Annotated in this window: 58 protein-coding genes (2 of these 58 running past the window's edge); 42 read left to right on the top strand and 16 right to left on the bottom strand. The window is 60.5% G+C overall.

Annotated elements, in window-relative coordinates; genetic code table 11:
- The 5 genes from pgl to AA0535_RS13915 form a co-directional block, all read left to right on the top strand.
- Positions 1-430 carry the 3' portion of a 6-phosphogluconolactonase gene (gene pgl / locus AA0535_RS13935; protein ID WP_264817241.1) on the top strand. The gene continues 320 nt to the left of window position 1, outside the view, so only the last 430 of its 750 coding nucleotides appear in the window; the start codon falls outside the window, past its left edge; the stop codon is at positions 428-430.
- A complete protein-coding gene (gene rpiA / locus AA0535_RS13930; protein ID WP_264817240.1) occupies positions 423-1,142 on the top strand; it encodes a ribose-5-phosphate isomerase RpiA in 720 nt (239 codons plus the stop codon). The genes pgl and rpiA overlap by 8 nt, the downstream gene beginning before the upstream one ends.
- Complete coding sequence (locus tag AA0535_RS13925; RefSeq protein ID WP_264817239.1) at positions 1,139-1,663, top strand: gluconokinase; 525 nt, start codon at positions 1,139-1,141, stop codon at positions 1,661-1,663. Before rpiA ends, AA0535_RS13925 begins: the two co-directional genes overlap by 4 nt.
- A 277-nt stretch (positions 1,664-1,940) precedes the next feature.
- The gene (locus tag AA0535_RS13920; protein WP_264817238.1) at positions 1,941-2,852 is read left to right on the top strand and encodes a DUF4349 domain-containing protein; all 912 of its coding nucleotides are present in this window, start codon (positions 1,941-1,943) and stop codon (positions 2,850-2,852) included.
- 140 nt (positions 2,853-2,992) lie between these two features.
- Positions 2,993-4,471 carry an MFS transporter gene (locus tag AA0535_RS13915; protein WP_264817237.1) on the top strand — a complete coding sequence of 493 codons (1,479 nt, stop codon included), beginning with the start codon at positions 2,993-2,995 and terminating at the stop codon, positions 4,469-4,471.
- A 141-nt stretch (positions 4,472-4,612) separates the two neighbouring features.
- Here the strand turns inward: AA0535_RS13915 and gloA2 are convergent, their stop codons facing one another.
- From gloA2 to cysS, 3 genes are read right to left on the bottom strand one after another with little or no spacing between them, the layout of a single operon-like run.
- The gene (gene gloA2, locus AA0535_RS13910) at positions 4,613-4,993 is read right to left on the bottom strand and encodes an SMU1112c/YaeR family gloxylase I-like metalloprotein (RefSeq protein WP_264817236.1); all 381 of its coding nucleotides are present in this window, start codon (positions 4,991-4,993) and stop codon (positions 4,613-4,615) included.
- Between the two features lie 11 nt (positions 4,994-5,004).
- Entirely contained in the window at positions 5,005-5,784 is a 780-nt protein-coding gene (locus AA0535_RS13905) for an RNA methyltransferase (protein ID WP_199751646.1), read from the bottom strand.
- Positions 5,781-7,136, bottom strand: coding sequence for a cysteine--tRNA ligase (gene cysS, locus AA0535_RS13900; protein ID WP_264817233.1), 1,356 nt, complete (start codon positions 7,134-7,136; stop codon positions 5,781-5,783). Before cysS ends, AA0535_RS13905 begins: the two co-directional genes overlap by 4 nt.
- A 96-nt stretch (positions 7,137-7,232) precedes the next feature.
- On the opposite strand from cysS, the gene AA0535_RS13895 reads away from it, so the two are divergent.
- Entirely contained in the window at positions 7,233-8,660 is a 1,428-nt protein-coding gene (locus tag AA0535_RS13895) for an MATE family efflux transporter (RefSeq protein ID WP_264817232.1), read from the top strand.
- Positions 8,661-8,699: 39 nt separating this feature from the next.
- On the opposite strand, the gene AA0535_RS13890 is transcribed toward AA0535_RS13895, so the two are convergent.
- Positions 8,700-9,170: a LysM peptidoglycan-binding domain-containing protein gene (locus tag AA0535_RS13890; RefSeq protein ID WP_264817230.1), complete on the bottom strand. Its 471-nt coding sequence runs from the start codon at positions 9,168-9,170 to the stop codon at positions 8,700-8,702.
- Positions 9,171-9,509: 339 nt separating this feature from the next.
- Here AA0535_RS13890 and rpsD point away from each other — a divergent pair, with 339 nt between their 5' ends.
- Together rpsD and AA0535_RS13880 are read left to right on the top strand one after the other, a co-directional pair.
- Entirely contained in the window at positions 9,510-10,127 is a 618-nt protein-coding gene (gene rpsD / locus AA0535_RS13885; protein ID WP_023978552.1) for a 30S ribosomal protein S4, read from the top strand.
- A gap of 104 nt (positions 10,128-10,231) precedes the next feature.
- Positions 10,232-11,794, top strand: a complete 1,563-nt coding sequence (locus tag AA0535_RS13880; RefSeq protein WP_264817228.1) for a peptide chain release factor 3 — start codon at positions 10,232-10,234, stop codon at positions 11,792-11,794.
- A 123-nt stretch (positions 11,795-11,917) separates the two neighbouring features.
- Here the strand turns inward: AA0535_RS13880 and AA0535_RS13875 are convergent, their stop codons facing one another.
- The 3 genes from AA0535_RS13875 to aroB form a co-directional block, all read right to left on the bottom strand.
- Entirely contained in the window at positions 11,918-12,061 is a 144-nt protein-coding gene (locus AA0535_RS13875; protein WP_264817227.1) for a hypothetical protein, read from the bottom strand.
- A gap of 185 nt (positions 12,062-12,246) precedes the next feature.
- Positions 12,247-13,392, bottom strand: coding sequence for an OmpA family protein (locus AA0535_RS13870; protein WP_264817225.1), 1,146 nt, complete (start codon positions 13,390-13,392; stop codon positions 12,247-12,249).
- Between the two features lie 310 nt (positions 13,393-13,702).
- Positions 13,703-15,385 carry a 3-dehydroquinate synthase gene (gene aroB, locus AA0535_RS13865; RefSeq protein ID WP_264817223.1) on the bottom strand — a complete coding sequence of 561 codons (1,683 nt, stop codon included), beginning with the start codon at positions 15,383-15,385 and terminating at the stop codon, positions 13,703-13,705.
- A gap of 146 nt (positions 15,386-15,531) precedes the next feature.
- Here aroB and AA0535_RS13860 point away from each other — a divergent pair, with 146 nt between their 5' ends.
- The 3 genes from AA0535_RS13860 to AA0535_RS13850 are packed head-to-tail and all read left to right on the top strand — an operon-like array spanning position 15,532 to position 17,746.
- Positions 15,532-15,813 (top strand): hypothetical protein, encoded by a 282-nt coding sequence (locus AA0535_RS13860; protein ID WP_264817222.1) that lies wholly within the window; start codon positions 15,532-15,534, stop codon positions 15,811-15,813.
- Position 15,814: 1 nt separating this feature from the next.
- Entirely contained in the window at positions 15,815-16,744 is a 930-nt protein-coding gene (locus AA0535_RS13855; protein ID WP_264817221.1) for a tyrosine recombinase, read from the top strand.
- A gap of 45 nt (positions 16,745-16,789) precedes the next feature.
- Complete coding sequence (locus tag AA0535_RS13850; protein ID WP_264817220.1) at positions 16,790-17,746, top strand: acetyl-CoA carboxylase carboxyltransferase subunit alpha; 957 nt, start codon at positions 16,790-16,792, stop codon at positions 17,744-17,746.
- Between the two features lie 133 nt (positions 17,747-17,879).
- Here AA0535_RS13850 and AA0535_RS13845 read toward each other — a convergent pair whose 3' ends face one another.
- Positions 17,880-18,632, bottom strand: coding sequence for a competence/damage-inducible protein A (locus tag AA0535_RS13845; RefSeq protein WP_264817219.1), 753 nt, complete (start codon positions 18,630-18,632; stop codon positions 17,880-17,882).
- A 105-nt stretch (positions 18,633-18,737) separates the two neighbouring features.
- Here AA0535_RS13845 and AA0535_RS13840 point away from each other — a divergent pair, with 105 nt between their 5' ends.
- Positions 18,738-19,652 carry an SMP-30/gluconolactonase/LRE family protein gene (locus AA0535_RS13840; RefSeq protein ID WP_264817217.1) on the top strand — a complete coding sequence of 305 codons (915 nt, stop codon included), beginning with the start codon at positions 18,738-18,740 and terminating at the stop codon, positions 19,650-19,652.
- A gap of 33 nt (positions 19,653-19,685) precedes the next feature.
- Here AA0535_RS13840 and AA0535_RS13835 read toward each other — a convergent pair whose 3' ends face one another.
- Positions 19,686-20,648 (bottom strand): bifunctional GNAT family N-acetyltransferase/(deoxy)nucleoside triphosphate pyrophosphohydrolase, encoded by a 963-nt coding sequence (locus tag AA0535_RS13835; protein ID WP_264817216.1) that lies wholly within the window; start codon positions 20,646-20,648, stop codon positions 19,686-19,688.
- Entirely contained in the window at positions 20,645-21,727 is a 1,083-nt protein-coding gene (locus AA0535_RS13830) for an aromatic ring-hydroxylating oxygenase subunit alpha (RefSeq protein WP_264817325.1), read from the bottom strand. Before AA0535_RS13830 ends, AA0535_RS13835 begins: the two co-directional genes overlap by 4 nt.
- A 392-nt stretch (positions 21,728-22,119) precedes the next feature.
- Between AA0535_RS13830 and AA0535_RS13825 the strand changes: the two genes are divergently transcribed.
- Positions 22,120-24,636, top strand: coding sequence for a TonB-dependent receptor plug domain-containing protein (locus tag AA0535_RS13825; protein ID WP_264817214.1), 2,517 nt, complete (start codon positions 22,120-22,122; stop codon positions 24,634-24,636).
- Between the two features lie 119 nt (positions 24,637-24,755).
- Here AA0535_RS13825 and AA0535_RS13820 read toward each other — a convergent pair whose 3' ends face one another.
- Positions 24,756-25,598 carry an ATP-binding protein gene (locus AA0535_RS13820; RefSeq protein ID WP_264817212.1) on the bottom strand — a complete coding sequence of 281 codons (843 nt, stop codon included), beginning with the start codon at positions 25,596-25,598 and terminating at the stop codon, positions 24,756-24,758.
- A gap of 123 nt (positions 25,599-25,721) precedes the next feature.
- Between AA0535_RS13820 and yajC the strand changes: the two genes are divergently transcribed.
- On the top strand, positions 25,722-26,036 hold the full coding sequence (gene yajC / locus AA0535_RS13815; protein WP_264817210.1) for a preprotein translocase subunit YajC: 315 nt from the start codon (positions 25,722-25,724) through the stop codon (positions 26,034-26,036).
- Between the two features lie 105 nt (positions 26,037-26,141).
- Here yajC and AA0535_RS13810 read toward each other — a convergent pair whose 3' ends face one another.
- The 3 genes from AA0535_RS13810 to AA0535_RS13800 form a co-directional block, all read right to left on the bottom strand.
- On the bottom strand, positions 26,142-26,750 hold the full coding sequence (locus AA0535_RS13810; protein WP_264817208.1) for a superoxide dismutase: 609 nt from the start codon (positions 26,748-26,750) through the stop codon (positions 26,142-26,144).
- Between the two features lie 111 nt (positions 26,751-26,861).
- Positions 26,862-27,761 (bottom strand): NAD(P)-dependent oxidoreductase, encoded by a 900-nt coding sequence (locus tag AA0535_RS13805; RefSeq protein WP_264817207.1) that lies wholly within the window; start codon positions 27,759-27,761, stop codon positions 26,862-26,864.
- Positions 27,762-28,226: 465 nt separating this feature from the next.
- Positions 28,227-28,832, bottom strand: a complete 606-nt coding sequence (locus AA0535_RS13800; protein ID WP_264817206.1) for a LabA-like NYN domain-containing protein — start codon at positions 28,830-28,832, stop codon at positions 28,227-28,229.
- A 278-nt stretch (positions 28,833-29,110) separates the two neighbouring features.
- Here AA0535_RS13800 and rpoZ point away from each other — a divergent pair, with 278 nt between their 5' ends.
- The 19 genes from rpoZ to gloA all read left to right on the top strand — a co-directional run bounded on the left by rpoZ (position 29,111) and on the right by gloA (position 47,594).
- Entirely contained in the window at positions 29,111-29,509 is a 399-nt protein-coding gene (rpoZ, locus tag AA0535_RS13795; RefSeq protein WP_264817205.1) for a DNA-directed RNA polymerase subunit omega, read from the top strand.
- Between the two features lie 73 nt (positions 29,510-29,582).
- Positions 29,583-31,838 (top strand): RelA/SpoT family protein, encoded by a 2,256-nt coding sequence (locus AA0535_RS13790; protein WP_264817203.1) that lies wholly within the window; start codon positions 29,583-29,585, stop codon positions 31,836-31,838.
- 20 nt (positions 31,839-31,858) lie between these two features.
- Entirely contained in the window at positions 31,859-32,269 is a 411-nt protein-coding gene (gene acpS, locus AA0535_RS13785) for a holo-ACP synthase (RefSeq protein WP_264817201.1), read from the top strand.
- A 43-nt stretch (positions 32,270-32,312) separates the two neighbouring features.
- The gene (lepB, locus tag AA0535_RS13780) at positions 32,313-33,107 is read left to right on the top strand and encodes a signal peptidase I (protein WP_264817200.1); all 795 of its coding nucleotides are present in this window, start codon (positions 32,313-32,315) and stop codon (positions 33,105-33,107) included.
- Between the two features lie 9 nt (positions 33,108-33,116).
- Complete coding sequence (rnc, locus tag AA0535_RS13775) at positions 33,117-33,863, top strand: ribonuclease III (RefSeq protein ID WP_264817198.1); 747 nt, start codon at positions 33,117-33,119, stop codon at positions 33,861-33,863.
- Positions 33,860-34,750 carry a GTPase Era gene (gene era / locus AA0535_RS13770; protein ID WP_264817197.1) on the top strand — a complete coding sequence of 297 codons (891 nt, stop codon included), beginning with the start codon at positions 33,860-33,862 and terminating at the stop codon, positions 34,748-34,750. The genes rnc and era overlap by 4 nt, the downstream gene beginning before the upstream one ends.
- Before the next feature lie 88 nt (positions 34,751-34,838).
- Complete coding sequence (pyrH, locus tag AA0535_RS13765) at positions 34,839-35,567, top strand: UMP kinase (RefSeq protein WP_264817196.1); 729 nt, start codon at positions 34,839-34,841, stop codon at positions 35,565-35,567.
- A 50-nt stretch (positions 35,568-35,617) separates the two neighbouring features.
- Positions 35,618-36,184, top strand: a complete 567-nt coding sequence (frr, locus tag AA0535_RS13760) for a ribosome recycling factor (protein ID WP_264817195.1) — start codon at positions 35,618-35,620, stop codon at positions 36,182-36,184.
- 63 nt (positions 36,185-36,247) lie between these two features.
- Positions 36,248-36,961 carry a polyprenyl diphosphate synthase gene (gene uppS, locus AA0535_RS13755; RefSeq protein WP_264817324.1) on the top strand — a complete coding sequence of 238 codons (714 nt, stop codon included), beginning with the start codon at positions 36,248-36,250 and terminating at the stop codon, positions 36,959-36,961.
- Entirely contained in the window at positions 36,958-37,809 is an 852-nt protein-coding gene (locus AA0535_RS13750; protein WP_264817190.1) for a phosphatidate cytidylyltransferase, read from the top strand. Before uppS ends, AA0535_RS13750 begins: the two co-directional genes overlap by 4 nt.
- A 37-nt stretch (positions 37,810-37,846) precedes the next feature.
- Positions 37,847-39,049 (top strand): 1-deoxy-D-xylulose-5-phosphate reductoisomerase, encoded by a 1,203-nt coding sequence (dxr, locus tag AA0535_RS13745; RefSeq protein WP_264817188.1) that lies wholly within the window; start codon positions 37,847-37,849, stop codon positions 39,047-39,049.
- The gene (gene rseP / locus AA0535_RS13740; RefSeq protein WP_264817187.1) at positions 39,042-40,127 is read left to right on the top strand and encodes an RIP metalloprotease RseP; all 1,086 of its coding nucleotides are present in this window, start codon (positions 39,042-39,044) and stop codon (positions 40,125-40,127) included. The genes dxr and rseP overlap by 8 nt, the downstream gene beginning before the upstream one ends.
- 233 nt (positions 40,128-40,360) lie before the next feature.
- Positions 40,361-42,760: an outer membrane protein assembly factor BamA gene (bamA, locus tag AA0535_RS13735; RefSeq protein WP_264817323.1), complete on the top strand. Its 2,400-nt coding sequence runs from the start codon at positions 40,361-40,363 to the stop codon at positions 42,758-42,760.
- Between the two features lie 74 nt (positions 42,761-42,834).
- Entirely contained in the window at positions 42,835-43,746 is a 912-nt protein-coding gene (locus AA0535_RS13730) for an OmpH family outer membrane protein (protein WP_264817186.1), read from the top strand.
- A gap of 6 nt (positions 43,747-43,752) precedes the next feature.
- A complete protein-coding gene (gene lpxD, locus AA0535_RS13725) occupies positions 43,753-44,814 on the top strand; it encodes a UDP-3-O-(3-hydroxymyristoyl)glucosamine N-acyltransferase (protein ID WP_264817185.1) in 1,062 nt (353 codons plus the stop codon).
- A gap of 218 nt (positions 44,815-45,032) precedes the next feature.
- Positions 45,033-45,452 (top strand): 3-hydroxyacyl-ACP dehydratase FabZ, encoded by a 420-nt coding sequence (gene fabZ, locus AA0535_RS13720; RefSeq protein WP_264817322.1) that lies wholly within the window; start codon positions 45,033-45,035, stop codon positions 45,450-45,452.
- Positions 45,453-45,474: 22 nt separating this feature from the next.
- A complete protein-coding gene (lpxA, locus tag AA0535_RS13715) occupies positions 45,475-46,326 on the top strand; it encodes an acyl-ACP--UDP-N-acetylglucosamine O-acyltransferase (RefSeq protein WP_264817183.1) in 852 nt (283 codons plus the stop codon).
- Between the two features lie 2 nt (positions 46,327-46,328).
- Positions 46,329-47,165, top strand: a complete 837-nt coding sequence (locus AA0535_RS13710; protein WP_264817182.1) for an LpxI family protein — start codon at positions 46,329-46,331, stop codon at positions 47,163-47,165.
- A gap of 33 nt (positions 47,166-47,198) precedes the next feature.
- Positions 47,199-47,594: a lactoylglutathione lyase gene (gene gloA, locus AA0535_RS13705; protein ID WP_264817181.1), complete on the top strand. Its 396-nt coding sequence runs from the start codon at positions 47,199-47,201 to the stop codon at positions 47,592-47,594.
- Positions 47,595-47,642: 48 nt separating this feature from the next.
- On the opposite strand, the gene AA0535_RS13700 is transcribed toward gloA, so the two are convergent.
- The gene (locus AA0535_RS13700; RefSeq protein WP_264817180.1) at positions 47,643-47,876 is read right to left on the bottom strand and encodes a DUF1194 domain-containing protein; all 234 of its coding nucleotides are present in this window, start codon (positions 47,874-47,876) and stop codon (positions 47,643-47,645) included.
- A 146-nt stretch (positions 47,877-48,022) separates the two neighbouring features.
- Between AA0535_RS13700 and rpmH the strand changes: the two genes are divergently transcribed.
- The 6 genes from rpmH (at position 48,023) to argB (ending at position 52,236) form a co-directional block, all read left to right on the top strand.
- Complete coding sequence (gene rpmH, locus AA0535_RS13695; protein WP_023978518.1) at positions 48,023-48,157, top strand: 50S ribosomal protein L34; 135 nt, start codon at positions 48,023-48,025, stop codon at positions 48,155-48,157.
- A 7-nt stretch (positions 48,158-48,164) separates the two neighbouring features.
- Positions 48,165-48,506 (top strand): ribonuclease P protein component, encoded by a 342-nt coding sequence (gene rnpA / locus AA0535_RS13690; RefSeq protein ID WP_264817179.1) that lies wholly within the window; start codon positions 48,165-48,167, stop codon positions 48,504-48,506.
- Positions 48,503-48,736, top strand: a complete 234-nt coding sequence (yidD, locus tag AA0535_RS13685; protein WP_304500919.1) for a membrane protein insertion efficiency factor YidD — start codon at positions 48,503-48,505, stop codon at positions 48,734-48,736. Before rnpA ends, yidD begins: the two co-directional genes overlap by 4 nt.
- A gap of 139 nt (positions 48,737-48,875) precedes the next feature.
- Positions 48,876-50,642 (top strand): membrane protein insertase YidC, encoded by a 1,767-nt coding sequence (gene yidC, locus AA0535_RS13680; protein WP_264817177.1) that lies wholly within the window; start codon positions 48,876-48,878, stop codon positions 50,640-50,642.
- Entirely contained in the window at positions 50,639-51,316 is a 678-nt protein-coding gene (gene yihA, locus AA0535_RS13675; protein ID WP_264817176.1) for a ribosome biogenesis GTP-binding protein YihA/YsxC, read from the top strand. Before yidC ends, yihA begins: the two co-directional genes overlap by 4 nt.
- Positions 51,313-52,236, top strand: coding sequence for an acetylglutamate kinase (gene argB / locus AA0535_RS13670; protein ID WP_264817175.1), 924 nt, complete (start codon positions 51,313-51,315; stop codon positions 52,234-52,236). Before yihA ends, argB begins: the two co-directional genes overlap by 4 nt.
- Here argB and AA0535_RS13665 read toward each other — a convergent pair whose 3' ends face one another.
- Positions 52,237-53,250 (bottom strand): GGDEF domain-containing protein, encoded by a 1,014-nt coding sequence (locus AA0535_RS13665; protein WP_264817173.1) that lies wholly within the window; start codon positions 53,248-53,250, stop codon positions 52,237-52,239. It abuts the gene before it with no gap.
- A 212-nt stretch (positions 53,251-53,462) separates the two neighbouring features.
- On the opposite strand from AA0535_RS13665, the gene dapD reads away from it, so the two are divergent.
- The 3 genes in view from dapD to AA0535_RS13650 are tightly spaced (at most 2 nt apart) and all read left to right on the top strand, a layout consistent with a single transcriptional unit that may run on beyond the window.
- Positions 53,463-54,293: a 2,3,4,5-tetrahydropyridine-2,6-dicarboxylate N-succinyltransferase gene (gene dapD / locus AA0535_RS13660; protein WP_264817172.1), complete on the top strand. Its 831-nt coding sequence runs from the start codon at positions 53,463-53,465 to the stop codon at positions 54,291-54,293.
- A gap of 2 nt (positions 54,294-54,295) precedes the next feature.
- Complete coding sequence (dapE, locus tag AA0535_RS13655) at positions 54,296-55,426, top strand: succinyl-diaminopimelate desuccinylase (protein WP_264817171.1); 1,131 nt, start codon at positions 54,296-54,298, stop codon at positions 55,424-55,426.
- A protein-coding gene (locus AA0535_RS13650; RefSeq protein WP_264817170.1) for a hypothetical protein crosses the window boundary here: on the top strand, positions 55,423-55,605 show its beginning. 447 nt of this gene lie beyond the right edge of the window; the window shows 183 of its 630 coding nt (coding positions 1-183); it begins with the start codon at positions 55,423-55,425; its stop codon lies beyond the right edge, outside the window. The genes dapE and AA0535_RS13650 overlap by 4 nt, the downstream gene beginning before the upstream one ends.

Raw genomic sequence — 55,605 nt, 5'->3', positions numbered from 1 at the left:
TGTGCATCCCATCCCAGCCGATGGAACGGCCGCACAGGACGCCGTCTGGTATCAGAATGCGTTGCAGGACCTCTATGGCAGCCATCACCTGATCCCGGGTAAGCCGCTTTTCGATGTGGTGATGCTGGGCATGGGGCCTGACGGTCATACGGCCTCGCTGTTTCCGCGTCAGCCGATCCTGCAGGAGCGCGACAAATGGGTTGCTGCCTGCACACCCGACAATGCACCGCATGACCGCGTATCGCTGACCTACCCCGCCATTCATTCCAGCCACGCGGTCGTGTTCCTGATCGAAGGGGCTGGCAAGGCCGAGATGCTGGCGCGTGTTCGTGCGGGTGAGGAAGCCCTTCCGGCCGCGCATATCACCTCGGAAGGCGAGGTGGTCTTCCTTGTCGACAAGGCAGCCGCGGGAGGGCTGTCCAATGACTGATGCCGCGACAGACACCGCCGCTGCACGGGTTGCCGAGCTGAAGCGCGAGGCAGCTACTCATGCAATTGCCTATATCGAAGACGGTATGGCCGTTGGCCTGGGGACAGGCAGCACGGCAAAGTTCATGATCGACGCACTGGGTGAGCGCGTCCGTCGCGAGGGGCTCAAGATCCGGGCTATTCCGACCTCGGAAGCAAGCGCAGCTCAGGCACAGAGCCTTAACATCCCCATCACGAATTTCGCGGATGATCCCTATCTGGACGTCGCGATCGACGGTGCGGATGAGGTCCAGACCGGCTCCCTGTTTCTGATCAAGGGACGGGGCGGCGCGTTGTTACGTGAGAAGATCGTTGCGGTTTCTGCACGCAAATTCATCGTCATCGTCGATGAGAGCAAGATCGTTAAGGATCTGGGAACCCATATGCCGGTCCCGGTCGAGATCATCCCTTGGGGGTGGGAGCGCGTCGAGAACCTGCTGCGTAAAACAGGGGCCAAGTCCTGTGTACCGCGTCGCAAGGAAGACGGCTCGCTCTATATGACCGATAACCACAACATCATCATCGATTGCGATTATGAGCGCATCGAGGAGCCGCGTGCTCTGGCTGATCGTATTATCTCCATTACGGGCGTGGTCGATCACGGGCTCTTCCTTGACATCACCTCCGAGGTTCTGGTTGCCGGCGCTTCGGGGCTGCAGAGGCTGACAGCATGAGTGGGGTATCCAGCGGGGTAAAGCCCGGCCTGTTCGTCGTCATGGGGGTTTCGGGCTGTGGCAAGACAACCGTCGCCCAGGGACTGGCTGCCTATCTGAGTGCGCCGTTTCAGGAGGGGGACAGCCTTCATCCCCCAGCCAATGTCGACAAGATGCATAGCGGCATTCCGCTCGATGACGCCGATCGTGCGCCGTGGCTGCGCATCTGTCATGAATGGCTGCGCGCGCATGAGGCGACTGGCGGGGTCCTGACCTGCTCTGCGCTCAAGCGCAAGTATCGCGACACGCTGCGCAACGGACTGGACGTGACCTTTGTCTATCTCGAGACAAGCGAGCGCACGATTGCGGAGCGCCTCAAGCAGCGCATCGGCCATTTCATGCCGCCGAGCCTGCTGCCAAGCCAGCTCGCAACGCTCGAGCCGCCGGGAGCGGACGAGAATGTCATCACTGTGGATAGTGCGGGGACCCCCGAAATCGTCATGGCCAAGCTGACCGAGGCGCTCAAAGCCCGCAAAGCCTGAGCTGGATAGCCTTGTAAGGTCGATCCGGTCGCAAAAACTGGATCGATCCAATATCCGACCGAGTTGTTTTATCCCGGCTTGCCAACAGCTTATACACACCCTGATCCGCAGAGTTGTTCCTCGAATCTGGGGATAACTCGTGCTGGACACGCCCCTCACATAGTCATCGGCGATGGCAGGTAGCCGCTCCGGCCGGTGTGACCCCATGCCTCATTTCGGCCTTCAGTCATGCGTTATCCTGGCTTCTCTGGTACGAATTGTATGAGGGGTGGAGGCGATGGTGCTTTCGACAACGTCGCGACTGGCTGCAGGCTTGATCAGGTTCGGCGCGGTATCGGCCTGTGTGCTTGTCCTGAGCGGATGCAAGCACCGCCATACGGCCAGCACGGCAGACAGCGTTGATCCGCCGGTCATGGCCATGGCAGCTCCACGAGCAGCCTCTGTCGGCGTCGCCCGCTTCGTGGGGCTTTCAGCGGCGCGCAAGGCCGGGCGAAGCGATATCGCTTATGACCACACTCTGATGATGACCGTCCCCGCTGCGAGGGTCTCGACGCATTTCACGCAGCTGCGCGATCTTTGTCTCGGTATGGAGGGATGTGCCCTCGTCTCGGCCAATATGGAGACCGAGGAGCGCGGACCCGGCGAGTTTACGCATGAGGCCCGCATTTCGGCCCGTCTCCCTCATGATCGCATCGAGGCTTTCCTGAAAGCCGCCAGCGCCATCCTCCCGGGAGAGCGGCTGGATGATGTCGTCACAAGCAATGCCAACACGAATGAGCGCGATCTTCATGGCAGTGTGACGGATGTCGAACGCGGACTGGCGCAACTCACGACCTATCGTGACCGGCTGGAAGCCCTCGAGAGCCAGAGTGCGGGGCGGACGGATGATCTGATCAAGATCGCCAGGGAGCTCTCCGAAGCCCAGACTGCGCTTGAGTTCGCACAGCAGGAAAAGGCTGATCTCTCTCGCCAGATCGATACGGAGGAAGTCACGGTCACCTACCAGAGCGCGCGTGAGGTGGTAAGTCCGCTCCGTCAGAGCCTGCGACAGACGCGGCAACTTTTCATCGAGACTCTGGCTGATCTCTGGGTGTTCCTCGTGCAGGCCATTGTCTGGGCCCCGCTCGTACTGGTTTCGCTCGTGCTGCTCCGTGGGGCGTGGCGTCGGGGATGGTTCAGCCGGAGCTGAGAGCAGGCGGGGTGTGATCCGGTTGCCCAAAGATCGGATCAAAGGCTCAGTGAATCGTGAGGAAGCGAACCCTTGCCTCTGTCAAACGTCAGGACCCATACCGAAGGATAAACATTCTGTAATTCAAAAAGGTTGGCTCATTGCTCTCATCCAACGCCCGATCCAAGGATCACGGCCGACCCATCGAGACGGATATTCCCGCACGTCTGGATCGTCTCCCATGGTCGCGTTTTCATATGCTGATTGTGGTCGCGCTGGGGATCACATGGATTCTGGATGGGCTTGAGGTCACCATCATCGGATCGCTCGCCCCGTCGCTTGAACGACGGGACACGCTCGGCCTGACGGAGACAGGGATCGGCTTTGCCTCATCGGCCTACGTCGCCGGAGCCGTGCTGGGCGCGCTGATCTTTGGCTGGATGACGGACCAGCTCGGGCGCAAGCAGATCTTCTTTCTCACCCTCGCCCTTTATGTGGTGGGAGTTGGGGCGTCGGCGCTCTCCTGGGGGCTGGGAAGCTTCGCCTGTGCACGTTTCATCACGGGGATGGGTATCGGCGGCGAGTATTCTGCCATCAACTCGGCGATCGACGAACTCGTCCCGGCCCGTCTGCGTGGCCGTGTCGATGTCATGGTCAATGGCACGTTCTGGGCAGGAGCCGCCTTCGGAGCGCTCGGCTCGGTCTGGCTTCTCGACTCTGCCATCATCCCGGTCTGGCTGGCCTGGCGCATTGCGTTTGCGCTCGGCGCTCTATTGGGCATCGCTGTGCTGCTGCTGCGCACCTTTGTGCCGGAAAGTCCGCGCTGGCTCATCACCCATCGCCGCGTGGAAGAGGCGGATGCCATCGTGTCGCTGGTGGAATCTCATTGTGCCGAGCCAAAAGGAGGGTGGAAGAGCAAGCTTCCCAAGGTTCTGATCTATCCGGCAGGCGTGTTCAGTCCGATGGAGATGATCAAGATCATGGTCCAGCGCTACCGTGGGCGTTCGCTGTACGTGCTCGTCCTGATGATCTCACAGGCATTTCTTTATAATGCAGTATTCTTCACCTACGGGATGGTGCTGACGAAATACCATGCGGTCGAGGCGCGCAATGTCGGCTGGTACATTCTGCCTCTCGCACTGGGGAACCTCCTGGGGCCGCTCATTCTCGCGCGCTGGTTCGATACATGGGGGCGTCGCCGCATGATCGGGCTGAGCTATGCCGTCTCAGGGCTGATGATGCTGGGCGTGGCTTACGCCATGGGTGCCGATCTGCTGACAGCGTCGACCCAGACCCTCTCCTGGTGCGGCATTTTCTTCTTTGCTTCCGCAGCCGCTTCCTCTGCCTATCTCACGGCCAGTGAGCTTTTCCCCCTGGAGATGCGCGCCTTCGCGATCGCGGTATTTTATGCCGTCGGGACCCTGTTTGGCGGCGTGGCGGCACCTGTGATCTTCGGGCATCTCATCGGAACCGGGAAGCTCTCTCTTCTCGTAATGGGTTATGTTGCGGCGGCCATTCTCATGATCGGCGCGAGTATCGTCGCCTGGATCTGGGGGGTGGATGCGGAGAACCGGTCGCTGGAGGAGGTCGCCCCTCCGCTATCCGAGTTTTACGCCAAGCAGGAGCAGGGCCTCATCTGAGAACCAGGATGGGGCGTTTGTCTATCTGTGGGGAAATCCGTGCAAGACGGACCGAACCATAGGATCGTGCGCCACGCTGCACTGTCGCAGGATGGGTCGGCCCTTTGCTGGGAGGGCTAGCTGGCCTGCGCGCAGGATCACTCAGCTCTGATAAAGCTCCAGCGGCAGCCCGTCAGGGTCTGCGAAGAAAGTATAAAGCTTGCCTGTGTAGGGGTCTGTTCGCATCGGCTCACACTGGATTGCGTTGCTTTCCAGATGCGCCACGGCGGCCTGCATATCGTCAACACCGAAAGCGAGATGGCGCAATCCTGCGGCCTCGGGCTGGGTCGGTCGTGTGGGTGGTGTGGGAAAGGAGAACAGCTCGATCTGCGTCGCCCCGATCGCGATATCGCATTTCCAGGATTGTCTTTGTGCCCGCCAGACCTCGCGGATGATCTTCAGCCCGAGGATCTCGGTATAGAAGTGCCGCGATTTCTGATAATCCGAAGCGATGATCGCGATGTGATGGACGCATTGGAACATCGTCGGGGGACCTATTTCTGCCGGGCTTTGCGGCCATTGGATAATTCGGTCACGACGCCATGCATCGTGCGCAATTCCTGCTCGGTGACTTCCCCACGCTGGAAAAGATGGCGCAGGTTACGCACCATGCCTGGGCGCTTCTGCTCATTGCGCAGAAAACCGCATTCATCGAGATCCCGGGTGAGATGCCCGAGGAAATTTTCCAATTCGCCCTTTGTAGCCACATGGGTCTCGTTCGTCATAAGCGTGCGGGGCGGGGTGGTTTCGCAGGCCATCCACCATTCATACGCCATGATCAGCACAGCCTGGGCCAGGTTGAGTGACATGAAATCCGGATTGAGCGGATAGCGTATCAGCACGTCTGCGCGGGCCATGTCCTCGTTATCCAGACCGGCGCGCTCCGGCCCGAAAAGCAGCCCCGCCTTGAGCCCACGATCCGCAATGGCGCGCAGTTCCGAGGCGGCGCCACGTGCCGTCATGACCGTTTTCACAATATGGCGCGGGCGCGGGCAGGTGGCCATGACGTGGTGGAGGTCGGCCACGGCTTCATCGACCGTATCGAACACCTGGGCGGCATCGAGGATACGGTCAGCCCCGGATGACGCATACCAGGCCCGTTCCTGCGGCCAGCCATCGCGCGGCGCAACAAGGCGCAGATGAAACAGACCGCCATTCGCCATGGCGCGCGCCGTCGTGCCGACATTCTCGGCAAGCTGGGGACGAACCAGAATGACAACCGGGCTGAATTCGCCGATCGGGCCGATATCGGCGCCGCCATCGCGTCCGGTCATGCGCGCCTCCATGTCGTGCCTTGGGCCGTGTCTTCCAGAATGATGCCCTGCTCGGCAAGCTGGGCGCGCAGACTGTCAGCCAGTGCGAAATCGCGCGCCTTCTTGGCGGCACTACGCTGGGTAATCAGGGCCTCGATGGCGGCTTCATCAGAGCCCGCGCGGAACCAGCTATCCGGGGAAAGCTCCAGGATGCCGATCAGCTTGCCGCAGGCCTTGAGCGAGGCCGCAGCGCTTTCGTCACCCTGCAAGGCTGCATCGGCCAGCGGGTGCAGGCAGGAGAGCGCAAGCGGTGTGTTCATATCGTCGCACAAGGCCTGCATGAAAGGCGCCGGTACGATGCCCTGCTGGTTGGTCGGTGTTTTCTCGAGTGCGCGGTAGAACCGGTCGAGAATGCGTTTGGCCTCATCCAGTTTTTCCCAGGTGAAGTCGAGCACCGAGCGGTAATGCGTTCCCAGCATGAGGAAGCGCAATGCCTCGGCGGGCGCTCGTGTCAGCACCTCACGGATGGAAAAGAAATTCCCGAGAGACTTGGACATCTTCTCGCCATTGGAGAGCAGCATGGCATTATGCAGCCAGTACCGTGCAAAGCTGCTTCCCGGATGGCAGCAGAGAGACTGGGCGCGCTCATTCTCATGATGCGGGAACATCAGGTCGTCCCCTCCGCCATGGATGTCGAAGCTTGCACCCAGATACCGATAGGACATGGCGGAGCATTCGATATGCCATCCCGGTCTGCCGCGCCCGTAAGGGCTCTCCCATCCCGGCTGCTCCAGCGTTGACGGCTTCCAGAGCACGAAATCACCGGGATGGCGCTTATAGGGAGCGACCTCGACACGGGCCCCGGCCAGAAGATCATCCGGGCTTCGCCCGGACAGGCTGCCATAGCTGGCACAACGATCCACGGCAAAAAGGACATGTCCCTCGGCTTCGTAGGCGTGGCCGTTCGCAATAAGCTGGGCAATCATGGCGAGCATGTCGTCGATATGATGGGTCGCGCGCGGCTCGATATCGGGGGGCAGAATGCCAAGTGCCGCCACATCTTCATGAAAGGCGATGGTCGTACGGGCGGTCAGGCTCGCGATATCCTCGCCATTGGCCTGAGCGCGTGCGGTGATCTTGTCATCAACATCGGTGATATTGCGCACGAAGGTGACCTGCCCGAACAACGTGCGCAACAGACGCACGAGAATATCGGCACTGAGCATGGCGCGCAGATTGCCGATATGCACGGCGTCATACACTGTGGGGCCACAGTAATAGACACGTACATTTTCCGGGTCCAGCGGCGTGAAAACCTGTTTCCGCCGTGTCTGGCTGTCATGCAGGGACAAGGAATAGGGAGGGGTGGCCATGATCCAGAGTAGATGCGTCAGCCCCGCGTTGAGCGCAACTCTAATTTACGGCTTCTGATGCTGGTTTTCTGTCCGCACTGGTATAAGCAGGGCATCATGACAGAAATTCGCTCTTCCATGACGGCGCCCGGCTGGGGCCAGCACTTGCGTGCGCTGATCAGAATTGCTGCGCCACTGAGTTTCTCGCAGTTGAGCGAGATGGCCATGAACGTGACCGATACCATCCTGCTGGGCGGGCTGGGGGCTACGGCACTCGCCGTCGGGGGCATGACCACCAATCTCTTTTTTTGCACCTTCATCACCTTCCAGGCGGCTCTGGGCGGGGCGAGTATCCTGATTTCCCGCGCACGGGGGCGTGCCTTCGCGGCTCAGGGGCAGCTGGAAGATCTCTCGGGTATTGTCACGTCGGGTGTGCTCCTCGCGCTCCTGCTTTGCTTGCCGGTCCTGGCTATCCTGCTGCCTGCGGGCTCTCTGCTGCGCTTTTTCAATGAGCCTGCGATCATCGTCACGCAGGGCAGCGAGTTCATGCATCTGCTGCTTTGGGCACTGCTGCCTGATCTGGTGATCATCGGTCTGCTGCGGATCATTCTGCCCGCATTCGGCAGCGAGCGTCTGCTGCTCTGGACCATGCCAGGCATGGCCGTGCTGAACGGTCTGCTCAATTACGGGCTGATACACGGGCGGTTCGGCCTGCCCCAAATGGGGCTCTGGGGCTCCGCCTGTGCGACCATAGCCACAGGCTGGTCGGTGGCAATCCTTCTGGTGGTCCTCGCGCGTAGCCAGTCCCATCTGAAGCTGCATCTGCGCCTCACGCGTCCCGATCGTGCGGCATTGGGTGAGATGCTGCGTCTTGGGCTGCCCATGATGGGGGCGACCGGGGCGGAGCTTCTCGCCTTTCAGATGACGGGACTTCATGCCGGGGCGCTTGGCGCTGTGTCGTCTGCTGCGCATCAGATCGCGCTCAGCGTGACCAGCACGGCTTTCATGATCAGTCTTGCCCTCTCTCAGGCGGTCAATATCCGTGTCGCCTACTGGCTTGGCGCGGGGGCGCCGGCGGCAGCGTTGAGATCGACACTTGGGGCGGTCATGCTGGTGGTGCTCTGGACCAGTTTCACAGCCACGATGCTCCTCGTTTTTCCGCAGGTCGTCGCCGGGTTCTATCTGGATTCCGGGAGCGCAGACGCCGCTGCAGTGATGCCTGTAGCGATTTCGCTGCTGAAGATTGCAGGCATTTTCCAGATCCTTGACGGCGTGCAATGCGTCTGTTCCGGCGCGCTGCGTGGCTGCCATGACACGTTCATGCCCATGCTGATGATGGTGCTCACCTATGTTCCTGTCTCCATCCTGGGAGGAGACTGGTTGGCGTTCAGGGCTGGTTACGGGGCGGTCGGGCTCTGGATCGGGCTCGCAGGAGGTTTGGGAATTCTGTCGGTTCTGCTTTCGGTACGGCTGTTTTTTACTCTGTGGCGCGCCCTGGAGGGCACATTGAGCGCTGCCGGGCAGGGATGTGCCGATCCGGCTTGAGCGGATCGGCATGGATATTTCCGCCGCAATAATGTGGCTTCAGGCCTCAGGGATACGAATGGTCTGACCGGGATAGACCCCGTCATGATGGGCGAGTTCGGCCTCGTTGGCCTTGTGAAGGTCGTCGACGGTCACATCCGCGTCTGTCTTCTCGGCAATGGCCTGAAGTGTCTCGCCCGGCGACACTTGATGGAAGACGGGAGCGGGCGTTCCCTCAGGAACGGTGATATCTGCATGGACCGTATCGATACCGGCAATATTCCCGGCCGCAAGGATGATGGCGTCACGTTCTGCTGCCGTTTCCGCGCGTCCCTTCACGGCGATGGTCGTATCGCGCACCGTGATATGGGATACGGCAAGCTGGGACATGCCATATTGCTTGAAGGCGCGCTTGATGAGGTTCTCGTGGGGGGCCTTCGGGGCAGGGGCGCCGGCCGGGTTGATGGCGGTGACTTCTGCCTGATCGTTCAGCTTGCGCCCCGCAGCACGGTTGAACTTGAAAATGGCCATTTCGGGTTCCTCTCCTTGGAATGACGCCAATGCGCCCCGCTGTGGCGCGATAATATCCTGACGCATCGCGAAGCAGGATGTTCCCCCGAGCGTGCTTTTGCCGAGGCTGGGCTCTAAGGGGCCGCGTTTTTGGTTGACAGTCGAGGGGGGGTCCTATACGAGCCGCCGCTATTGCCGGGAACGTGGACATGCCGGCCGTTGTCATATCGGGTTCTGCATCCCGTGACAGCGGTTCGAGGGATGCGCCCGTCTTTCCTAATTCGGGGAAAGGCCTACCGGCGCAACATGCGGTTGTCGCGCAGCGTCAGGACAACCCGAAGTCGAAGCGAGTTCTTGCACATGAGCAAGCGCCAAGAGAGCAAGTACAAAATCAATCGCCGTCTGGGCGTAAACCTGTGGGGCCGTGCCAAGTCGCCGGTCAACAAGCGGGAATACGGCCCCGGTCAGCATGGCCAGCGCCGCAAGCAGAAGCCCTCCGACTTCTCGATCCAGCTGATGGCCAAGCAGAAGCTCAAGGGCTATTACGGCAACATCAGCGAGAAGCAGTTCCGCAAGTACTATGACGAAGCCGTCCGTCGTAAGGGCGATACGTCAGAGAACCTGATCGACCTGCTGGAGCGTCGCCTGGATGCGGTGATCTACCGCCTCAAGTTTGCGATCACCCCGTTCGCTGCTCGTCAGTTCGTCAGCCATGGCCACGTGACGGTCAACGGCCGCAAGGTGAACATTCCTTCGTACCTCGTCCGTGACGGTGACGTCATCGAAGTACGTGAGAAGTCCAAGCAGCTTGCCGTCGTTCTCGATGCCGCCCAGTCCGCCGAGCGTGACGTGCCGGAATACATCGAGGTCGATCACCGCCAGATGAAGGGCAAGTTCGTTCGCAGCCCGCGTCTGTCCGACGTGCCGTACCCCGTGCAGATGGAACCGAACCTCGTGGTCGAGTTCTACTCGCGCTAAAAGACCCGTCTCTACCGGGTGTTTTCTGGCCAATGCCGGATCAGGGTCACCCTGGTCCGGCATTCGTCATTTCTGGTCCCTGAATTCAAGCGAAGGTCCCCTCGATGTCCGAAGCCGCGTCCGCCCCCGTTTCCGCCACCGGTCTTGGCAGCGAGATCCGCCGCCGCCGGACCTTCGCCATCATTTCCCATCCAGATGCCGGCAAGACCACCCTGACAGAGCGTATCCTGCGTGCCGGTGGGGCGATCCAGCTTGCGGGTAACGTGCGGGCAAAGGGTGAACGTCGCCGCACCAAATCGGACTGGATGGGCATCGAGCGCGATCGCGGGATCTCCGTCGTAACTTCGGTCATGACTTTCGAATATGGTGGGTGTGTCTTCAACCTGCTCGACACACCGGGTCATGAAGACTTCTCGGAGGATACCTATCGCACGCTGACCGCGGTTGATTGTGCCGTCATGGTGATTGACGCGGCGAAGGGGATCGAGGATCGCACACGCAAGCTCTTCGAAATCTGTCGCCTGCGTGACATTCCCATCGTCACCTTCATCAACAAGATGGATCGTGAGGCGCAGGATTGCTTCGGTCTGCTGGATGAGATCGCCTCGACACTGGCACTCGATACCTCGCCAGCCACCTGGCCGATCGGCCGCGCCGGGCATTTTGCGGGCACATACGACATGCGCACCCGTGAGATCCGCGGCGAGGCCGCGACGCTGGCGCAGTCAGATGCGCGCATGATTGCTCTGTCGGAAGAACTCGAACTGGCAGAGGCTGCCCTTCCGCTCTTCGACCGCGAATCCTTCGATGCCGGGCATCTGACGCCAGTCTTTTTCGGGAGTGCCATGAAGGAGATTGGGGTGACCGATCTGCTCGATGCACTTGTGGCGTACGGCCCCGAGCCACGCGCCCAGCCGAGCGAGACGCGCGAGGTCAAGGCTGATGAGGAACAGGTGACGGCGCTGATCTTCAAGATCCAGGCCAATATGGACCCGAATCATCGGGACCGCATGGCCTTTGCCCGTATCTGCTCCGGGCGCCTGACACGCGGTATGCGTCTGAAGCACGTCCGCACGGGCAAGCAGTTCGCGCTGCATACGCCGCAATTCTTCTTTGCGCGTGATCGCCAGTTGGCGGAAGAGGCTTTTGCCGGGGATGTGGTGGGGCTGCCCAATCACGGCACGCTGCGTATTGGCGATACACTCTCGGAGACCGAGGAACTGCGTTTTACCGGGGTTCCGCATTTTGCGCCGGAAATCCTGCGTCGCGTGCGACTGGACGATGCCATGAAGGCCAAGAAGCTGCGTCAGGCGCTGGTCGAACTGGCAGAGGAGGGGGTGGTGCAGCTCTTCCGCCCCCAGGACGGTTTGCCGCCCATCGTTGGGGTGGTGGGGACGCTTCAGCTCGACGTGCTGCAATCGCGTCTGCAAGGCGAGTATGGCGTCGCCATCGGTTTTGAATCGACGCCCTATACCATCGCGCGCTGGGTCACCGGTGAGCGCACCAAGATCGAGGCATTTTCGATGGCCAACCGCCCTGCCATGGCGGATGACCTCGACAGCGATCCCGTCTTCCTTGCCAGCTCGAACTTCATGATGCGCCGTACGGTCGAGATGAATCCTGATCTGGCTTTTCACGACATCAAGCAGATCGGGCTCAGTAGCTGAGCGCTCCTGCCGCGAGCTGCGCCCGGTCAGGTCGTCACAGTCCTGCGGTGTTCGGCGACGGAATGAAAAAAGCCCCGGCAATCACCGGGGCTTTTTTTGTATATGTGGCCGCAGAGTGACCCGTTACAGGGTGAGCAAAGCGATAGCGCCCATGGCGAACACGCCGCCCACAAGGGCACCCAGGATCAGAAAGATATTCTCTCCGTCGTGATGCAGGGGAGTAAGGCCGGAGCGGTCCGAGCGATTGATATGCAGTGTCTGAGCCATGACAGGTCTCCTTCGAGGCCTGTCGCATGAACGCGCTGCCTCATCGGTATATTACTTATATGTAATGCCACGCTCATCCTGCAAGAGGTTTCGGAAAAGAAAAAGGCCTCCGGCACGAATGCCGAAGGCCTTTTTTCTGGAACCGATCAAGAAGCCTCCGGAGAGGCTCCTTTCTCAGGCCGAAATCAGCGCAGGATGATTTCGACGCGACGGTTCTGCGGCTCGCGGGTGTTCGGACCCGTCGGGACCAGCGGGTGCTGCTCGCCGTAGCCGTGGATGTCGATCGCAGCGGCAGGAACGCCATCACGGATCAGCTCAGCCTTGACCGACTGTGCGCGACGGACCGAAAGGCCCATGTTGTACTTCTGGCCGCGTGCACCGGGGTGAGCAGCAGAGTTGTCGGTGTAGCCGTTGACTTCGATGCGCGTCGTCTGGACGTGCGTGGAAGCCTGAGCTGCCTGGGCAACGATCTCACGAGCGCGACCCGTCAGGTTCGACTTGTCCCAATCGAAGAACACCAGGTAGGTGCGGGCAGGCTGCACAGCCGGGGGAGCAACCGTGACAACCGGCGGCGGCGGCGGGGGAGCCGTGTCGAAGGCATAACGCAGGCCGACGATGAACTGATGATTGAAGCGGTCATCGAAGTTCACGTTGCCCTTGTGCAGGCCCGAACCGTTACGGTTCCACGTGGTGGAGCGGTAAGCGCCATCCGTGAAGGTCTGGCCGATCATGCGGTATTCACCGGTGATGGCGAGGCCCGGAACGCCCGGAATGTCATAAGCCGCACCGACGATGCCCTGATAGGCAAAGCCACCCTGCGTGCCGCCGACGCGGTTGGTCACGCCGTTGGTGTAAGCCGTGGTGATCGGGTTGTAGTGCTGCCACAGATAGCCTGCACCGACACCGACGAACGGCGTGATCGGCAGGTTGATGCCGAACTGGGCCAGATCGATGTCATACAGGACGTTGACGAAGCCGCCGTAAGACTGGTCGGAACCGCTGGTCGTGCCGTTCGCGTAGGTCGGACGACGATGGTTGATCTGGGAGTAGTTGTACACGCCCTCGATTTCGGCGCGCAGACCGTTACCGAAGCCCCAGCCGAACGAACCGAAGCCCGTGAAGCCGTCCTTGTGGCGATAACGCGAGCTGGAACCGCCCGTGCCGTTGCCGCCGTCGGCCTGCGTCGTCGGAGCGAAGGTCGCGTGCTGCTGCTGAACCAGATTGTAGCCACCGCCGATATTGACATACGGGCCGGTGATGGTGCTCGCCATGGCGATCGTCGGGGCGGCTGCCATCGACGTCATGGCCAGAAGTGCCGTGCGGAGACGCATTAGTTTCGTCCTCATAAATTCATCCATTCGAACCTGCTGACTTCCCTCCGGAGAGGCGAAGCGACAACAGGGTCAGCGCGATGCATAAGTGCGTATAGAGCCGTCAGTTCCGGTTCAGGAAGTGAGTTCCATGGGTATTTGACGATTAGACGAAATAGCCGTGTCCAAACTGCAACACTCCATTTCGTCCAATTAACAATTTCTTATGCAGCGCCTTTCTCTAGCGGTGTTTTTAATGATTCGTGTCATCAACGGATCGTGAGGGGAGTGACTGATCTGTAAGCAAATTCACGGCTGGCCGGGGTTCCGGTCAGGCGTTGCAACCGGCCTCGACCAAAACGTCACGCACCGTGTCCATTTCAACATCCCTGCTCGTGAAAGCCTCGCCGATCCCCCTCATCAGCACGAAGGAAAGGCGACCGTCACTGACCTTCTTGTCACGTGCCATGGACCGGATCAGGGCGTCGGCGCTCAGCGTCTCGTCGAACCAGTCGAGCCCGGCGGGCATGCCCAGAGCACGCAGATGCGCGTCGAGCCTGCGCAGATCCTCCTCGGGGCAATAACCCAGCTTCACGGAAAGGGCTGCGGCCAGATGGAGACCGATCGAGACGGCCTCGCCATGCAGGAGACGCCCGTCATAACGAAAATGGGCTTCAAGGGCGTGACCGAAGGAGTGGCCCAGATTGAGCAGCGCGCGTCCGTCCTGCGCTGCCGTCTCCTTTTCGTCCTCCATCACGACCTTTGCCTTGAAACGGCAGGCGCGATTCACGGCTTCGGCGAGAGCGGCAGGGTCACCATCCAGAATCTCGGCACCATGGGCTTCGCACCATTTGAAAAGGGCAGGATCGGCAATAAGACCGGCCTTCACAATTTCTGCATAACCAGCCACACGCTCCCGGCGTGAAAGGGTGGCCAGGGCAGAGCTGTCGGCCAGGACGATCTGGGGCTGGTAGAAAGCCCCTATGAGGTTCTTGCCCGCGCGGGCATTGAGTCCTGTCTTGCCCCCTACAGAGCTATCCACCTGCGAGAGAAGGGTAGTCGGAATCTGCACGAAGGGCACACCGCGCAGAATACTGGCGGCAACAAAGCCGGAGAGATCGCCCACAACACCGCCTCCCAGGCCGATGACGGTGGTACGGCGTTCCATTCCGTGGTCGAGGATATCGTTGATCAATGCGGCATAGCGTGTGAGCGACTTCGATTCCTCACCGACCGGCACGACGAACGGCGTCGCCTGAATCCCCGTTTCGGCAAGGCCCGCCATGAGACGCGGCAGGTGCAGGGTCGCGACCGTCTCGTCCGTGATCACCACGGCGTTCTTCCGGGGGAGGATGGGCGCCAGATAGGCTCCGGCGCGGCTGATCAGATCCGATCCGATCAGAACCTCGTACCGATGGGATTCAAGCGTGACCGGGACCCTGAGCGGATGGTCATAGGTGTCGAGCGCCTCGATAATGCGCTGGGCGCCGTGATCGACGCTGTCATCTCCGCAATCCACGATGATATCTGCCTCTGCATAGATAGGGTGTCGCTGGGCCTGAAGCGCAGCGAGGGTTGTCTCGACATTTCCTTTGTCGAGGAGGGGGCGTCCCGTCCGCCCTGATACCCGCTTGATCAGGATCGGCAGCGGACAGCGCAGCCATATTGAGCGGGCATGGGCTTTGACGAGTCTGCGTGTCTGCCCGTCGATGAACGCTCCCCCGCCGGTGGCCAGGACTTTCGGTGGCCCCTGAAGCAGGCGCTGGATGACACGCCGTTCTCCGTCACGAAAGGCGGGTTCACCATGACGGGCGAAAATCTCGGCAATGGTGCATCCTGCGGCGCGCTCGATCTCCAGATCGGCATCGACGAAATCGAGGCCGAGTCGTGTTGCCAGTCGTCGGCCGATTGTCGTCTTTCCGGCCCCCATCAGCCCGACGAGTACGATGATCCCGGAAGGAGAACCGATCGGGGAGGGGACCGATCCGGGTGCAGGATCAGGCAGGTCTGACATCGTTTCGGATCGATCAGGAAAAAAGGTGGGGCGTGACATTCCTGCAAGGCTAACATACAGGAGAGCACCTCGCCACCGAGCAGGCACCAGCGGAGCCTGAGTTCGGACAGGCCACTGTCTCATCGCGCCCTTTTTCAGGAGCTTCCATGTCCACGCTGAGCTTTCCCAGGATCGCCCTCGCGCTTCTCGTTCTGATCGTGCTGGGCCTCGGAGGGGTGTTTCTCAAGCTGGGCATGAACCCGCCCCTGCCCGTGCAGACGATCGTTCACAAGGATCTGCCGGGCACGCAGTTTGCAGCCACTACCCAGACCCAGACACTCCCCACCATGCCGGCTTCGGCCGCACAGGGTCAGGTGACTATGGGACAGCCTGCTCAGGCTCTGCCTGCCATGCCGGAGCCCAAGGCCTCTCCGACGCTTCAGCACTGAGATGTCGAGGGAAGGTGCCCTGCCGCCCGCGGCAGAGGCCTTTCTTGAAATGCTGGCGGCGGAGCGTAACGCTGCGCCACGCACGCGACAGGCCTATGCGGCCGATCTTGCCGATTTCATCGTTTTTTTGACGCGGTCCTGCGTCGGGGCACCGGTCGCCCTGCTGGACGCCACGCAGTCAGAAATTTCGGCCTATAGTGCCTCCGGTGTCCAGTCCGGGCTCTCTTCAAGCAGTGCAGCACGTCGCCTGTCCTGCCTGCGTCAATTCTACCGTTTCGCCCAGCGCGAGAACTGGTGCCCCCGAGACCCGACCGAGGGCGTTGCCATGCCGCGTCTCGACAAGCCTCTCCCCAAATTGCTCTCTGAAGCGCAGATCGACGTGCTGCTCGATCAGGGATGCCGTGGTCATGAAGATCCCCGGCGCGATCTGGTCAGCCGGGCCGCGCTCGAATTGCTTTACACGACGGGACTGCGCATCTCCGAGTTGCTGTCGCTTCCGGGACGGGTGTTCCAGAGCGAGGCGCCCATGGTGCTGATTCGTGGCAAGGGCGGGCGAGAGCGCCTTATCCCGATCTCGCACGCGGCACGCGACGCAGCGCGCGCGCTGCTGCATCATGATCGCGATATCGACAGCCCCTATCTGTTTCCTGGCCGCAACCCTCACAAACCCTTGACACGGCAGGGGTTCGACAAAATCCTGTTTCAGGCAGCGCTTCGGGCTGGCCTCGATCCCGACCAGGTCTCACCCCATGTGCTCCGGCATTCCTTCGCGACCCATCTGCTGGAGCGCGGGGCGGATCTGCGCGCCCTGCAGATGCTGCTCGGCCACGCCGATATCGCCACCACCCAAATCTATACTCATGTGATGCAGGAAAGACTGCGTCAGGTGCTTGCCCAGCATCATCCGCTTTCCGACGGTGCGGGATCATGACGCAATGGATTGTTGTCGCACTGGAACCCGTGCTATCGGCGGGTCATGCGTCAGTATCTCGATTTCGAAAAGCCGGTTGCCGAGCTTGAAAACAAGATTGCCGAACTTCGCCAGATGGCCAAGGACGGCGAAGGCATCAACATTGCCGACGAAATCGGCAAGCTCTCCGACAAGGCGGAAAAGCAGCTCCGGGCCGCTTATACCAAGCTGACGCCGTGGCAGAAGGTCATGGTGGCGCGTCATGCCCAGCGCCCACGTGCCCTCGATTATTTCCGGGGCCTTCTCGAGGATTATACACCGCTCGCCGGTGATCGCCTCGGCCATGATGACCAGGCCATTGTCGGTGGTCTTGCCCGCTTCCGCGGTCAGGCGGTGATGGTAATCGGCACGGAGCGCGGTTTCGACATGGAGTCGCGCCTGCGCCATAATTTCGGCATGCCGAAGCCGGAAGGCTATCGCAAGGCCCAGCGTCTTGTTGAAATGGCCGGGCGCTTCGGTCTGCCGATCCTGACCTTTATCGACACCTCAGGCGCCTGGCCTGGCATTGATGCCGAAGAGCGTGGACAGGCTCAGGCCATCGCGCGCTCGACCGATTGTTGCCTGCGTGCGCCTGTACCGCTGGTGGCCATCATCATCGGCGAGGGCGGCTCCGGTGGCGCTGTTGCGCTTGGCGCGGGCGATCGCGTGCTCATGCTTGAGCATTCGATTTATTCCGTCATTGCGCCGGAAGGCGCTGCCTCCATCCTGTGGCGCGATCCCAAGCAGGCGTCGACTGCGGCTGAGGCTCTCAAGCTGACCGCGCAGGATCTGTTGAAGCTGCGTCTGATCGACAGGATCATTCCTGAGCCGATCGGTGGGGCACAGCGTTTCCCGGATGAGGCCATTGCTGCGGTGGGCGATGCCATTGGCGATGTGCTGGCCGAGCTGGTTCCTTTCGAAGGCGAGGCCCTGGTGGCGAAGCGCCGCGAGAAGTTTCTCGCCATGGGTCGTGACGCCCTGTGATGCAGTGAGGTGAGCCGGGTTCTCGCCTCGCCGCTTGCCTCGATGACATAGAAGAAGCCGCCCAGGTTCCATACCGGGCGGCTTTTTTGTCCGTTCCTGACAATCGATCTGGAGGCCGTATCGGCCGCTGATCTCAGGGGGCGGGCTCGCCAGACACAGGCGTCTCACCGAGAGATTCGATCAGCGTTCTGATGCGTTCACCCGCATCGGTCACGCTGGCCTCATCGTAGCCTTTGGCAACCAGAGAAACGCCTTTGCGTCCGTCCTGCCGTTCAAAAGGGTAAGATCCCAGGTCGAGCAGAGGAAAGTCGTTCTGGATCTGCTCGAGTCCCTCTGCCAATGTTCCCTCACGCAGATCGGCATGCCACGCCACCGAGCGCAGCGGTGCACCACCCTCAAGGTTGGGCAGGAGCGCCGTGAACATGGATTGCATGATGGAGGGTACACCCGCCATTACATGCACATTGGCGATTGTGAAGCCCGGTGCGATCGACACGCTGTTTGCAATAGGAATTGCCCCGCGCGGCAGCCAGGCCATGCGCTGACGGGCCTTGTTGAATTTTTCCTTACCCAGATATTCCTCGAGCTTGCGATAGCTCTCCTCATGGATCTCGAGTGGCACGCCGATGGCCTCGGCCACACAGCCTGCTGTGATATCGTCATGGGTGGGCCCGATCCCGCCCGTGGTGAAAACATGATCGAACTGGGCGCGGCAGGTCGCAACCGTCTCGACGATTCGTCTGGCCTTGTCCGGAATGACCCGGACCTCCTCAAGGGCAATCCCTGCCTGGGCAAGGCCAGTCGCAATGAAGCGGATATTGGCGTCCTGGGTCCGGCCGGAGAGGATTTCATTCCCGATGATCAGGAGGCAGGCTGTTGGCGTCATGAGAGGCTCGCTGTAACTCTGAGGTCCTTGAAATACCGTCAACCATACCGGGTCCGCATGCGTTACGCCCGAACGGTTTGATGACTTTTTCGCGGGAGTAGAGAAATGGCTGAACAGATTAGCGAGACCTGCGCTTCATGCGCTTATGATGTCCGCGCCGAGCTCGGTGAGGGGCCAGTCTGGATCTCCAGCGAAAACGCTGTCTATTTCGTCGATATCAACGGCCAGAAAGTCCATAGGTTCACGCCGTCTCTCGGAGAGGCCTGTCACTGGGCGGCACCGGGGAAGGTTGCGTTTCTCATGCCGGTTGAGGATGGCAGCTTTCTGGCCGGACTGCCGGACGGGCTCTACCGGTTCGATCCCACCGATGGCAGCTTCGCCAAACTGGTCGATGTCGAGAGCGATCTGCCCGGTAACCGTCTGAACGACGCCTGTGTCGACCTGCATGGTCGCGGCTGGTTCGGGACGATGGATGATTCCGAGGAGGCTCCGAGCGGGTCGATTTACAGCATCACCCATACCCCGCAGGGATTCGTGCTCCGTCGCCATGATACGGGATACACGGTGGCCAATGGCCCCGCCGTCTCCCCCGATGGAAAGGTGCTTTATGCGTGCGACACGCCGAGCGGCAATATCTATCGGTTCGACATCACGGTCGAAGGCAATCTCGAGAACAAGCGTGTATTCGTGCATCTGCCCGAAGAGAAGGGCTATCCGGACGGTGTGGTGACTGACTGCGAGGGGAATGTCTGGGCCTCGACCTGGAATGGCGGTCATGTCCGCTGCTTCACGCCGGAAGGCGTCGAGCGCGCCGCTATAAAAGTGCCCGCCACCAACATCACCAAAGTCTGCTTCGGCGGCGATGATCGCAAGACTGCCTATGTGACGAGCGCGCGCCAGGGCATCGACGAGGAAACATTGTCGCGTGAGCCGCAATCGGGAAGCCTGTTTACTTTCCGTGCCGATAAGGCTGGCCTGCCGCAGCATCCGCTGGTTCTGGCCCCTGCCAAGGCTAACTGAAAGCCGCCTCGAAAGGGGCGATCAATCCTCGGGCTATCCGGCCATGAGATCCTGCAGCAGCGGGATGAGCGGCCGGTCAGGGGCTGGCATGGGATAGTCCCCGAGCTGTTCGGCGCTGACCCAGGCGAGTTCCTGTCCCTCGCGGGGTGTGGGCGTATTGCGCCAGCGTCGGCACAGATAGAGCGGCATCATGAGGTGCCGCGCACCGATATTCTCGGACACGAAGGTGAATGGGGCGATACATCCCGCGGAGATATCGATGCCCAGCTCTTCATCGAGCTCACGAATCAGGGCCTGTTCAGGCGATTCATGGGGCTCGACCTTGCCGCCGGGGAATTCCCATAACCCTGCAAGGGGTTTGCCAGGCGGACGCCGGGCAAGAAGGATACGTCCCGCATTGTCGACAAGAACGCCTGCCACGACGAGGAGGATGCGCGTGGCAGGCAGGCCCGGTTCCGGGACGACGGGTTGGGTAGCACGGTTCATAGTGTAGGTCAGGACAGGTTGGGGCTCAGGGCCACGGGAGAGAAACGGTACGCGGGACGTGCCGGTCTGGTTGAAGCCCAGCCGGGCCAGCAAGGCGATCGAAGCCGGATTATCTTCCGCCACATCGGCAATGATCCTGACGATGGGCAGGGTTGCGAATGCCCAGTCGATGACGGGGCGAAGGCAGGTCGTCGCAATGCCTTTTTTCCAGTGGTCACGCCCGACCCAGTACCCGATTTTCGCGGCCTGTCCAGGGTGACCCAAGGACAGGCCGATGCAGCCGATCAGATCGTTCCCGTCACAGATGGCGAAATGCCAGGCTGTGCCCGTCCTCTGGCGATCGATGGTGCTCGTGATCCACTGGTCGGCCAGTTCCCGCGGGTAGGGAAAGGGCAGGTGACTGAGCATGCGCACCACACTCCAGTCGTTGACGAGACGATGCACAGAGGTGCCGTCCGAAGGCTGGAGCGGTCTGAGCGTATAGGGTGATACGTCGAGCGAAAGGCTCATTCAGAGGGAGAGGCGGGTTGGATGCCGGCGCGGCGCAGCAGGTCGCGCAATGAATTGATGACGGGGAAAACCTCCTGATTGCGATCTCCGCCAAGTTCGCGCCACGCATTCTGTTCGAGTTCAACAATCTCGCGATCTTCCGCGAAGATGCGGTTGGTAAACCCGACCAAGAGCGGCCAGGCGAGATCGAGCGCGCCCTTGAGCTTGGGGCGACGAATCGACAAGAGCCCGAAAACGCGGCAGGTCAGGTGATCCTCATCTTGGGGGACGTAGACGATCCACAGATCCATGACCGGCGGTTCATCTCCCGTGCGGATGTGCAACGTCTGGTAGGGATAGACGGTGCGGATCGTCATCACATCACGGTGGGCGTGTTTGGCGCTTGCATCGCGGCGTTCGCCGAAGATCAGAGCCTCGCCCCATGGCTGCTTGCCGCCCACGCGGGCAAAGCTGTAACGCGCCTCGACCATGCGGGGCTCGTTTTCACCCCCCAGATAGCGCGGCTTCATCTTGCCCATCTGCTTGGAGTGCATGAACTGATGATTCATATCCATCAGATTTTCATGCATGAAGCTGTAATGGCAGTTCACATGCTCGCCGAAACGGCGCGTCTTGTAGGCAGGGTCGGCGACAGAGCCAAGGCGGGGAAAGGGAACGGTTTCGGCTTTATCGGGATCGCCGGGGAAGACGAAAATCAGACCGTCGACCTCGCGACAGGGGTAGGTGCGCACTCCGTTGGGCAGCTTCCCCTTGCCCAGATAAGGCACATCGATGCAGCGGCCCGAGCGGCCATAGGCCCATCCATGATAGCAGCACTGGACAGCCTCACCCTCGACACGCCCCTTGCTCAGCGGCACCTGTCTGTGTGCGCAGCGATCCTCAAGCGCGAACACGCTTCCCTCCTGCGGGCGAACCAGAGCAATGGGCTGCCCGGCAAAACGCGTGCCGATGGTCTTGCCCCTCTTGAGCTCGCGGGACCAGGCCACGGGGTACCAGTAATCGGGATCGCATTTCACGCGGCGCAGATCGACCGCATCACGGCCAAGTCTCATGGCGTCGGAGCAACGTCTCTCTGCCATCGTGATGGCTTCGTTTTCGGTAAGTAGGCTTTCCGTCATGGGTATCCTGTCGTGACCTCCTGCGAGCCGAACTCCGTGTGGAACATGGGCCCCTGGATCCTGCATGTTGATGCGCCCGCAAACAGTAGCAGGCTTGGCGCGCATGGGAACAGCGGCATTCGCCTTGCTCAAGTGCGTGCGCCGCGATAGCGAAATAAAGATGCGCAAGACTTAAAATCACGAAAGGATCTTGCGCTGAAGGTCATTTTTGCTTGCTTGTTGTGCAACAAACTGTGTATTTTTTGCCTCAGTCAGATCGGTTCCGAAAGAAAATTCCCTTTCGATGTTGTAACGTTTCCGGAACGCTGCCTAGACTGTCTCTGGTTATATCCCACGGAGAGACAGCTCGAACGATGTTCACAAAACGAAGAATTCTGACCGCAGCGACACTTCTCTCCCTGCCTTTCGGGTTCAGTCTGGCCCAGGCCGCAACGCAGCAGGTCGACCAGACATCGCCTAAGACCAAGAAGGCGGGCGCGGTTCATCACCGGACATCGATTGGCTCAGATCAGGCCCTGCATTCCGTCCCCAAGATCCGTACGCGCAAGGCTCGAGATGCAAGCGGTGATAGCGGGGAATCGGTCATCGTGACCGGCACCCATGCCTTCAATCGAAAGGCACGTGACAGTGCTGTGCCCGTGACCGTTGTCTCGGCTGCGACCCTGCGCCGCTCCGGTCAGCTCAATCTGGCGGACGCCATCACACGCGTCGATCCGTCGATCACGGTCACGGCCAACGGTGCCGATGCCGGTGCGCTGACCTCTGCCATCCGTATGCGCGGCCTGAACCCGAACGAGGTTCTGGTGCTGGTCGACGGAAAGCGTCGTAACACCACGGCTAACATCTATGCCGATGCAGGCCCGCAGCAGGGCTCGACCCCGGTCGATCTGAACATGATCCCGGCGGGCGCGATCGACCATATCGAGATCCTGCGTGATGGTGCGGCTGCGCTCTATGGTTCAGACGCTATTGCAGGTGTGGTAAACATCATCACCAAGAAGACCAATCATGGCATCAACACCGTCGCGCAGACGGGTGCCAATGCCTATAACGGCGATGGCTGGCAGTATCTGATCGGGGCCGATGGCGGTCTCAAATGGGGCAGTGACGGCTTCGTCCATCTGAGCGGTCAGGTCTATCACACCGATCACTGGGTCTCGAACCTCAAAAGCACCAACGATCATCGCTGGACCCCGACCTCGAGCTGGCCTGCCAATTCGAACAAGATCCTGTCCAACCCGGAAGAGACGCGTGAAAACCTCTCCATCGAGTGGGGCAAGGGTATCACAGAGGGCATCGAGACCTACGGTCTGATCACCTATGCTCATCGTCATTCCGAGGCTTACGAGAATTATCGTGTGCCTACTGTGGCGCCCAGCGCCTATCCCTATGGCTTCTCGCCGCTGGAGACGATCGAGGAGAACGACTTCCAGGCCAATCTGGGCCTCAAGGGCGATAATCTCTTCGGATTCAGCTGGGATCTGAGCACGCTGTACGGCCAGGATGACGACGATATCGGGAACAAGAACACCTTCAACCCGAATTACTACAAGGCTTATGGGTTCTCCCCCACCACCGTGCGCGCCCAGAGCTATTCTCTCGCCCAGTGGACCAGCAATTTCGACGCACGACGTAATTTCCGCATCGCGGATGTCGTGCCGATGACGCTGGCCTTCGGCGCCGAGCATCGTCTCGAGATGTACACGATCAAGGCAGGCGAACCGGCTTCGTATGAACTTGGCGGCACGCAGGGTTTTGCCGGCCTCACCCCGCAGAACGCCGGGAAGTGGCAGCGTAATATCTGGGCCGGTTACCTGGATGGCGATTTCCATCCGCTGCCGCACTGGGACCTCGATTTCGCCGGGCGCTTCGAGCATTACACCGATATGGGTAATACCGAGAACGGCAAGGTCACGACGCGTTATGACATTACCAGCAAGCTGGCGGTGCGTGGTACGATCAGCAACGGTTTCCGTGCGCCCACCATGCCTGAGCAGTATTACTCGGCGCTCAACGTGTCGCCGACCGGTGCATCGGGTCTTCTTCAGACGGTTGGTGCTGCGGGCAAGACCATTGGTGCGCAGCGCCTGAAGCCTGAGAGATCGACCAGCGCAGAAGGTGGTATCATCGCCGAGCCGCTGAAGGACTGGCATGTCTCGGTTGACGTCTATCAGATCAACATTCGTGACCGGATCATCGGCTCGGCGACGGTTAATGGTCAGCAGGCGCTCGATGCTATTGCTCTTACGGGCGTGAACCTGCCGAGCGGGATCGAACTGGACAACGTGACGGCCAACTACTTCGCCAACGTGGCCAGCACGCGTACGCAAGGTCTCGATCTGCAGTCCGATTATCTTCTGCATCTCCGCCGCTACGGCACGCTCAACCTGAGCGCGATGCTCAATCTCAACCGGACCCGCATCAGCCATATCAACACCAATGCCTTCGGCGACCCTGCGGCCAATGCCCAGACGGTCGGCTACCTCACCACGGGCTCACCGCGCAGCAAGCTGATCCTGAACGCCTACTGGACCTATCACCAGTGGGACGTGAACCTGCGTCAGACCCGCTATGGCGAGACGAAGTCGCTGCTGACCTATGAAGATCTGGCACCGGCCGCGATCAAGTACTCCAACACCGAATGGGCCGAATTCAAGAACACCCCGGCCTGGCTGACAGATATCGAAGTCGGATATCGCTTCACCGAGCACTGGCACTTCGCCATCGGCGCGAACAACATCTTCAACCAGCGTCCGCGCCACGTGAACCCGATCACCAACTATCTGGGTCCGAAGATCTATGACACCGACTCGTCGGGTGTTCCGATCTACGGTGCCTATTACTACGGTCGTCTGAACGCCACGTTCTGATCTGTGGCAGCCCTATAGGATCGACCTAACGGTCCTGCAGGGTTTCACCGTTGACCCTGTCACTTTTCAACCGGGCTGGCGCTGTGCCAGTCCGGTTTCTTTGTTTGCGGGTGATGCTGTCAGGCGAGCGTCGCGCTCAGATGATCGATGAACTGTGCAGCAACGCGTCCGGAGCGTCCGCCGCGCTCCATGGCCCATTCCAGCGCATGACGGTGCAGGCTCTCCCTGGGGATATCGAGCTTGCGGTCGGCAGCGTAACCATCGACGATGGCAAGGTAGGTTTCCTGATTGCAGCCATGCACGCCGATCCAGAGCCCGAAACGGTCGGAAAGGGAGACTTTCTCCTCCACCGCCTCCTGGGGATTGATGGCACTGCCGCTCTCATTCTCCATCATGTCGCGCGGCATGAGATGGCGGCGGTTCGAGGTGGCGTAGAACAGGACGTTTTCAGGGCGCCCCATGATGCCGCCATCGAGAACGGATTTGAGCGATTTGTAATCGGCGTCCTGGGTCTCGAATGAGAGATCGTCGCAGAACACGATGCAGCGCCGGGATTGCGCGCGCAGCATGTCGAGCAGGCGTGGAAGCGTGGAGAGATCATCGCGCTGGATCTCGATCAGAACCAGCGCGTGCGGGTGGGCGCGATTGGCCTCGGCAAAGCAGGCCTTGACCAGCGAAGATTTGCCCATGCCCCGCGCGCCCCAGAGCATGACATTGTTACCGCTGCGGCCAGCAGCGAAATGACGCGTATTTTCGAGCACGTGACGCGCCTGGCGATCGATACCGCGTAGCAGGGACAGGTTGACCCCTTGTACCTTTTCAACGCCGCGCAGCATTGCCGAGGCACCCTGCCAGAGAAATGCGTCATGGCTCTCCAGGCTGGCCGGCCCAGCCGGGGCAGGCGCGAGACGTTCCAGTGCGGAGGCAATGCGATCGAGCTTTTCGAGAAGAACGGCGTCCATTGATATAACCCTTGCTCCGTGGCTGTGCTTGACGTGCGGGCGCGACCAATTATGGTCCGGGGCCATTCCGGCTGGCTTTCGGGCGCGTCCGGTCCCTGATCCTTCGACATATGGAAGAAACGCATGCTCGCCAACAGCGGGATTATCTCATTCCTCCCGATGATCCTCGTGTTCGTCGTTTTCTACTTCGTGCTCATCCGTCCCCAGCAGGCGCGCCAGAAGGAGCTCAAGGCGCAGCTCAACGCCCTGCGTCGCGGCGATCGTATTGTGACCAGCGGCGGTATCGTGGGTGTGGTTCAGCTTGCGCGCGATGGCAGCAAGGAGATCGAAGTCGAGATTGCTCCCGGCGTGAAGATCCAGCTGATGCGCGAGAACGTGTCGCAGGTTCTCACCAGCACGGCGAAGCCAGCTAATGATGGCGGTAAGGCTGCCAAATAAGGCGCGACTCCCTAGTGCGTAAAAAAGGCCGGCTCCCGTTTGGGGCCGGCCTTTTTCATGCGCTGCGGCCACGCCGGGCCAGGCGCCCGGCGCGATAGCTTGCGATCAGGCGGAAAGCAGCTCTGCTTCGGCAAACTCGTAATTGGCGAGCTTGTCGAGATAGTTGGTGATGTAATCCGGGCGACGATTGCGGAAGTCCAGGTAATAGGCGTGTTCCCACACATCCAGACCCAGCAGGGCACGGCCCTGGCCCTCGGCCAGCGGGTTCGAGCCATTGGCCGTCTTGGTCACGGCGAGCTTGCCGTCGGCGCCCAGAACGAGCCACGCCCAGCCGGAACCGAACTGTGAGATGGCCGCCTGCTTGAAAGCGGCCTTGAAGGCTTCTAGGCCACCCAGATCGGAATCGATCTTGGCTGCAAGCTTCGACGGCACTTGACCACCGGTGGGGGAAAGATTCTTCCAGAACAGGATATGGTTCCAGTGCTGGCCAGCGTTGTTGAAGACCGGCGCCGAGGCAGCGTCACCCTTCACGGCGAGGATGATTTCCTCAAGGCTCTTGCCCTGGAGTTCCGGCTTCGCTTCCACAAAGCCGTTGAGCGCCGTTACATAAGCCTGATGATGCTTGCCGTGATGCAGCTCAAGAGTTTCCTGGCACATGCCGGAAGCGGCGAGGGCGCTGGACTGATAGGGGAGGGACGGCAGTTCGAAAGCCATGGTCACGTCTCCTGGACAAACATGGTGAGGACAAAGCGGGGCTGCTTGGTCACCCAAGGCAGCTATGGTGCCGGGCGGGTTTCGTCAACCCGCCGTAACGGAATGGAGCGATCACGCCTCGTTGGCGGGCTCGTCCTGCTTCACGACGCTCTTCTCGATCGCGCCGAAAAGGGCGGAATAATCGTCGTTGGCGTGGCGCTTGCTCGACAGGGCCAATGCCTGATCGGCAATGGCAATAGACGGGCAGAAGCTGTGCGTGCTGCGTGCGGCCGAGACGAGAAGGCCCATATCCTTCGACATGAGGCGTGTCGGGAATTGTGGCGCGAAGTCGCCTTTCTCGGCGCAGCCGAGCTTTCGTTTGTGATGCGGCGAGATCACCGCAACCTGTGCCAGAGCCTGGTACAGCATTGTGCGATCAAGTCCGCTGGACAGGCCATAGCCGACTGCCTCAGCAATCACGTTGAGCGTTGCCCCCATAATGCCGTTGATCACGAGCTTGAGCCGTGTTCCGGCACCGACCTCGCCGGCATGAATGGTCAGTTTGCCGATGGCGCCGAGTACGGGTCTTGCGGCCTCGAGGTCATCATGGGAGGCACCCACCAGCATGACGAGTTCACCCTTTTCAGCCTCCGGTGTGCTGCCCGACATCGGAGAGTCCACGAACCGCAGACCCTTCTCCGTCGCACGTTCGGCCAGTTTCTGCGTGGCTTCCGGAGAGATCGTGCTGGTGTTCAGAATCAGCGTACCGCGACGGGCGCCAGCGAGAAATCCTTCATCTCCCTCGGCCGAGGCAAAAATCGCTGCATCATTCGGGACGCACAGGATGAGAATGTCGGCTTCCTGCGCCAGAGCGCGCGCGGAGGAGACGATAGGGGTCGCTTCATCCTGCTGTCGTCCCGATGGCGTATAGGCGCGCACATCATATCCTGCCTTACGAAGATTGCTCCCCATCAATGCGCCCATGGCGCCATAACCGATAAACCCGATTTCGCCCTGCTTCCCGTCTATCATGATGTCATCACCCTTGGTTTCTGTGCTGCACAGTAAAGCATCGTCGCGGCATCGGTTGCGGGCGAGAACATAAGGACCATGTCCGCACAAGGCCGGTTGAACGTATGTGAGCCTCAGGCTGTAACAATGTGTCAATGTGTGTCTGATTGATCGCCAATCAAGTTTCCGCGCCCGGATGGGCCCTGCCTGAGGAGAGATGACAGGAGGTCTAGGGAGGATGCTGAGGTTTGAACCGTTGTCATCGCCCTGTGGGTTCAGGCGTCGCGGGCAGTAAAGAGGGCGCGGCAGGGTCGCGAAATGCCTGCCATGACTGTGGCTCGGGCGCATCGTCGTTGGACTTCGGGGCTGCCTCTTTGCGAGACGTTCATACGGCTCGGGGTGTGAGTCGATCCGGATGCTTCCTGAGCTGTCAGGACTTTATTGGGGAACATCCGCCGGGGATGCGCCACACCCGACGGCTACTCTTCAGTCGTCGATCCGGTCATCCATTGCGATATCGGCCGGGTGGCGAACCGGGGCCGAGCGAGGTCGAGGGGCGGTCTCGGTCTGTCTGCGGGTAAATTCTGCCGCGATATCTCCCAGCTCGATGAACTGGTCGACCTGTCGCCGTAGATCGTCCCCGATAAGAGAGGGAGAGGATCGCAGGGAAGATACGGCCGTCACGCGAACACCCTTGCGCTGTATGACCTCGACCGCGCGTCTGAGATCCGCATCGCCGCTGAAGATCACGGCGTGGTCGATCCGGTCGGCAAGTTCCAGCAGGTCGACGGCGAGTTCGACATCCATGTTTCCCTTGAGGCGACGGCGCCCTGTCTGATCGGTAAACTCACGAGCGGTTTTCGTCACGAGCATGTAACCATTATAGGCGAGCCAGTCCGTCAAGGGTTTGAGCGGCGAATACTCCTCAGTCTCTGGAATTGCGGCGTAGTAATGGGCGCGTATCAATCTCGTGTTCGATTTGAGATAGCGAAGGAGCCTTCTATAATCGACTTCAAATCCAAGGGTTTTTGCAGTAAAATACAGACTCGACCCATCGATGAATACGGCCGTTTTTTCAGTCTTCTCGAGCATATGTGTTCCAATTTCGTGTGGTCTGCAGCAATGGCCACGGCCTGCGTGGAACACTCTACATCAGCGGGATGTTCTGAAATCATTTAATAATACAGAGATCGAAATTTGCAGAATTATCTTCCGTACATGATTATCTTCAGTCTTGGTCTTCCGGCTCGTCGCCTCTGATCCTCTGTCTGGCGCTGCATGAATGCATGACCGAATGTTTGCCCCTGATCTCTCCGTATGATAGACAGGCCAATTCACATGGAACCGCGCAGACAGGGTGGGATGAGTTTATGGCACGCGTAACCGTTGAAGATTGCATCGAAAAGGTTCCCAACCGTTTCGATCTGGTGCTCCTTGCTGCACAGCGTGCGCGTGGACTGTCACGTGGTGAAGAAATGACGCTTGACCGTGACAACGACAAAAATCCCGTTGTCGCCCTGCGCGAAATTGCGGAAGACAAGGTCAATCTGGGAGCACTGAAGGACGGCATCGTTCGCTCTCTCGCCCGTGCTCCCGAGCCGGAGCCCGTCGATGAGGAAGTGATGGATCTGATCCCGACCGATCAGAATATTTTCGGCCTTCAGGACGTGTCCACCGAGGAAGAACACGCTCACATGGCTGAAACCATGTCCACCGCCGAACTCGAGGCGTCGTTCGAAGCGGAATTCGGGGGTCGCAACCGCCGTTGAGCCCTTGCGATATCGGGTCATTCTGTGATCCGATGTCGCTCATCCACCCATCGCGTTGCGGGAGAGCTTCGGTATGTCAGACACCCTTCTCCCCGGCGCCAACATCTCGGCCTCCATACCTTCCATCGCCGGACTGCTCCGTCGCGTTGCGTCCTACGACCCTGACGCGGACCTGACCCGGATCGAAGAAGCCTATGCCGTTGCCGAGAAGGCTCATCGCGAGCAGAAGCGCGATAATGGCGAACCTTACATCATCCATCCCATCGCTGTTGCCAATATCCTCGCCGGGTTCCGCATGGATGTGCCGTCCATCATGGTCGGCCTTCTGCATGACACGGTTGAAGATACCGGCATCACTCATGCTTTTCTCAAGGACCGTTTCGGAGAGGCGGTAGCCAGCCTCGTCGATGGCGTGACGAAACTGACGCGCCTCGAACTTCAGTCCGACCGGACGAAACAGGCCGAGAATTTTCGCAAGCTCGTTCTGGCGATGTCGCGCGATATCCGCGTGCTTATCGTGAAGCTGGCTGACCGGCTGCATAACATGCGGACGCTCCACTACGTGCAGCGTCAGGATCGTCGTCTGCGTATCGCGCGTGAAACCATGGATATCTACGCTCCGCTTGCGGAACGTATTGGCATGGATCGCGTCAAGACGGAGCTTCAGAACCTCTCATTCGAGCAGCTCGAGCCAGAGGCGGACGCCACGATCAGGGCGCGCCTGAACTTCCTGCGCGGGCATGGCGCGGATATTATCGAGCAGATCAAGCAGGAGCTCAAACTCCTCTGCGCCGAGGTTGGGCTGCCACAGATCGACGTGACAGGGCGAGAGAAGTCGCCCTATTCGATCTGGGCCAAGATGCAAAAGCGCAATGTCGCTTTCGAGCAGCTCTCCGACATCATGGCATTTCGCGTCATCGTGCCCAGCCGCGATGCCTGTTATGCGGCGCTCGGGGCGATCCACGGGGCCTATCCGATGATCGCCGGGCGCTTCAAGGATTACATCTCGACTCCCAAGGCCAATGGCTATCAGAGCCTGCATACCGGAGTGACGCTGCGTCAGCCGCGCAACCAGAAAATCGAGATCCAGATCCGCACGGCGGATATGCATAATTTCGCCGAGAATGGTGTGGCGGCTCACTGGGCTTATAAGGAGCGTGACGAGGCTCAGGCCTCCAATTCCGAGGTTGCGGCACTCGGCCTGAACAAGCTGCGCTGGGTGCAGGATCTGCTCGAAATTCTCGAGGATTCCGAGGCTCCCGATGAGTTTCTAGAGAACACCAAGCTGGAACTCTATCAGGATCAGGTTTTCTGTTTCACCCCCAAAGGACAGCTGATCTCGCTCCCTCGCCGGGCGACGCCTGTTGATTTCGCCTATGCCGTGCACAGCCAAGTTGGCGACGCCTGCGTAGGGGCGAAGATCAATGGTCGCCTGATGCCCCTGCGCCACGAGCTGCAGAATGGCGATCAGGTCGAGATCATGACCGCGCGCGGCGGAACGCCCTCGGCGTCATGGGAACGATTTGTCGTTACCGGCAAGGCGCGAGCGCGTATCCGCCGCCATGTGGCGTTGCAGCAGCGTCAGGTCAATCTGGATACAGGACGCACCGCGCTCGCCAAGGCTTTCCGTCAGGAAGGTGTCGATGGCAGCGAAAAAATCCTTGAGACATTGCTGCGCGATCTGCGTCAGCCAAGCATCGACGATCTCTATGTTGCCGTAGGAAATGGACAGCTCGGTCCGCGCGATGTCGTCAATGCGGCTTATCCGGAGTTGCGTCAGACCCATCGTGCACCCCGCATGGTGCCCGGTCTTTCGGGGCGTCTTGGGGGCGGTCTTGGTGCCCCGCAACGTTATGGCGCCAAAAGCGGCTCGATCATCACCGGAATCGGCTCCGGGATCGCGACGCATTTTGCAGGGTGCTGCCATCCCTTGCCGGGTGATCCGATTGTCGGAATCATCGCCCAGGGCAAGGGGGTGACGATCCATCAGCGCGCGTGCCAGAATTTGAGTGCGTTCTCTTCAACGCCGGAACGCTTTCTGGAAATCGACTGGGATTACGAGGCTCTGGCGCAGGGGGAGCGTTCCGCGCCGCATATCGGCCGAGTGAGTGTGATTGCCGCCAACGAATCAAGCGTCTTGACCACCCTGACCAATACGGCCTCGAAGCATAATGGAAGCGTGGTCAATCTGCGTATCCTGAACCGCCAGCTCGATTTCATGGAGATTCTGGTCGATCTTGAGGTGCGCGATGTGAGGCATCTTTCCGCCATGATCGCCGCGCTCCGCTCCGCGCAGGGCGTGATGCAGGTCGAACGGGCGCGCAACTGAATGCGAACCGGGAATCCGGCATGATTCGGGGCATAGGGACCGATCTGTGCGACATGCGTCGTATCGGGCGCGCCATAGAGCGTTCGGGTGAGCGCTTTCTGCAACGCGGTTTCACCCCGGCCGAGATCGCCTATGCCGAGACACGCAAGGGGGACGGGCGCCTCGGTATCTATGCCAAACGCTGGGCTGCGAAAGAGGCCTGTGTGAAGGCGCTCGGCTGCGGCTTCCGCGATGGGTTGGCGCTAGTCGATATCGAAGTACGCCACGACGAACTGGGCAAGCCGGAGCTTCATCTGGCGGGCATGGCCGCTGAGAGATTGGCAGCCATGGCACTGCCGGGTGAGCTCGCCGACATCCAGCTCAGCCTGAGTGACGAGCCCCCCTATGCCCTTGCCTATGTGATTGTGCAGTCTGTCCCACGGGACAGGTGATTGAATGTCGCCAACCTCTATGATCCTGCGCTAAGAACCGGAAATGACCGAAAAGACACCCGAGGCGATGTCCGCCCAGCGAAAAGAAGACACCCCTCTGGAGATCATACGCTTCGTGATCGTCTGGATCGTCGTTCTGATGACGATACGCACGCTCATTGTCGAGCCGTTCAATATCCCGAGCGCATCCATGATCCCCACCTTGCAGGTGGGCGATTATATCGCCGTGACCAAATACGATTATGGCTGGTCGCGCTTCTCGATGCCGTTTTCGCCCCCTCTTTTCGAGGGGCGTATCTGGAACACGGTCCCTCATCGTGGCGATGTGGCCGTGTTCAGATACACGCAAAACACGTCGATCGACTACATCAAGCGTATCATTGGTTTGCCGGGCGATCGCGTGCAGATGCGCGCCGGCGAACTTTACCTCAATGGAACGCTGGTGCCGCGCACATCGCTTGGCGCCTATTCGGTCATGGATGAGAACCGTCTGCCCCAGACAGGGATACGCTATCTTGAAACCCTGCCCGGCAGTGCGGGAGCGGCTCCGGTCACGCATCAGATCCTGAAACAGACCGACGAGGGTGAGCAGAATGACACCCGCGAATACGTCGTGCCGGAAGGCTATTTCTTCGCCATGGGCGATAATCGAGACAATAGCGGGGACAGCCGGTTCCAGCGCGATAACGGCTCGGATCTGGGTTATGTCCCGATGGTCAATCTGGTCGGTAAGGCGCGCTTCGTGTTCTTCTCCTACGAGGCGGTCCATCCGCTGTGGCAGTTCTGGCAGTGGCCCTTCGAGATTCGCTGGAGCCATCTCTTCGCGACGATGCACTGAGTTCGGCGCATGAGTAGCGAAAACGACATTCTGGACATCTTGCAGGAAGCGCTCGGTCATCGTTTTGCCGATCCTGCCCTCCTGCGTCAGGCGCTGACGCACCGCTCCGCCGTTTCTGCACGTCAGGGACGCCGCGCACCGCGTGGCGCGAAACCGGCAGAGACAGGATCGAACGAACGTCTCGAGTTCGTCGGGGATCGCGTTCTCGGACTCATCATGGCCGAATGGCTGCTCGAACAGTTTCCGGATGAGCCTGAGGGCGCACTGGGCCCGCGCCATGCTTCACTCGTTTCGCGTAATGCCCTGGCTCCGATTGCCGAGAGCATCGGTGTCAAGCATGCATTGCGCATTGCCGAACACGAGGAACAGGCCAATATCCGCGGGCTGGCCAATATCCAGGCTGACGCAATGGAAGCGCTTCTCGGTGCGCTCTATCTCGATGGGGGGCTCGATCCCGCCCGGCGCTTCGTTCGTGAAAAATGGAAGGATCTTCTGGTCTCCCAGATCACGCCGCCGAAGGATCCGAAGACAGCTCTTCAGGAATTCGTTCTGGCACGAGGCTCGTCCCTGCCGGATTATGAAACCCTCTCAATGGAGGGGCCCTCACATGCGCCGCGCTTTACAGTGTCGGTTTCTGCTATGGGTGAAACAGGGGAAGGCGTTGCGGGAAGCAAACGCCAGGCCGAGAGCGAGGCAGCGACTGTCCTGCTCCGGCGATTGAACCGCGGCCGCAAAGGCGCGAAGGACAGAAAATGACGACACGTTGTGGTTTCGTCGCCCTGGTTGGGGCGCCGAATGCCGGAAAATCCACTCTCATCAACCGGATGACGGGTGCCAAACTCTCGATCGTGAGTCCCAAGGCGCAGACGACACGCTTTCGTGTGCTTGGCATTCTCATGCGTCAGACCAGCCAGATTCTGCTTGTCGACACGCCGGGCATTTTCAAGCCGCGACGCAAGCTCGACCGCGCCATGGTGGCAGCAGCCTGGACCGGCTCTCAGGACGCGGATATTTCGCTCCTTCTGATCGACGCCAAGGCAGGCATACGTGAGGAGGCTCAGTCGGTCATCGACACTCTGGCCAAACAGAAGCGCCGGGTCTGGCTGGTGCTGAACAAGACGGATCTGGTCAGCGCCCAGCAACTCCTGCCGCTCACGAAGGCGATCACCGAGCAGCTTTCTGTCGAACATGTGTTCATGCTCAGTGCGCGGTCGGGCGATGGCGTCGAGGATCTGCTCGATCATCTCGCGGCCGAATTGCCAGAGGGACCCTATCTCTATCCTGAGGACGATCTGACCGATCTGCCGGATCGGCTCCTCGCGGCCGAACTCGTCCGTGAGCAGATCTTCATGCAGACCCACGAGGAAATTCCATACCAGGCAACCGTGGAGACCGAGAGTTTCAAGGAAAGGCCGGATGGTTCTGTGCGGATCGATGCCACGATCTATGTTTCCCGTCCCGGCCATAAGGCGATCCTGATCGGTGAGGGGGGGCGCAAGATACGCAGTATCGGCGAGCGGGCCCGCCTCGATCTGGGACGACTGCTCGAGCGTCCGTGCCATCTGTTCCTGAACGTGCGTGAGCGCGCGGGCTGGGATGAGGAAAAGGCCAGACTGCGGGCGATCGGGCTGGACGACGCCTGAGAAGTTCTTGTGGGGACAAGCCGCGCCCTATAAGAGAGGCGCGGGTTCTGACTTGGCCTTGACCGGGCTGTTGTGAATAGAGGATGCGATGACCGAAACTTCTGCACGCTACAAGCGCGTTCTTCTCAAGGTTTCGGGCGAGGCCCTGATGGGCAAGGGCTCCTTTGGTATCGAACCGCAGATGGTTGAGGCCATCGCCAGCGATGTAGCGGCAGTGTCGCGCAGTGGCGTTCAGGTCTGTCTGGTGATCGGCGGTGGAAACATCTTCCGTGGCGTTGCCGCAGCGGCCAAGGGAATGGATCGTGCGCAGGGCGATTATGCCGGGATGCTCGCCACGGTCATCAATGCCCTCATGATGCAGAATGCACTGGAGCGCGCCGGGATCGACACACGCGTCATGTCCGCCATTCAGATGTCGTCGATTGCCGAGCCCTACATCCGCCGCCGCGCGGTGCGGCACATGGAGAAGAACCGCGTCGTGATTTTTGCGGCGGGTACCGGCAATCCGTTCTTCACCACCGACACAGCCGCCGCCCTGCGTGCCAACGAAATGGAATGCGATGTGCTGCTCAAGGGCACGCAGGTCGATGGTGTTTATTCGGCCGATCCGCGCCGTGTTCCCGATGCCGAACGCTATGACGAGCTGTCCTACATGGACGTGCTCTCACGCGATCTGAACGTGATGGATGCTACAGCCATTTCGCTGGCCCGTGAGAACCGTCTGCCGATCATCGTCTTCAATATTCACGCGCCGGGCGCGTTCGCCAGCGTCATGCGCGGCGAAGGCCGCTTTACCCGGATTATCGAAGCGGCCTGATCCGCCCGTAACCGACACCTCCAATCTGAGACTTCGTGAAGGAGAGACCAATGCCTGCTGAGCTGAATGACCTGCTCGAAGACCTGACGCGCCGCATGGACGGGGCTATCGAGAGCCTTCGCCGTGACCTGTCCGGCCTGCGCTCCGGCCGCGCCAGCCCGAATCTGCTGGAACCGGTTCGCGTCGAGGCTTATGGCAGCGAAGTACCCCTGACCCAGGTAGGTTCCATTGCTGTACCCGAAGCCCGCATGCTGACGGTTTCGGTCTGGGATCGTGGGCTGGTGGGTGCCGTTGAACGCGCTATTCGCGATGCTGGTCTTGGGCTCAATCCTGCCGCAGATGGACAGACGGTGCGTGTGCCGATCCCCCAGCTGACGGAAGAGCGCCGCAACGAACTGGCACGCGCCGCTGGGCGCTACGCCGAGAACGGCAAGATTGCCGTGCGCAATGTGCGTCGCGATGGCATGGATCAGATCAAGACCCACGAAAAGAAGAGCGAGATCAGCCAGGACGACATGAAAGTGTGGTCCGAAGGCGTTCAGAAACTAACGGATCAATACGTCAAGAAGGTAGACGATATGCTCGCGGACAAGGAACGCGAGATCAAGCAGGTCTGATTGACGTCAGTGTCTTCCTCACGCGCTCACACTTCACCAGCGGCCGCACCCGATCTTGCTGCCATGCCACGTCATGTGGCGGTGATCATGGATGGCAATGGCCGCTGGGCGCGGGCACGTGGCAAGCCTGTCATGGCAGGTCATCGCGCCGGAGCCGAGGCGGTACGCCGCTGCGTGAAGGCGGCTATCGCGGCGGGTGTGCGTTATCTGACGCTTTATGCGTTTTCCTCGGAAAACTGGAATCGCACGGCTGAGGAAGTTTCCGACCTGACCTCACTGCTGCGCTTCTATCTCCGGCACAAGGTCGCAGAACTGCACGAACAGAATGTGAGGCTGGACTTCATCGGTGACCTGAGCCGTTTTGACGCAGGCTTACGTGCCGAAATCGAGCGCGCGCGTCTTTTGACCGCGCGCAATACTCGCCTCACGATGATCCTTGCGCTGTCCTATGGCGCGCGCAGTGACATGCTCGGTGCGGCCAAGCGTCTGGCCGCAGCAGTCCTGCGTGGCGAGATCGAGCCGGAAGCCATGCGAGAAGAGGATTTTGGCGCGTTTTTGCAGACCTCCTCCTTTCCCGATCCCGATCTGATTGTCCGCACGAGCGGCGAACGTCGTCTGTCCAATTTCCTTCTCTGGGAATCGGCCTATGCGGAACTCGCTTTTCTGGATGTCATGTGGCCTGATTTCGATGAGAGCCATTTCGACGCCCTGATGGCCGATTTCGCGCGTCGTGAGCGTCGTTTCGGCAAGCGTCTCGCTCCGGATGGCGCTCTGTGACGACGAAAACGGCCAATCCGCGCTGGTCGGACCTGAGATTGCGGCTGATCTCGGCAGCCGTCATCGTCCCGGTGGCGGTATTCTGCATCGCGATGGGCGGAGTGCCTTATCGCATCATGCTTCTTCTGGTCAGTGCCGGTCTGGTCTGGGAAGCCATGGCGATGGCGGGAGTTTCCTTCAGCGGGGCAGGGCGGTCCTGGCGTGGCTGGCTTCTGCTTTCCTGGCCCGTGATCGGGCTGGTCTGCGCCATGAAGGGCGATTGGCGCATTGCTCTGGGGCTTATCCCCGCAGCAGCACTCTTCGGGCTGGCACAGTGGCTCGGTGTGGCTGTTGCGTCGCTCGGTGGTCTTTCGCTGCTATGGCTGCGCTTGCCCGAACACGGGGCTCTGGCTGTCCTCTTTATCGTGGCGGTCGTCATTGCCAGCGATAGCGGGGCCTATATCAGCGGACGTATCTTCGGCGGTCCGAAGTTGGCGCCCCGTATCTCGCCCGGCAAGACACTGTCAGGGGCTCTGGGAGGGCTGGTCTTCGCCGGTCTGGCTGGACTTCTGGTTGCCTGGTGCGGTCAAGGCGCGGGAATGCTTGGCGGGCTCATCTGGGGAATGATCCTCGGTTGCGCCGCCCAGTCCGGAGACCTTGCTGAAAGTGCGGCCAAGCGTCGCGTAGGGATCAAGGATTCGGGCAAACTGATCCCCGGTCATGGCGGATTGCTGGACCGGCTCGATGGGCTGCTGGCCGCGGCCCCTCTTGCCGCGCTCGTGTCGCTTGCCGTTCCCGGACAGGTATTCTGGAAGGCGACCCCTTTCGCGCTCTGGTCCGCCTTCCGCCATTTCATCGTTTCATCGTAATCTGCAATATCGCATTGATCTGGAGTATCCTGGGATCATGGCTTCTTCTAAGCGCAGCATCACCGTTCTCGGCAGCACCGGCAGTATTGGCTGCTCGACGATCGATCTCCTGCTCGCCGAGCCCGATCGCTTCCAGACCCGCGCACTTGTCGGGGGGCGCAACGTGGCGCTTCTGGCTGAGCAGGCATTGTCTCTCCGCGCCGAACTGGCTGTGATCAATGACGAATCCCTGCTCCCGGAGCTCACGGAGCGTCTGAAGGGCAGTGACGTGCGCGTTGCAGGCGGTCGTCAGGCTGTGATCGAGGCCGCCGCCATGGAAGCGGACTGGACCATGGCCGCCATTACCGGGGCAGCCGGGCTGGAACCGACACTGGCCGCCACGCGCAACGGGCGGTCGATTGCCCTTGCCAACAAGGAGGCTCTGGTCAGCGCTGGCGACGTCATGCTGCGCGAGGTTGCTGCCGCCGGGGCCACGCTTCTGCCGGTGGACTCAGAGCATAACGCGATTTTTCAGAGCCTGACCGGCAGTCCCATCGAGAGCGTCGAGAAGATCATTCTCACGGCTTCGGGCGGCCCCTTCCGCTGCGCCTCGATCGAGACCATGCGGGCCGCGACGCCGGAACATGCGCTCAAACATCCCACATGGAGCATGGGCGCCAAGATCACCATCGACTCTGCGTCGATGGCCAATAAGGGGCTCGAAGTGATCGAGGCTGCCCGCATCTTCGGGCTGACGAATGACCGGATCGACGTGCTGGTGCACCCGCAATCTGCGGTTCATGGCCTTGTCCAGTTTCGCGATGGCAGCCTGATCGCACAGCTTGGCGCACCCGATATGCGTGTCCCGATTGCAAGCACACTGGCCTGGCCCGACCGTATGCAGACCAATTCGCCGCGTCTCGATCTGGCCAGTCTCGCCCGCCTTGATTTCGAAGCGCCTGATGAGGTCCGTTTCCCGGCGCTGCGTCTCGCGCGCGAGGCACTTTGTGCAGGGGCGGCGTCGCCCACAATCTTCTCGGCGGCCAATGAGATCGCGGTCGAGGCCTTCCTCAACAGACGCATCGGCTTTCTCGGCATTGGTGACACCATCGCCTATGCCATGGAGAAGCTGGGCGCACCGTCCCTCGATACGCTCGACGATGTGTTGCACTGGGACCGGGAAGCGCGTCGTGTGGCGGAGGTCTTCGTCTCGCGTGAGCGTAGCAATTCACTGAACGGTGCGGAGACGCTTCATGCATGAGTTTGCGGTGACGATTCTGGCCTTCGCCCTTATTCTCGGCGTGCTCGTTTTTGTGCATGAGATGGGGCATTACCTCGCGGCGCGCTGGCGCGGGGTGAAGGTTGATACTTTTTCCATCGGGTTCGGCCCCGCGCTTTATCGCTGGCATGATCGCACGGGTACAGAGTGGCGCGTGGCGGCGATCCCGCTGGGAGGCTACGTCAAGCCGCATGGCTTCGAGGACCCGGAGGACGCAACAGCCGAGCAGAAGGCGGCATGGGTGCCGGGTCAGACCTTCCATGACAAGCCGGTCGGCTCGCGCATGCTGGTCATTGTCATGGGGCCGGTTTTCAATTTCATTTTCGCCATCCTGCTTTTCACCGTGCTCTACGTCTCTGTGGGCAAGCCAGAGCTGAAGAACGAGATCGCCCAGGTCGCTCCCCATAGCGCCGCCGAACGTGCCGGATTGCAGAAGGGCGATGTCATCACCCGCCTCGGAACGCTGGATGTCTTCAATTTCGCGGATATCCAGGCGCATGCGGTGAAAATGCCGGGCGAACATACAACGCTCGGTATCAAACGAGGTGACAAGGATTTGAGCCTGCCGATCACGCTGGACCGCGTGGCAGGCAAGAATGGTGCGCCCGATACAGGGAGTATTGGGGTGATGGCCGAACTTGTGCCGGGCAAGCCCATGGGCTTTGGTTACGCTGTGACGGCGGGCCTGCACGAGACATGGACGGTGTCGGTTCAGACTCTGCAGGGTGTGTGGCAGATCCTCACCGGCCATCGGAGCGCCAAGGAACTGGGGGGGACGATCAGGATTGCCCAGCTTTCGGGTCAGGTGGCCCATTACGGCTTTGCGAGCATTCTTTCTTTCATGGCGCTGCTGTCGATCAATCTGGGGCTGATCAACCTATTTCCGATTCCTCTGCTCGATGGTGGCCGCCTCGTTTTTTATGTAGCCGAGGCCGTGCGTGGCAAGCCGGTGTCACGGCGCGTACAGGAGGTCAGCTACCAGGCAGGCTTTGCGATTATTGCGGCGCTGTTCCTGTTCTCGACCTTCAACGATCTTTCCAATCTCGGTCTTTTCCACTGAAAACCGCCGTTCTCCCCGCCCTTTGACACAGAGTGTTACGACACTTCATGAGGCGGGGCGCTTGCCTCAGAGGGCATAAGTCGGATACGTCCGATCTGGATATGCGAGATCAGAGGCCGTGGCTTCGTTGCGCAAATTTAAATTGTCTGAAATAAACCTTCACGTCGGGTTGATGAAGTTAAGGAACGTCCGTCTTGTCAGGTAAACGTCTCGTTCTCCTTGCTTCGGTCTGCATGCTTCCTGTTTGTTCAGGGCAGGCCGAGGCGCAGAAAACCCGCCGTCCGTCTCATCATCATGCCGCCGAGCAGCGTCCCGGCACAGGCCAGGCGATCGAGGCGATCGATGTGAAGGGCAATACGCGCATCGAGACCAGCACCGTGCTCTCCTATATGGTGGTGCAGCCCGGTGACCGGTTCAACCAGGACGATCTCGATCGCTCTCTGAAGACCCTCTACGCGACCGGCCTGTTCAAGGATGTGACGCTGCGTCGCTCGGGCAGCACCCTCGTGGTCGACCTGGTGGAGAACCCGATCGTCAACCGCATTGCCTTCGAGGGCAATCATGCGGTCAAGGACGAGGATCTGCGCAAGGAAATCAGCATGCGCCCGCGTGCGGTCTTCTCGTCGCAGGCTGCCGCCGCCGATCGCCAGAAACTGCTCGATCTCTACGCCTCCAAGGCGCGCTTTGGCGCAACGGTAACGCCGCAGATCATCAAATTGTCCCATAACCGCGTCGATGTGATCTTCAAGATCAACGAAGCGCGCCAGACGCTGATCAACAAGGTCGTTTTCGTCGGCAACAAGGCGTTCAGCGAAGCGCGCCTTGCCTCTGTTATCTCCTCGAAGGAGACGGAGTGGTATCGCTTCTTCTCCTCCTCGGATGAATACAACCCCGAGCGCGTGAAGTACGATGCCGAGCTGCTGCGTCGCTTCTATCTGCATAACGGTTATGTGGATTTCCACATGATCAATGCGACGGGCGAATTGTCCCCTGATCGCAAGAATTTCATCATTACCTTCACCGTCGATGAGGGCCCGCGCTATCGCATCGGGAAGATGGATGTGCGTTCGAGCCTGCGTCATGTCGAGGCGAAGGATCTCAAGCAGTACATCGATCTGTTCCCCCATCAGTGGTACGACGGCACGGCAATTCAGAACAACGTGACCGGTATGCAGGAGCGCCTGCAGGCGACCGGACATCCGTTCGCCATGGTGCGCTCCGAAATTGCTCGCAACCCCGAGAAGCGCATCGTCGATCTGTTGTTCGATGTGAATGAAGGGCCGCATGTGTATGTCGAGCGCATCGACATCAACGGCAACACGGTCACGAAGGACAAGGTCATCCGTCGCGCTTTGCCAATGGCCGAGGGCGACCCGTACACCCCGTTCGATCGCAAGTATTCCAAGGCCGCGCTGCAGGATCTCGGCTATTTCAGCACGGTTTCCGTGGACCAGACACAGGGCTCTGCGCCGGACAAGGTGAACGTGTCGGCGAACGTGGTCGAAAAGCCGACCGGCGAATTCTCGCTGGGTGGCGGTTACTCGACCGACGTCGGTATTCTTGGTAACGGTTCGGTCAAGCAGCACAACTTGCTTGGTACGGGCATGGATGCCGGTATCTCCGGAACGGTTGCCTATTACCAGAAGCAGGTCGATCTCTCGCTGACGGATCCCTACTTCCTCAACCGCAACATCGTGGCCGGTATCGATATTTTCGGCATCGAGAACAATTACCAGACGTATCAGTCCTATAAGGAAGGTCGTTACGGCGCCACGCTGCGTATGGGGTACTCCTATAACAACTACCTCTCGCAGTCCTGGAGCTACTCGCTGATCGATCGTCGCGTCGGCAACATCTTCAGCCAGAGCGATATCGAAAGTTATGGCTATGCGTATGTGCCGTCGTACTACGTGCAGGATTCTGCCGGATGGTCTCTGCTTTCCCAGTTGAGCACGACCCTGACCTATGATCGCCGCGATAATCGCATGCGGCCCCGCAAGGGCTACGTGCTGAACCTGAGTGGCGATTTTGCCGGTCTGGGTGGCGACGTGAAATATCTGCGTGCCAAGTTTGACGGACAATATTACCTGCCGCTGGACTCGGTCACGGGCAATCACGACTGGGGTCTGCAGTTCAAGGGCGGCGCTGGCTATATGGGCGACTGGTCCAAGAGCAGCAATGTCAGCATCATCGATAACTTCTATCTCGGTGGCGAGAACCTGCGCGGCTTCCTTCAGGGTGGTGCGGGTCCGCGTTCCGGCCATATCAATGCATCGACCCCGCAGCCTGGTCAGGAAGATCTGATCGGTGGCCGCTTCATCTACACCGCGTCTGCCCAGTTGAACTTCCCGCTGCCAATGGGTGAGGATGTCGGTATTTCGGGCCGCTACTTCGTCGATGCCGGTAGCCTTGCCGGACTGCGCGTCAAGCATCTCTATACGAATGCGGCGACCGACGGATCCAGATACACCCCGGTCACAGGCGATACGCTCACCCCGCGTGTCACCACGGGTCTGGGTATTTCCTGGAAGAGCCCGTTCGGTCTCGTGAATATCGACGCCGCCGTGCCTATCCGCAAATCGCGCAACGACCGTCTCTATCCGATCCGCTTCGGTTTCGGTCAGCAATTCTGATCTCAGCCTTACCGTCTCGCGTCATTGCCCCGGCACCGGGTGCAATGACCACCCGGTCTTGAACAGAGGTTTCCATGTCCATTTTCTCGGCAGCCCGTTTCATGGCTGCTTCGGCATTGCTCGCTTCCGTCAGCCTGCCGAGCCTTGCCCAGGCGCAGTCAGCTCAGAACTCCTCGGGTAACGGGGGCTGGTTCGTTCCCAAGACAGCCCAGCCCGCGCCCCCTCCGGCACAGCGCCAGGTCCGTCGTGTTCCCGTTGCCCAGCCTATGGCCCAGGATTCCGACGAGCCCATGCAGCAGCCGGAGACGCCGCCTGTTCTGCCGCAGCCGCCCATTCCCGACTCGCCCGACCTGCCCAAGGCCGCGCCGCCTCCGGCTGCCCTGCTTGGTGTGATCAGCATCCCGACGGTCATGCGTCTGTCGAGTGCTGCAGCCGAGGCGCAGCGCGTTCTGGGTGAGCGCCGCGATAAACTCGCTGCGGCTGCGCAGAAGGAGCAGGCTGGCTGGCGCGCCGAGCAGCAGAAGCTGCAGGAAAGCGCCCGTACGCTGACGTCCGAGCAGATTCAGCTTCGCGAGCGTCATCTTCAGGAGCGTCGCGCCAATGCCCAGCGTGATTTTGCCAATCGCGCGCGCATCATCCAGGAAGCAGCGAACGTCTCGCTCAACCAGATCGAGCGTGAACTGGTCCGGATTGTGCGTCAGGTCGCTGCGTCGCACAGCATGAATCTTGTCCTGCACAGCGAGCAGGTCGCCTTGCATGTTGACGGACAGGATATCACGGAAGAGACCGCCAAGGTCCTGAACAAGGTGCTGCCGCACGTGTTCATCCCGGCCGAAGATGTAGATCCCGAGGTTCTGGCGAAATCTGGCAAGATGCCGACGACTGCCGATGAGGATACGACGTCTCAGGTGGGACCCGGTCCTGCCGCGCAGGCGGCTCCGGCACAGCCCGAGGCAGCCCCAGCCTCGATCCTCCGGAAGCACTGAGCGATCATGACCCTGCCTGCTTCAGACGCTCTTCCGGGCGATCCCCGTTTCTTCCATCGCGAGGGGCCGTTCTCGATCGGCACCTTGGCCGAGTGCGCCGAGGCGGAGATCGTTGGGCAGGATGGGGCAGAGGATGTCATGCTGCGCGGCGTGGCGCCTCTCCAGGCAGCCACAGCGCAGGAAATCAGTTTTCTCGATAATCGGCGCTATCTGCCGCTTCTCGCGGAGACGAAAGCAGGCGCGGTAATCCTGGGTCCCGCCTTCAGGGACAAGCTACCCGAAGGCGTCGTGGGGCTGGTCAGCAAGGTGCCCTATCTGGCCTGGGCCCGCATCGCTGCGCGCTTTCATCCTGTTACGCCGGCGAGAGCCGGCGTTCATGCCACGGCATGGGTCGATGAGACGGCGCAGATCGGAGAAGGGGTCGAGATAGGGGCTTTCGCCACGATCGGTGCTCACGCGGTGATTGGCGCCCATAGTGTGATTGCCGCTCATGCGGCAATCGGCGACGGCGTCATTCTGGGAAGCCATAACCGCATCGGCACGCATGTCTCCGTGTCTCACGCCATTCTCGGTGATCGTGTGACGCTCTATCCCGGTGCACGGATCGGCCAGGACGGGTTCGGTTTCGCTATCGGGCCTGCCGGGTTCGAGACCGTGCCGCAACTCGGTCGGGTGATCCTGGAGCATGATGTGGAGGTCGGCGCGAATTCCACCATCGATCGCGGGTCGATGCGTGACACGGTGATCGGTGCGGGAACGCGCATCGATAATCTGGTCCAGATTGGGCACAATGCCCAACTCGGTCGCTGCTGTATTGTCGTATCCCAGGCCGGTATTTCGGGCTCGACCGAACTCGGCGATTTCGTGACCATTGCGGCTCAGGCCGGGCTGATCGGTCATATCAAGATTGGCGACAAGGCCCGTGTCGGTGCGCAATGTGGCGTGATGTCCGATGTCGATGCAGGCGCCGATGTTATCGGCAGCCCGGCCATGCCGTTCAGGGAGTTCTTTCGCAACGTCGCGTTCCTGCGCCGCATGGCCAAGAAAGACAGCAAAACCGAGGGCTGACCCTGCCTTTACGGAGTGTGGTCACGACTACAGAGTTTTGCTAGAAGCGGGCGGACACGTTAAACCTGCCGTCATGTCATGTGATGGATGAGGGAGCCGACCCGATCGGCCTCGCTCAGGAACAAGAAGTGAGCAGAAAATTGGACGCCTCTGCGGAAGAGAAAAACAAGGAAGTGGCAGCTAAAACCGACACGGTCGATATCGAGGCAATCGATATCATGAAGATCATGTCGGCCATCCCGCATCGCTATCCGTTTCTGATGATCGACAAGATGGTCGATATCAAGCTGGGTGAGTCGGCGACGGGCATCAAGAACGTCACCATCAACGAGCCTTTCTTCACCGGCCATTTCCCGGCGCAGCCGGTCATGCCGGGCGTGCTGATTGTCGAGGCCATGGCCCAGACTGCGGCCACGCTCGTCGTGCTGACGCTGGGTGAAGCATTCGAAGGCAAGCTCGTCTATTTCATGACAATCGAGGGTGCAAAGTTCCGTCGCCCTGTCGGCCCCGGCGACCAGTTGCATATCACAGTCGTGAAGGAGCGCGCCCGCGCCAATGTGTGGCGCTTCAAGGGTGTGGCGCGCGTCGATGGCGTCTCGGTTGCCGAGGCAACCTTCAGCGCCATGATCATGGGTTAAAAACAGCTTCGTGGATCGTTCCGTGTCAAATTGGCCCAGCACCGTCAGCATACATCCGAGCGCCCTTGTCGCCCCTGAGGCGATACTTGGCGAGAATGTCACCATCGGGCCCTGGTGTTCAGTTGGCCCCGACGTGACGCTTGGCGAGGGTGTCAGACTTCATGCCAGCGTCATTGTCGACGGGATCACAGAGATCGGCGCGCATGTCGAGATTTACCCGTTCGTAACGATAGGCCTCGCGCCGCAGGATCTCAAATATCGCGGTGAGCCGACACGCTGCGTGATCGGGGCTCATACGGTCATTCGCGAGAACGTCACCATTCACCGTGGTACGGCACAGGGCACCGCTCTGACCCGCGTTGGCGCGCATTGCCTGATCATGGCCAATGCCCATGTCGCGCATGATTGCGTCATCGGTGATGGCGTGATCATCGTGAACAATGTCGTCATGGGTGGCCATGTCGAGATCGGTGATGGTGCGCGCATCATGGGTGCCGCAGCGCTGCACCAGTTTGTGCGTATCGGGCGCGGTGCGCTGGTCGGTGGCGTATGCGGTGTTGAGGCCGATGTCATTCCTTATGGCAGCGTGCTGGGTAATCGCGCGCGTCTGGTGGGGCTGCACTGGATCTGGCTGCGTCGTCAGGGCGTGAGCGCCGAGGAGATTCAGCAGATGCGCCGCGCGTTTCGCGTCCTCTACCCGCGCACCGGTCGACAGGATGATGTTCTCGAAGCCCGGCTCGCTACCGTGAAGCGCGACTTCGCAGAAAGTGCCCGCGTTCAAGAAATCATCGGCTTCATGGAAGCCGAGAGCCGCCGTGGTCTGGTGCGCGCCGCGAGCCCCTCGCAACTCTCCGCCGACACCGAGGGCGTCTGATCATGGCCCCTGTCGGTATTCTGGCAGGGGGAGGGCCACTCCCTTTCCAGGTTGCCGCTGCGGTGCGCGAGCAGGGTGGCGACGTCTTCATCGTCGGGTTCCAGGACTTTGTCGACCTGGCCAGGATCGGCGATTGGCCGCATCGCATCATACGGCTTGCTGCGGCAGGCGAGATTCTCTCCGCCCTGCGTGAGGCGGGATGTCAGGACATTGTGCTCATTGGGCCGGTCAAGCGCCCGGCCCTGCGCGATCTGCGGCCCGACGCCGAGGGCGCGCGCCTGATGGCCCGCGTTGGTCGCGCCCTGTTTTCGGGCGATGACGGGCTGCTTGGCGCTCTTGTTCGCATTTTCGGTGAGGAGGGATTCCGGGTGAGAGGCGCCCATGAGTTCCTCACCAGTTCCCTGGGACGCCCCGGCCCGCAAGGGAAAATCCAGCCTGATGCGCTGGCCATGTCCGATATTCGGCGCGGTGTGGCCGTTGTGCGGGGGCTTGGTGCGTTGGATATCGGGCAGGGCTGTGTCGTGCAGGATAATCTGGTTCTGGCGGTCGAGGCTATCGAAGGAACCGATGCCATGCTGTCCCGCGCGGGTTCTTTGCTTCAGCCCGGCCCGGGCGGGGTTCTGGTGAAGATGCTGAAGCCCGGCCAGGAAAAACGCGCCGATATGCCAACGATCGGCCCACAGACCGTTCGCAATGCCGCAGCGGCGGGGCTGCGCGGCATTGCTTTCGAAACCGGGGGGACGCTTGTGACCGATCCTGCCGGCTGCGAGGCAACCGCAGACCGGTCGGGGTTGTTTCTCTACGGTCTGAGCAGCGTCGAATGTCAGGATGCTGACTGACCTCTGCCCTATTCGTTTTTTCGGAGAAGACCCATGGCAAGCTATCTGCATACGATGATCCGTGTTCAGGATCTCGACAAGAGCGTCACCTTCTACAAGGTTCTCGGCATGCGCGAGATCCGTCGTCGCGAAGTGCCCGACGGGCGTTACACGCTCGTGTATATGGGCTTCAACGATAATGCCCATGGTGAGGCCGAAATTGAACTGACCTTCAACTGGGATCAGGAAGGCCCCTATGAGATCGGCAACGGATTCGGCCATTTCGCGGTTGGCGTTCCCGATGCTTCGCGTACGGTCGAGACAATCCGCTCGGCAGGCGGGAAGGTTACGCGTGAGGCAGGGCCCGTGAAATTCGGCACGACGATCATTGCCTTTGTCGAAGATCCGGACGGGTACAAGATCGAGATCATTCAGAAAGACACGTTCTGACAAATCCACCGGACCTGCACCCCGATTTCGATCGGAGCGGGTCCGGCTTTAGTCTGGATAGCCGGATCTCCAGCCGGGATATCTCGAGCGTTTGAGGCGATCCGTCGCCTTGTCGAGCGCGCTCACGATCGCTGTGGCATGGCGTCTCACTGTTTCATCTGCGCTTGATGCAAGCATATCTGCGGCCAGAAGTGCAGTGGCCAAGTCGTTGCGCAAGTCGTGACGCAGGGTTTTGAGGCGCGTTTCGGCGTCGGTATGGCTCACGTCATCGCCTGACGTCATGGCTGGACTCCTTGATTTGATTGACAGCGCAGTTCCGGGCCCGTAAAAGCCCGCGCACAGAGGAAGATGGCGTCAGCCTTGTGTCGTCTTCTTGTCGGGGTGAGGCTTGAGGCTTCACCATCATTCATTGCCTGAGGAATGACGCCATGAAGCGTACATATCAACCGTCCAAGCTCGTCCGCAAGCGTCGTCACGGCTTCCGTGCGCGTATGGAAACCGTCGGTGGCCGTCGCGTCATCAACAACCGTCGCGCCAAGGGCCGCAAGAAGCTCTCGGCCTGATTCCGATTTGACGGGCCTGCCTCAGAAGCTCCGGAAGAGACCCGAATTTCTTCGGGTTGCCAGTCGGGGTCGCAAGGTAGCGACATCGGGTCTCGTGCTGCAGGTATTGAGAACCGATGACGACGCTCCGGCCCGTGTCGGCTATACGGTAACGAAGAAAGTCGGGAACGCCGTCGTGCGTAACCGTACCCGTCGCCGCCTGAGGGCGGCGTTGGCACATGTGGCGCGCGATACCGAACTGAATGCGGTCGATCTTGTCTTGATCGGTCGCGATTCGACCCGAGGACGCCCCTTCGACAAACTGATCGCTGACCTCGAAAATGCGCTCAAGAAGGGGCAGGCCCTGTGATCGCGCTTGGCAGGAAGATCGTTCTTCTCTGCCTTCTTGCCGCCTTGCACGTGTATCGTCGCTATATCAGCCCGCAACTCGGCAATAATTGCCGGTTTCACCCCTCATGCAGTGCTTACGCACAAGAGGCCCTGGTAAAACACGGCGTGGCCAGGGGAACATGGCTCACGATACGACGCCTGTTACGGTGCCATCCCTATTGTCCCGGGGGATTCGATCCCGTGCCGTGAGGGCGGAAAACATCGAAATCTGCCGCTCCCTATTGTTTTGTGCACCGAATTCGGTCACTTCAACGGCTGCAACCATGGCGTCTCGCCCTGGCATGCGACCTTACTGTTTCATCCTCATGGAAAGACCGGCATTCGGCTGATGGATATCAAGCGCATCCTCGTGGCAACCAGTCTCTCGGCCGCGATCTTGATCGGTTTCGATTATTTCGTGCCCCAGCACGCTAAGAAAGACGCCGAGACCCAGACCACCGAGCAGACCCAGGGCAAGACGCCCGAGGCTGGCAAAGTTTCTGCCCTGCCTGTGGCGGCACCCGGTGGCGCCCCGGCCAATGGTGCGGCGGTTCCGGCTGGGCCGGCTGGGCGTATCGCCATTGAAGGGCCGGATGCTACGGGCTCGTTCAGCCTGCGCGGCGCGCGTTTCGATAATTTGGTGCTGACGCATTATTTCGAGACGCTCGACAAGAATTCCCCGCTGGTCCGTCTGCTCGAGACAAGCGAAGGTCCCCAGCCAAGCTTCGTGGAACTGGGCTGGCAGGCTCCTGCAGGCTCGACCCTCAGGCTGCCCGATGCCAACACGGACTGGTCGAGCGACGACAAGACGCTTGCGCCCGATCATCCGGTTTCCATGCAGTGGGACAATGGACAGGGCCTTCTCTTCCGGATCGAGATCAAGCTCGACCGCCGCTACCTGTTCGCCATCACCCAGAGCGTCGAGAACAAGGCTGGAGCGCCTGTAGCGCTGACGCCGTTCCAGCGTGTCGAGCGCGATTACAAGCCTGTCGAAACCGGCGGTATGATCGTTCAGGAGGGCCCGCTTTCGGTCATGAATGACCGACTGGACGAGGAATCCTACAAGACCATGCGCAAGGGTGCGGCCAAGCCGGACAACACCGCATGGTCGGCTGACGGCGTGGGCGGCTGGGCCGGTATTACCGATAAATACTGGCTGACCGCCGTGATTCCCGATCAGAAGGCCGGGGTGACGGTGCGCTATCGTTTCGTGCCGAATGCCAAGGAAGGGTCGTATATCGTCGACACGCTGGCAAGCCAGCCGATCCAGATCGCACCGGGCTCCAGCGTCGCGACAACGAGCATGGTCTTTGCCGGCGCGAAGGAGGTCAACCTCCTCGACCAGTACACGGACGACCTTCATATTCCCTATTTCTACAAGGCCGTGGATTTCGGATGGTTCGCGTTCCTGACGCGCCCGATGTTCCATGTGCTGCACTGGCTCTACAGCCATGTCGGCAATTTCGGTATCGCGCTGCTGATCATGACGCTGATCATCAAGCTGATCCTGTATCCGCTGGCGACGAAGTCGTTTGCGTCCATGGCCCGCATGCGCACGCTTGCGCCGCGCATCCAGTCCATTCGCGAGCATAACAAGGGCGATCAGTTGGCTCAGAACCAGCAGATCATGGCGCTTTACAAGGAAGAGGGTGTGAACCCGGCCGGTGGATGTCTGCCGCTGCTGGTTCAGGCGCCTGTCGCGTTCTGTCTGTACAAGGTGCTGAATATCACCATCGAGATGCGTCATGCGCCCTTCTATGGCTGGATCCGCGATCTCTCCGCGCCCGATCCGACCACCATCTTCAACCTGTTCGGTCTTCTGCCCTTCAGCACTGGCTTCATGCCTGAAATGTTGCATGTGGGTGTATGGCCGATCCTGTTCGGTATCACCATCTGGCTGATGCAACGTCAGAGCATGGTCAGCATGGACCCTGCCCAGCAGAAGATCATGCAGTTCATGCCGATCATCTACACGGTCTTTCTAGGCCGTCTGTCGGCGGGTATCGTCATCTATTACACCTGGAACAACATCCTCAGCTATGGCCAGCAGAAGCTGATCCAGATGCAGATTGATCGTGGCCAGAAAAAGGGCGGAAAGGCCGTCAGCAAGTCGTGAGCCAGAAAGAAGATCCGACAGTTTTCACTGAGGAGCAGGTCGAGGAGGGACGCCTGCTCTTCGCGTCGGAATGCGAGTTTTTCTTCGGCGCGCAGAAGCTCGACCAGTTGCCTCCCCTTGCGGGTCCCGAGGTGGCTTTTGCCGGTCGCTCCAATGTCGGCAAGTCGAGCCTGATCAACGCGCTTACCGGGCGCAACAGGCTGGCTCGCGCTTCCTCGGAGCCGGGACGCACCAAGCAGCTCAACTTCTTCAATCTTGGCGGTCGCCTCGCTCTGGTCGACATGCCCGGTTACGGCTTTGCGAAGGCGGCAAAATCGGTCAAGGAAGAATGGCAGACGATGATGTTTGCCTATCTCCGCGGTCGCCCCACGCTTGCGCGGGTTTTCCTCCTTCTCGACTCCCGTATCGAGCTGAAGCAGGCTGATCGCGATGTGATGGTGATGCTGGACCGCGCCGCCGTCCTGTTTCAGGTCGTACTCACCAAGGCGGACTCAATGGGCCCGAACAAGCTCAAGGCCAAGATTGCCGAGGTAGAGGCCGTTTTGTCGAAGCACGCTGCTGCTTATCCGCATATCGCCACAACCAGCAGTGAGACAGGGCTGGGCATCGAGACATTGCGTGCGGAAATCGCCCGGCTGATCGCCGGTGCGGCACCCGAGGGGATGCAGGGATGACAAAGGATCTTTCTGAACTGACGCTGCCGGACATGAATGACGAGGGACAGCAGCAGGCGGCTCTTCTCGCCAGCGCCCTGCCGTTCCTGCGTCGCTACGCCGGGGATACGATTGTCGTAAAATATGGCGGTAACGCCATGGGCAAGGATCATCTGTCCAGCGCCTTCGGTCGTGACATCGCTCTGCTGAAGCTGGTGGGGATCAATCCCATCGTCGTCCACGGTGGCGGTCCCCAGATCAGCGCCATGCTCAAGCGCCTGAACATCGAATCGCGCTTCGTCGATGGGCTGCGCGTGACGGATCAGGCCGCGATTGAAGTGATCGAAATGGTGCTCTCCGGGAGCGTCAACAAGCAGGTGGCCGATCTGATCAATCGGGCCGGGGCGCTTGCGGTCGGGATTTCAGGCAAGGATGGCGGGCTGCTTCAGGCACGCAAACTGATGCATGTCAGCCGGGATGCGCGCTCAGGCACTGATGAGCCTCAGGATCTCGGCTTCGTTGGCGAACCCGTCAAAATCGACCCACGGGTCCTGTTCTCGCTTCTCGGCTCCGGCCTCATTCCCGTCATTGCGCCCGTGGGCGTGGGGGACAAGGGAGAGACGTACAACATCAACGCCGACACAGCTGCAGGGGCAATTGCGGGCAGCGTCAATGCCTCGCGTCTGTTGATGCTGACCGATGTTGCGGGTGTGCTGGATGAAAATGGCAAGCTCATTCCGGAGCTCACCGCCGACGAGGCACGTCGTCGCATTGCCGATGGGTCGATTTCAGGGGGCATGATTCCCAAGGTCGAGACATGCCTGGCGGCTGTGAAGGCAGGCGCCAGCGCCGCTGTCATCCTCGATGGACGTGTCCCTCATGCGTGTCTGCTCGAGCTTTTCACCCATAAGGGATCAGGCACGTTGATCCGCGCTGCCTGATCAGGCGCTTTCGTGGGCGAAATACCAGTCCACGTTTTCTTCCTGTGCAATCGAGAGGGCGAGCCTCGCTCTCTCGAAGAACACATCGAGTGAGTCGGTCGATCCGGGTTCCCGGGTCACAAGTCCGATCTTCACGGATACGAGCGGGTTGGCCCCGGCTGAGCACAGATATTTGCGGCGACAGATCTGCTCGGCGCGTTCGACTGAGGCAAAGCGGTCGCCGCCATCGAGCCACAGAACATAGCTCTCCCTGTCGAGTTGCCCGATCAGATCGGTCGGGCGTATGGCTCGCTGAAGAAAGCTGATCGCATCGCGCACATGAGCAATCTGCTCCACAGCCTCCTCGGCTTCGACGATGTCGCTCGTCGTATGCAGCAGACCTGAAAAGCAGACAAGCATCAGGGTAGCGGGAAGCTGCTCGTGATCGAGCCTAGCGAAACGCCTATCGACTTTCTCGCGGAAAAGGCTCCAGACTGGCAGATGGGTGAGGGGATCGAAAGGAAGGGCACGTAGAAGCGCCCTATAGCGGTGATCGACCTCAATCATTGCTGCTGCAGTCTGGACAAGTGTTTCCAGAACCCGACGGCACGCAGCGGCAGCGCGTTTCGGAAAACTGCGGCGGAAATAGATGATCAGCCCGATCTCCCCCTGATGGCGAATTTCGGCAATGGCCCGGAGACAGAGAGTCGTCGCCGTCCGTTCCTCACGTGAGCGCGGATCGCGCCCGGGCTGATGCGACGGCCATGCATGCAGGATATGCAGTTGCGCCTCGGTTGGTTGCGGGATGACCAGAGGACCTGAACTCATGATGAGCGCACGCTCCGGACGTGTTTCCCGGCAGAACTGCTCGAAGGCGAGTTTCAGCCCGTCAGAGACGGAAATAGATGACCTCAGTGTCTCGAGCAGGCCCGCCATGAATCCGGCCTCCCTCCGGGCGGTCCATCTCGCGCGTCCGAGTGGCGGCAGATGGGATGAGACTGAGCGCATGAGGCCGGAAAAAGAAACGTCCATCATGGTCGATCCCGAAAGGCAGAAATGGCTCTTCCCCGCCGTCGCGGCTGGGAATGTGCCTGCACCGGTCATAGCCCGATGGCGGATGGCCGAGACTATAGGCCGTGGTATTTAATTACTCCTTAACGGATCGTTTCAGGAAGATTCGTTGACTTCCGGGAGCGTCCTGAGCATGGTCCGCTCACCTGAGTAACCCTGTTAAAGGATGGCTGATAATGCCTGTTTCCGATCTGCGCACCGTGATCGACTCCCTGTGGGAGCGTCGTGATACGCTCAACGCTCACACGGAAGGTGAGGCGCGCGAGGCGATCGAACAGGCTCTGACATCTCTCGACGAAGGCAAGCTGCGTGTGGCCGAACCCAGCGAGAATGGCTGGGTGGTGCATGAATGGCTGAAGAAGGCCGTTCTGCTTTCTTTCCGTATCACCGATAGCCGGGTGGCCGAACGCGCCTGTGGCGGCGTTCCGGGCTTCGACAAGGTGCCGCTCAAGTTCGATGGCTGGGACCAGTTCCGTTTTGCCGAGGCTGGTTTCCGTGCAGTGCCGGGCGCGATTGTGCGTCGTTCGGCCTATATCGCACCGGGTGTGGTGCTGATGCCCAGCTTCGTCAATGTCGGCGCCCGCGTCGATAGCGGCACGATGGTCGATACCTGGGCCACGGTCGGCTCCTGCGCCCAGATTGGCAAGAACGTGCATATCAGCGGCGGTGCCGGTATTGGCGGTGTGCTCGAGCCGCTTCAGGCAGCTCCCGTGATCATCGAGGATGATTGCTTCATCGGCGCGCGCTCTGAAGTGGCCGAGGGCGTGGTGGTCGAACGCGGCTCTGTGCTGTCGATGGGCGTGTTCATCGGGGCTTCCACAAAGATCGTGGACCGTGCGACGGGCGAGATCTTCATGGGCCGCGTTCCAGCCTATTCTGTGGTCGTCCCCGGCACACTGCCCGGTCGCACCCCCGATGCACCGCATCTGGCCTGTGCCGTGATCGTCAAGCGTGTCGACGAGCGCACGCGTTCCAAGACCTCGATCAACGAATTGCTGCGCGACTGATCGTGACGATCGACGTCGTTTCCCTGGCGGAGCAGCTCATCGCCTGTCGCTCCGTCACACCGGCCGATGACGGGGCCATGGAACTCCTGACCCGCACCCTGGTGGGGCTCGGTTTCACCGTTGATCGGGTGGACTCCGGCCCTGCAGGTGCCGAGACGCCCAATCTGTTTGCCCGGATGGGCGAGGGCGGACCGCATCTGTGTTTCGCCGGTCATACCGATGTCGTTCCCCCCGGTCCGGGCTGGGTGCATGATCCGTTCGGCGCCCAGCGCGCAGAGGGAATGCTCTACGGGCGTGGTATCGCCGATATGAAGGGTGGCATTGCCGCCTTCATCGCGGCGGTCTCCGCCCTGCAGGCCGAGCGGCCCCTCAAGGGTTCGGTCAGCCTTCTGATCACGGGGGATGAGGAAGGCCCTGCACAGCACGGAACGAAGGTTGTCCTGCCATGGATGCAGGAGAGGGGGCAGATCCCCGATTTCTGCCTTCTGGGCGAGCCGACCAACCCCGATGCCTTGGGCGAGGTGATCAAGATCGGCCGACGCGGCAGCCTGAACGCCCTGATTACGGTCGATGGCGTTCAGGGCCATGTGGCTTATCCGCACCTGGCCGATAATCCGATCCACCGCCTTCTGCCGATCCTGAGTGCACTGACCATGCGTGTGCTGGATGAGGGTAACGACCATTTCGCACCGTCATCGCTTCAGGTAGTGAGTGTTGATGTGGGGAACACGGCCACAAATGTGATCCCGAGCCAAGCGATCGCGCTGCTCAATATCCGCTTTAATACCGAGCATCGCGGCGAGGACCTCGTGGCATGGATACGCGGCTGCGTCGCAGACCATGCACCCGATGCGCGTGTCGAGGCGAGCATCAGCGGAGAGGCATTCCTGACAGAGCCCGGCCAAGCTGTGAGTGCACTCTCGGCGGTCATTTCGCGCCACACGGGGCGCATGCCGAGGCTCGATACCGGCGGCGGCACCTCCGATGCCCGTTTCATCGCCTCTTATTGTCCCGTAGCCGAGTTCGGTCTTGTGGGCGCCACCATGCACAAGGCGGATGAATGTGTGGCCATTGCCGATCTGCGGGCATTGACCCTTATCTATCGTGATTATCTCGAGGCATTCGGACTGTGACACCTGGCTCCGCTAATCAGCCCGACACTCCGGCTTCATCTGCCACGCGTATCATCCGCGGGGTGATGCAGCTTGGACGCGGCGACAAGCTCGGTATCGCGGCTTTTCGCAACACGCCGGAAGCATTGCTGGCTGCAATTGCTCCCAGCGCTGCGCTTTTCATCGTGCTGGCGCTGTCC

This window comes from Asaia krungthepensis NRIC 0535 (assembly GCF_025995175.1).
Classification (GTDB): Bacteria; Pseudomonadota; Alphaproteobacteria; order Acetobacterales; family Acetobacteraceae; genus Asaia; species Asaia krungthepensis.
This window is presented reverse-complemented; position numbering and strand designations above follow the sequence as displayed.

Bases quoted from the DNA above. Each gene is read 5' to 3' on its own strand.
- rpiA (WP_264817240.1), top strand. From the start codon at position 423: ATGACTGATGCCGCGACAGACACCGCCGCTGCACGGGTTGCCGAGCTG.
- AA0535_RS13925 (WP_264817239.1), top strand. From the start codon at position 1,139: ATGAGTGGGGTATCCAGCGGGGTAAAGCCCGGCCTGTTCGTCGTCATG.
- AA0535_RS13920 (WP_264817238.1), top strand. From the start codon at position 1,941: ATGGTGCTTTCGACAACGTCGCGACTGGCTGCAGGCTTGATCAGGTTC.
- gloA2 (WP_264817236.1), bottom strand. From the start codon at position 4,993: ATGTTCCAATGCGTCCATCACATCGCGATCATCGCTTCGGATTATCAG.
- AA0535_RS13905 (WP_199751646.1), bottom strand. From the start codon at position 5,784: ATGACCGGACGCGATGGCGGCGCCGATATCGGCCCGATCGGCGAATTC.
- cysS (WP_264817233.1), bottom strand. From the start codon at position 7,136: ATGGCCACCCCTCCCTATTCCTTGTCCCTGCATGACAGCCAGACACGG.
- AA0535_RS13895 (WP_264817232.1), top strand. From the start codon at position 7,233: ATGACAGAAATTCGCTCTTCCATGACGGCGCCCGGCTGGGGCCAGCAC.
- AA0535_RS13890 (WP_264817230.1), bottom strand. From the start codon at position 9,170: ATGGCCATTTTCAAGTTCAACCGTGCTGCGGGGCGCAAGCTGAACGAT.
- rpsD (WP_023978552.1), top strand. From the start codon at position 9,510: ATGAGCAAGCGCCAAGAGAGCAAGTACAAAATCAATCGCCGTCTGGGC.
- AA0535_RS13880 (WP_264817228.1), top strand. From the start codon at position 10,232: ATGTCCGAAGCCGCGTCCGCCCCCGTTTCCGCCACCGGTCTTGGCAGC.
- AA0535_RS13875 (WP_264817227.1), bottom strand. From the start codon at position 12,061: ATGGCTCAGACACTGCATATCAATCGCTCGGACCGCTCCGGCCTTACT.
- AA0535_RS13870 (WP_264817225.1), bottom strand. From the start codon at position 13,392: ATGCGTCTCCGCACGGCACTTCTGGCCATGACGTCGATGGCAGCCGCC.
- aroB (WP_264817223.1), bottom strand. From the start codon at position 15,385: ATGTCAGACCTGCCTGATCCTGCACCCGGATCGGTCCCCTCCCCGATC.
- AA0535_RS13860 (WP_264817222.1), top strand. From the start codon at position 15,532: ATGTCCACGCTGAGCTTTCCCAGGATCGCCCTCGCGCTTCTCGTTCTG.
- AA0535_RS13855 (WP_264817221.1), top strand. From the start codon at position 15,815: ATGTCGAGGGAAGGTGCCCTGCCGCCCGCGGCAGAGGCCTTTCTTGAA.
- AA0535_RS13850 (WP_264817220.1), top strand. From the start codon at position 16,790: ATGCGTCAGTATCTCGATTTCGAAAAGCCGGTTGCCGAGCTTGAAAAC.
- AA0535_RS13845 (WP_264817219.1), bottom strand. From the start codon at position 18,632: ATGACGCCAACAGCCTGCCTCCTGATCATCGGGAATGAAATCCTCTCC.
- AA0535_RS13840 (WP_264817217.1), top strand. From the start codon at position 18,738: ATGGCTGAACAGATTAGCGAGACCTGCGCTTCATGCGCTTATGATGTC.
- AA0535_RS13835 (WP_264817216.1), bottom strand. From the start codon at position 20,648: ATGAGCCTTTCGCTCGACGTATCACCCTATACGCTCAGACCGCTCCAG.
- AA0535_RS13830 (WP_264817325.1), bottom strand. From the start codon at position 21,727: ATGGCAGAGAGACGTTGCTCCGACGCCATGAGACTTGGCCGTGATGCG.
- AA0535_RS13825 (WP_264817214.1), top strand. From the start codon at position 22,120: ATGTTCACAAAACGAAGAATTCTGACCGCAGCGACACTTCTCTCCCTG.
- AA0535_RS13820 (WP_264817212.1), bottom strand. From the start codon at position 25,598: ATGGACGCCGTTCTTCTCGAAAAGCTCGATCGCATTGCCTCCGCACTG.
- yajC (WP_264817210.1), top strand. From the start codon at position 25,722: ATGCTCGCCAACAGCGGGATTATCTCATTCCTCCCGATGATCCTCGTG.
- AA0535_RS13810 (WP_264817208.1), bottom strand. From the start codon at position 26,750: ATGGCTTTCGAACTGCCGTCCCTCCCCTATCAGTCCAGCGCCCTCGCC.
- AA0535_RS13805 (WP_264817207.1), bottom strand. From the start codon at position 27,761: ATGATAGACGGGAAGCAGGGCGAAATCGGGTTTATCGGTTATGGCGCC.
- AA0535_RS13800 (WP_264817206.1), bottom strand. From the start codon at position 28,832: ATGCTCGAGAAGACTGAAAAAACGGCCGTATTCATCGATGGGTCGAGT.
- rpoZ (WP_264817205.1), top strand. From the start codon at position 29,111: ATGGCACGCGTAACCGTTGAAGATTGCATCGAAAAGGTTCCCAACCGT.
- AA0535_RS13790 (WP_264817203.1), top strand. From the start codon at position 29,583: ATGTCAGACACCCTTCTCCCCGGCGCCAACATCTCGGCCTCCATACCT.
- acpS (WP_264817201.1), top strand. From the start codon at position 31,859: ATGATTCGGGGCATAGGGACCGATCTGTGCGACATGCGTCGTATCGGG.
- lepB (WP_264817200.1), top strand. From the start codon at position 32,313: ATGACCGAAAAGACACCCGAGGCGATGTCCGCCCAGCGAAAAGAAGAC.
- rnc (WP_264817198.1), top strand. From the start codon at position 33,117: ATGAGTAGCGAAAACGACATTCTGGACATCTTGCAGGAAGCGCTCGGT.
- era (WP_264817197.1), top strand. From the start codon at position 33,860: ATGACGACACGTTGTGGTTTCGTCGCCCTGGTTGGGGCGCCGAATGCC.
- pyrH (WP_264817196.1), top strand. From the start codon at position 34,839: ATGACCGAAACTTCTGCACGCTACAAGCGCGTTCTTCTCAAGGTTTCG.
- frr (WP_264817195.1), top strand. From the start codon at position 35,618: ATGCCTGCTGAGCTGAATGACCTGCTCGAAGACCTGACGCGCCGCATG.
- uppS (WP_264817324.1), top strand. From the start codon at position 36,248: ATGCCACGTCATGTGGCGGTGATCATGGATGGCAATGGCCGCTGGGCG.
- dxr (WP_264817188.1), top strand. From the start codon at position 37,847: ATGGCTTCTTCTAAGCGCAGCATCACCGTTCTCGGCAGCACCGGCAGT.
- rseP (WP_264817187.1), top strand. From the start codon at position 39,042: ATGCATGAGTTTGCGGTGACGATTCTGGCCTTCGCCCTTATTCTCGGC.
- bamA (WP_264817323.1), top strand. From the start codon at position 40,361: ATGCTTCCTGTTTGTTCAGGGCAGGCCGAGGCGCAGAAAACCCGCCGT.
- AA0535_RS13730 (WP_264817186.1), top strand. From the start codon at position 42,835: ATGTCCATTTTCTCGGCAGCCCGTTTCATGGCTGCTTCGGCATTGCTC.
- lpxD (WP_264817185.1), top strand. From the start codon at position 43,753: ATGACCCTGCCTGCTTCAGACGCTCTTCCGGGCGATCCCCGTTTCTTC.
- fabZ (WP_264817322.1), top strand. From the start codon at position 45,033: ATGAAGATCATGTCGGCCATCCCGCATCGCTATCCGTTTCTGATGATC.
- AA0535_RS13710 (WP_264817182.1), top strand. From the start codon at position 46,329: ATGGCCCCTGTCGGTATTCTGGCAGGGGGAGGGCCACTCCCTTTCCAG.
- gloA (WP_264817181.1), top strand. From the start codon at position 47,199: ATGGCAAGCTATCTGCATACGATGATCCGTGTTCAGGATCTCGACAAG.
- AA0535_RS13700 (WP_264817180.1), bottom strand. From the start codon at position 47,876: ATGACGTCAGGCGATGACGTGAGCCATACCGACGCCGAAACGCGCCTC.
- rpmH (WP_023978518.1), top strand. From the start codon at position 48,023: ATGAAGCGTACATATCAACCGTCCAAGCTCGTCCGCAAGCGTCGTCAC.
- yidC (WP_264817177.1), top strand. From the start codon at position 48,876: ATGGATATCAAGCGCATCCTCGTGGCAACCAGTCTCTCGGCCGCGATC.
- argB (WP_264817175.1), top strand. From the start codon at position 51,313: ATGACAAAGGATCTTTCTGAACTGACGCTGCCGGACATGAATGACGAG.
- AA0535_RS13665 (WP_264817173.1), bottom strand. From the start codon at position 53,250: ATGATGGACGTTTCTTTTTCCGGCCTCATGCGCTCAGTCTCATCCCAT.
- dapD (WP_264817172.1), top strand. From the start codon at position 53,463: ATGCCTGTTTCCGATCTGCGCACCGTGATCGACTCCCTGTGGGAGCGT.